Genomic DNA, 57,671 nt, shown 5'->3' with positions numbered 1-57,671 from the left:
TAAGAAGGTTTGAATGCTTCCAGTCCTAACGTTGCAGAAATTTCCAGTGATGGGTAAAATTCTTTTCTTGCAGCTTCTACGTCAAGTTTTGATGCTTTTAACTCTAATTCTGCCTGTTTGATATCCGGACGGTTTGCCAATAACTGAGATGGAATTCCCGTATACACCGTTTGAGGCACGGTAGACATAAAACTTTCCTTCGTTCTTACAATTGGCTGCGGATATCTTCCCAGAAGTGCATTGATCTGGTTTTCTTTTTCGGTGATATTCTGACGGATGGTATATTCTGCAGCTTTTGACTTAGCCAGTTCAGCTTCAAATTTTTTCACTGCCAATTCTGTTGCAGCAGCAGCTTCTTTCTGGATTTTGGAAATTTCCAGTGCTCTTTGCTGAAGCTTAATATACTGTTGAATAATATCCAGTTGATTATCAAGCGCTAATAATTCATAATAATTATCGGCAACTTCTTCAATAAGATTGGATAATACAAAGTTTTTTCCTTCCACTGTAGAAAGATAATGAGCAACAGCTGCTTCTTTTTCAGTTCTGAGCTTTTTCCAGATATCAATTTCCCAGTTTGCCATCAATCCACCACCAAAATTGCCCAGGGGATCAGGCATTTCCTTTCCTGGCTCTATTTCTGTAGAGGCATCACCTGCTCCTTCGCTTGTATAACGTCCTGCTTTACTCACTCCGGCTCCAACTCCTGCCGAAACGGTAGGTGTTAATCTTCCTTTTTTAGCTAAAACTCCACTTTTGGCAATTTCAATTTCCTGAAGCGTAATCAGTAATTCCTGGTTATTTTTTAAAGCTGTTTCAATGAGGCTCACCAAATTCGGATCTGTAAAAAACTGTCTCCAAGGAGTTGTTCCGCTGTTCGTACCGGCATCCTGCTGTTCTTCCTGGTTGAAGTTCTGAGGCAGGTTTTCTTTTACTTCATCTTTTATAACGGTGGCCATAGGTGCCCTACAACTTGCTAAAACAAGTGATAAGGCAATGGCTGCTATATATTTATTATAAATCTTCATGTTTGTTATCGTGTTGATACGGTTCTGTTTGTTCTGTTAAAGGATTTTCTTCTTCATATCTTGCCAGCCTGGATTTTTCCGCAATGGTCCCGAAAATATAATAGAGTCCCGGAATAATCATCAGCCCGAAAATGGTTCCGATCAGCATTCCTCCTGCTGCGGCCGTACCAATCGTCCGGTTACCGATTGCACCTGGTCCGGTTGCCATTACCAACGGAATCAAACCAGCAATGAATGCAAATGATGTCATCAGGATCGGACGGAAACGGATGGCAGCTCCTTCAATGGCAGCCTGAGCCACCGGAATTCCCTCTTCGGCCTTTTTCTGAACGGCAAATTCCACAATCAATACGGCATTTTTACCTAAAAGACCGATCAGCATGACCATTGCAACCTGAGCGTAAATATTGTTTTCCAGTCCTAATAATTTCAAGCATAAGAAAGCTCCGAAAATACCTGTCGGCAACGATAAAATTACCGGTAATGGAAGAATGAAGCTTTCATACTGTGCAGAAAGGATCAGGTAAACGAAGCCTAGACATACCAGGAAGATAAATACGGCCTCATTTCCACGGCTCACCTCATCTTTGGAGATTCCCGCCCAGTCGATACCGAAACCTCTCGGAAGTGTTTTATCCGCCACTTCTTTAATGGCTGCAATTGCCTGTCCTGAACTATAACCCGGCGCAGGCGTTCCACTTACCTCGGATGAGTTGTACATATTATGTCTTGTAATTTCGGATAAGCCATATACTTTTTCCAAATGCATGAAATCTGAATACGGAACCATCTGATCTTTATCGTTTTTAACGTATAATTTCAATAAATCCGTTGGTAATGCACGATATTGAGGCCCAGCCTGAACAATTACTTTATAAGGTCTGTCGAAACGGATAAAGCTTGTCTCGTAATTCGAGCCGATTAACGTAGATAAATTGTCCATTGCATTTTCAATTGTCACTCCTTTTTGTTCGGCAAGGTCGTTATCTACTCTCAGCATATACTGTGGGAAACTTGCAGAATAGAATGTAAATGCAGAACCCAGTTCAGGACGTTTTTTCAGTTCCCGCACAAAATCATTACTTACTTTTTCCATTTTCTGGTAATCCCCGCTTCCTGCTTTATCCAGCAAACGAAGTTCGAAACCGCCTGCAGCACCATAACCCGGAATGGATGGAGGCTGGAAGAATTCTATATTGGCACCCGGAATATTCTTGGCTTTTTCTTCAAGCTTTTCTATGATCTCGGCAGCGGATTCTTTACGGTCTTCCCAGCTTTTAAGGTTAATCAAGCAGGTACCGGAGTTGGAACCTGTACCTTCTGTAAGGATTTCATACCCTGCCAGTGAAGAAACGGACTGCACTCCATCAATATCTTCAGATTCTCTCAGTAGCTCTTTAGCAATCTGATTGGTTCTTTCCAATGTAGATCCCGGAGGCGTCTGGATAATTGCATAGATCATTCCCTGGTCTTCTGACGGAATAAACCCTGACGGAAGTGAATTGCTAAGGAAGAATGTACAGGCACAGAAAGCCAATAATAATGGAAGAGTAACTGTTTTTTTCTTAACTGTTTTATTCAGCATTCTTTCATACTTTCCTGCTCCTTTCGTAAATAAACCGTTGAATTTATCAAGGAAAATAGTAATAGGAGTTCTTTTCTTAGCTTTTCCGTGGTTATTTTTTAAGATCAGGGCACATAAAGCCGGAGTTAATGTAAGGGCAACAATCCCGGAAAGGATGATCGCAGAAGCCATTGTAATGGAGAACTGACGATAGAATACCCCAACCGGACCGGACATAAATGCAATCGGGATGAACACGGATGCCATTACCAAAGTGATTGCGATAATTGCTCCACTGATCTCGTGCATTGCTTCTTCCGTTGCTTTCAATGGTGAGAGTCCTTTTTCTTCCATTTTAGCATGAACGGCTTCAATAACAACAATCGCGTCATCTACCACAACCCCGATAGCCATTACCAAGGCAAAAAGGGAGATCATGTTTAATGTAATTCCAAAGGCGGACATAATGGCAAAGGTCCCTACCAATGAAACCGGAACTGCTAACGCCGGAATCAATGTTGAACGCCAGTCGCCCAGGAACAGGAATACCACGATCGCTACCAAAATGAAGGCTTCAAACAGAGTGTGAACTACTTTTTCAATTGATGCATCCAAGAATCTTGATACGTCATAACTGATGTCGTAGTGCATTCCTTTAGGGAAAGTGGTTTTCTGTAGTTCTTCCATCAAGGACTTTACGTTTTTGATAACGTCACTTGCATTGGAACCATATGATTGTTTTACCGTGATTGCTGCGGAAGGTTTACCATTCAATGTGGAATAGATATCGTACATGGAAGAACCGAATTCAATATCTGCAACATCTTTTAACCTGATGAATTCTCCGTCCGGCTTCGCTTTAAGAATAATATTTCCGTAATCTTTTTCATTATTGAAACGGCCCGGATATTTTAAAATATATTCGAATGACTGGGATCTTTTACCTGAACTCTCCCCTGTTTTACCCGGAGATGCTTCCAAACTCTGCTGATTCAGAGATTCCATCACTTCATCTGCTGAAATGCTGTAAGCCGTTAGCCTGTCAGGTTTAAGCCAGATACGCATGGCATATTCTCTTGTACCCAGGATATCTGCAAAACCTACTCCGCTTACCCTTCTCAATTCAGACATCACATTGATATCTGCATAGTTGAAAAGGAATTTCTGGTCGGCTTTGGGGTCGTCACTATACAGGTTAATATACATCAGCATGTTGGGCTCTTCACGGGTAATTTTTACCCCTTCACGAACTACCAATGGCGGAAGTTTATTTACCACTGAGGATACACGGTTCTGAACGTTTACAGCCGCTACGTTCGGGTCTGTTCCCAAGTCGAAAACCACCTGAATGGATGCTTCCCCGTCGTTTCCGGCATCGGAGGTCATGTACTTCATTCCCGGAACCCCATTAAGACCTCTTTCCAGTGGAATAACCACGGATTTGATCAATAATTCGTTGTTGGCTCCCGGGTATTCTGCCGTGATGTTCACTTTTGGCGGTGAAATGGACGGGAATTGTGTAACCGGTAATTTAACAAGGGATAAAACTCCCATAAATACGATAATCAGAGAGATTACGATAGACAGAACAGGTCTGCGAATGAATTTCTTAAACATACTGCTTCATTTATAGAGTCCTACTCTGCTTTTAATTTCAATGACTGAAGAACTTTTTTAGGATCCTGGGCTTTGGTCTGAACTTTCTGATCGTCTTTTACTTTCTGAACTCCTTCAAGTAAAATCTTATCTCCTGCTGCCAATCCTGAACCTACTACGTAAACATCAGGAAGTTCATAGGCAACTTTAATATTTCTGGATTTTGCCACTCCGTTTTTATCAACTACGAAAACGTATTTCTGATCCTGAATTTCGTATGTTGCTTTCTGAGGAATGATTAAAGCATTTTTCAAAGGTAAAGTCATCCTTACTTTTCCTGTTTCCCCGTTTCTTAATAATTTGTCCGGGTTCGGGAATTTAGCTCTGAAGGCGATGTTTCCTGTTTCACTGTCGAATTCTCCTTCGATGGTCTGAACTTCTCCTTTCTGTGGGAAAATATCTCCGTTTGCCATCACCAAAGAAACCTGATTGCTTCCTCTGGATGCTGCGTTCGTCTGATAAGACAGATATTCCGGTTCGGAAACGTTGAAATAGGTGTACACATCATTGTTATCTGATAAAGATGTCAATAAATCGCCTTCATCAACCAAACTTCCCAATTTCAAGGGCAATCTGTCTATAATTCCTGAAAACGGAGCTTTGATATTGGTGAATGATAAGTGAATCTGGGCCAGTTTGGCTTCAGCATTTGCAGCATCAAGTTTGGCTTTGGCCATTGCTCTTTCGTTTTTGGAAACAATGTTGTTGCTGGCTAAGGTACTTGCGTTTTTCAACTCAATGGTAGCCTGAGCAACTTCTGCCTGGGCTTTTAACAGTTCTGCCTGGTACAGCTGGGGCATAATACGGAAGAGTGTCTGGCCCTGATGTACGTACTGGCCTTCATCTACATAGATTTTTTCAAGGAAGCCTTTTTCCTGGGCACGAACTTCAATGTTCTTCACAGAACGGATCTGAGCTACATATTCCTTATCAATTACCGTATCCATCACTACAGGAGAGGTAACGGGGTAAACTGCAGCTTCTTCTTTTTCTTCTTTCTTCTTGTTACAGCCTGTAAATAACAGAAGACTGCTTAGCGCAATACTTGCGACAACTCTTTTGATCATAATTCTAGAGTTTAATATAAATCGTTAATGTTTTGAATGGGAAAATGGTAATAGATGGTATCCTGCGCTGTAATGATTACCTGCATATATAACGCAGCTTATCTCCCGCCCAAACTGAGGACAGAAAATAAATGAGTAAAAATGAAATTTTATATTCTGATAGAACGGATCAGAATGAATGTTTTAACATTGGAATATAGCGAGATAAAACCACGGATATCCGGTTTTCTGCTTTTAAAAGAGCGGAGCCCAAAAATATAAACAAGACTGAATACTCCTGCGAATACTGCAATGAACTGTATTGTATCTGAAAGCTGAAAGTCATCTTCAGTAAGTTCCAGAGTGGAGTTATCTATTTTATCGGCCATCTGCTGTACAGACAGTTTTTCGAAAGTCTGGTTGAGGCGGTTGGCCTTTTTAGGCATATGATGAGAAACATGACCTGAATAGTCATTGCTGAGGGTTTTAACATTGAGCCGGCTTTCTACCACAAAGAGTAAAAAAAGACCGGTCAAAAAGTAAATAATAAAATTTCTCATCTGATGGAGCAAATGTACGCCTAGAAAAGTATACATTCATAACAGATTAACAAAGTTTAACTCTTCTTTAAATTACCTGAATAAAAAAAAATGAAATTTTGATAATCCGCTCAAATAGCTTTTTCGATTAAAAAAAGAATTCGAATTACTGCATTCAACGGAAAATAAAAATCTGTTTTTCGTTTTGACATAAGAACCAAAAAAGGATTCCCAGCGGTATGATTTAAATCATTTTTACTGTATATCAGCATTATATAATTTTTAATACTTTTGCACCCATAAAAACAACAAATGTATTCATGAGAAAAACTGTACTATTTTATTCTTAGAACCGACTGCTTAAAAGCAGTATTCCAACGGTGTTCAACCTTGCAAAATCTTTAGAAAATATTATTCCTTTCGGGGTGTATAAAAACAGTATTGAAGAGCTTTGCAATGTTTACGGATAGAAAAATCAGATTAATTTATGTAAAATTAACATATATTTATTAAAAATATTTGTAAATTCATACAGTATTAATATTATCATTTCATGACACACTTAGAAATCACTTATCATTATGAAAAAATTATTTACATCAGTCCTTATCGGCCTTGCAGTACTTTCCTCAACAGCGTGTAAGCATCCCGGCAAAGAAGCGGAAGCAATCAGCGATACTGTATCTGAAAACAAAGATGAGACTTCAAAAGATATTTTCACAGATAGCTATGGGGAAAAAATCGAGGTTACTATTAATCATTCAAAAGGTACGGCAACTGTTCATCTGGAAGGCAAAACCTATGATCTTAAAAAAAGTGACGCTCTTCCGGAATATACGGCCAGCAATGAGGAATATCAGTATTCAAACATTAAAGGAAACATTACTTTGCTGAAAAAGAATGTAGATATGGTCCTGTTCCACACAAAAAGTGAGGCAAAAGGATCCGGCCCTGCAAAGATGGCTTCTTATTAATCCAAGTATTTCAATTACACCAACCACACACACAATCATATAACTATGAAAAATTTGCATTATTATTTATCCGCACTTTTTTTACTCGTATTTCTTACGGCATGTAAAACTACTTCGACAACACAGACACAGAAGTCGACAGATATTACAGGTAAAACATGGAAATTAACGGAATTGAACGGGCAACCTATCAAGCTTAAGAATGCTAAAAACAATCCTTATTTCAAGCTTAATACAGAAGGGATGAGATATGAGGGACATGCAGGATGTAACGGATTTGGAGGGACTTTCGAGATCAGGCCCGATATGATGAAAATCAAATTCAACCAGGGAATGTCTACGATGATGGCCTGTGAGGACCTTGAAACGGAGCAATTATTTACAAAAGCAGTGCTTGCCGCAGATAATTATTCTGTAAATGGAAGTACATTGACGCTAAATAAGGCAAGAATGGCTCCTTTGGCTAAATTTGTTCTTCAGCCATAATATATAATCATTGGATTTTAAATTTTACGATATAAAAGACGTTTTACAGAACTGTAAAGCGTCTTTTATTTCTTATACAGCATATAACATACGAGCAGGCTTATATTGACCAAAACAGCAAATGCATTCGACAAAATAATGGGCAGCTCATCTTTTATGAAACCATACCAAACCCACAGTGAAAGTCCTGAAATAAGGACCAAAAGCATCACAAGGGAAATTTCATCTGCATTTTTCTCTTTAATCACTTTGATCAGCTGAGGGATCATGGAGATGGATGTGAGGATTCCTGCTATTATGCCTAAGAGGTTTTCATTCATGATATAGTTTTTTTCTTATTTAAACCTGTTAACAGATACTTCCTCGTGCAAGGGGATATTTTCTTCAATAAACTGATACAGGCTTTTTGAAAAATAACAGCCGTTCAGGATACCTCGTGCCCCAAGTCCATTGAATACATAAAGGTTTTTAAATGTTTCGTGTCTTCCGATAATCGGTCTTCTGTCTTTTACAGTCGGTCTGAAGCCAAAATTCACTTCTTCTACTTCAAAGTCGTAGGGGTAAATTTCAGACAGCCCGTTCACAAGCTGCGCTACTGCGGATTCATCAATATGATGATGGAGCTGTTCCCTGTCGTAGGTTCCGCCATAAAAATAAAGCCCATTGTCTGTCGGGAATAAGAAATGTTTCTTTTTAATGGTAATATCTTCCGGAATTGCTTCGGAGAGTTTTACTTTAATGTGATGCCCCTTATTGGGGTTAACGGCAATATCGGAGAAAAAGGGATTTTCTGTCACTCCCATTCCTTCACAAAAGACCATATGTTTGAATTGAAGGTCTTTATACGTAGCTGAAGAAGTTTCCAGTTTTCCGTAATCAAATTTTTCTTTAATCAGAAGTTCCTTTTTTTCTAAAAAATCAAATAGACCCATGAAAAATCCACTTACCTGAAGTCTGGCAGACTGATTGACCTTTCCTGTGTTAAAGTCGTTTTTTACCACATCTAAATGATCAAAATTTTTATCCAGAAAGCTTAAAAGTTCTTCATTATCCGATTTTTTCAGCCAGAGGTTCTGTTCGTTCTCATCATGAAAAATTCTGTGGATGGGAGAATTGATTAAATAATTCTCTCCTGTGTAAGATTCTATTTCAAGCAGGGTGTCTTTCAGGAAATCAATTTGCTCCTGCGCTTTCCAGAAAGTGGTGAATTTTTTGAGCACTACAGGATTGATAATTCCCGCGGAAACCTGGGAAGCACTCTTTCTGCCTTCAGAAAAGATTGCGAATGATTTGTTATTCTTAATTAGCTGATGGGCGAAAAAAAGTCCTGCATATCCGTCTCCAACAATGATATAGTCTATTTGTTTCATAATAAAAAAAACCTGAGTAAAAGTACTCAGGTTTTGTATAAATATCAAGTGAAATCTTAGTAATTCCACATATCGTTCTCCATGTTAAGGATCTGCGCTTTGATTCTTTCGCTTTCATCCAATTGATCTTCAGCATCTTTAGGGATATAGTCCTTGATGGTACCGTCTCCTAAACCTGTTGATGATTTGTAAATAACAGAAGAGAATCTTCTTGCATTGATGATATCATCGAAAGAAAGGTCTGCAGAAGAGTTTTTTCTGTTGAAAACATAATTGTTTGCCAGAATATCTCTTGCATTAGGATAATAAATCCAGAACAGATCGATAAGTTCGTCATTACCTGCAATTGGCTTACCATCTGGCCCAATAACACCCTGTACGGCAGGATCCGGTCCCATAGCGGCAATACCAAGAGGTCTGTATTTCATCTGTCCGTCTCTTTTATCAACAAACCACATACCCATAATTTTAAGAACTTTTACTTTTTCAGTGGTAGTCTTGAAAACATCGGTATATTCTTTTTTCTCCTGCTCGGTCAGTTGTCTTCCAGAGTTAAGGATGTCAATAGCAGCATCATTGATAACTACTTTTTCCAATCTCTTCTGGATACCTTCCGGTGAAAGTTTCACCGTAAAGTTTTCGTCATCATAAACCTGCTCGATCTTTCCTGTTAATGCACCGTCCAATAATAATTGGTATAAAGATCTTGTAGGTGTAGAAAGAAGTCCATCCGGATTGTCATAGTAGAAAGGCTGGTTGATCTTATCATTCATATCAATGATCTCCCATACAAACATACTCTTAAGGATATCTTTATCCTCTACAAAACCATATTCAAGAGGCTTTACTTTGTTATCAATAATAGTATCACCAACTTTTTGTTTGTTTTCTTCTCTCATCTGTCTGAATTCTTCCGGAGAAGAAGCATTCAGGATAGTCTGGGAAAAAGCAAATCCCGAAACTAATACTAAAAGGGTGCTAATATATTTTTTCATAATAAATTACAATTTTAGTCCTATTGAACATTAATAATTATAGGAGTAATGTTTTTAATCTGCTGACCTTCCAATCCTTGTGCTGTAGCTTTGATATCAAAGATAGAAACTACATCTCCGGTTCTAAGGTTCTTCACCAATCCAGCGGCATCACCTAATGTATTTCCGTGGATCAATAATGCTGCTCTACCAGGAACTCTAACCATGAACTGTGTCACATTGAATGAAACAGGGAAGTCGAAGTCTGGGATCGCTGCCTGTACAGACTGGTTAGGAATAGAAGTTGCCGGCATCGACAATACGTTCTGTCCTCTCATCTGACCTTGTGGCGGCGGAACATTCTTAATTCTATATTCAAATACCTGAGATACAGATTTTCCGTAAGGGTCTATTCCTGATAACGTCAGTTTAACTGTATTTCCTGTAGTTGGTTTTACAATCCATTTTCCTGGGCCGGTACCTCTTACAGAAGCTCCCGGGGCAGATAGTGAAAGTTTTGAATTATCAGCACCTAAGATTGATCCTGAAACAGGGTTCTCAAGTCCTCTATACATTACGTTCATCTTATCAGCAGAAAGTAATAGTCCTTTTTCAAGTTTTACTTCTCTTGGTCCTGCAATTACGTTATAAGTATGCGTCCATGGGAAACTTTGAGGTTTTCCTGAAGCATCTGTTAAAGTAATTGTTCCTGCCAGTTTATGTTCTCCAATACCTGAACCTGAAATAGGAACAATACCTTTTCCGTTTTCCTGTCTGCTAACTCCTGAAATACTGATCTTATTACTGTTAGAGTAAGTTCCCAGCATTACTTTTACCTCTGCCTGCTGACCTGCCTGAATATCAACAGGACCAGAAACGATAGGCTCATAGCTTGAGAATTTGATGTTTGCATCCACTTTCTCCTGAAGTAATAATGCCAATGCATCAGACTGTACGTTTCTAGCATCATTCTGAATGATCTCAAGATTTGAAATCGCCGCAATTAACGGCTGATGATAGAATTTATTCTGAAACCAGGTCTTATCATTTGGAGATTTTCCTTTTGGATATTCAGCAATCAGAGATTTATTGGCTCTGTCTACTAAATCCTTTAGCTGAGGATTGTTTCCAAAAGTTGCATTGATGTAGTTTCTTACGTCATCAATTTTGGCTTTCAGTTCCAGTGCTCCTTTGGAAGGTGAATTTTCATCTCCTTCTTTAAAGAAGTATTCTGTAGTTGCTTCATTATTATTTAATGCAGCGAAGTTTTCACTTACATCAATATCTTTTCCTGTTTTAGGATCTTTATCATGAAACTCGGACTGCTTTTTCAGGGCATCTTTAATACCCTGAGCAGATGTTACCAATACATCAATCTTACCTTTTAAAACTTTATATTGTTCCCAAGGCTGTGCATAGGTATCCGGAACCTGCTGAGCTTTAGCCTCTAACGTTCTTTCAAAGATCTTTTCGTTCTTTTTCTCTGTTAAAGTTCTTGTTTCATTCAAAGCTCTGGTAGAGTCATAGTATGATCTGATGATTTCTGCATCAATATTTAGGGCCATCATCGCGATGAACACCAAATACATCAGGTTGATCATCTTCTGACGAGGGGTCTGTTTTCCTTGTGCCATTCTCTTTTTTAGTTTTTGATTAAGTAGTTAAATTTAGAAATGGTTAGGAATTAAGACTTCATAGCAGTAAGCATACCACCATAAACTCTGTTTAAGCTGTTAAGATTAGTTGTTAAACCTTGTAACTCTTGATTGAATTTTTCAGACTGTTCTGCAGATTTCTGCATATCTGCTACATATTTGTTAGCAAATTCAGATTGTTTTTTACCGCTTTCCAACTGCATTGCATATAAAGCGTTCATGCTTTCCATATGCTGTGCAGCTTTGTTAAGCTGATCGTTATATTTATGAGTAGAAGCAGATACGTCTACCGTCTGGTTGATCTGGTCAACAGAGCTGGAAAATTTATCGATACCTGTTCTAAGTCTGTCAAATAACTGAACATCTAATTTTGCATCCTGAAGCATTTTGTCTAATTTATTTGAAAGAGAGTTTTCTAATTCAGCAAATTGCTGTGCATTATTTTTAGATGACACGTTAGAGTGTAATGGGTTTGGGTTAGCGTGCTTATCCAATAGTTCAGGATAAACATTTTCCCATGCATAAGACTCTTCTGATTTTGGAGGGTCGAATGCGAAAATGATAAAGATAATAGCTTCCGTAATAAGCCCCACAGTAAGAGCCATATTACCGTTAATTGGTCCTAATGTAATGTGAGTAATTTTAAGCCAAGCTCCAAGAATTACAATTGCAGCACCGAATGAATAAAAGAAATTCATCCAAGCATCTTTAGTCTTAAACATATTAAGTTAGTTTTTTTAATGTTAAATAAAATTGTTATTGAAAAATTGTCCGGTTGATTATCTGTTAACTCTTCTTGGCTTAACAGCTGCTTCAGGAATATCCTGTACAGTTCTGAATCCGATATAGCTTCTTGCAGAATCTTTTCTTTCCCAATCTCTAGCACCTGTCATAAGGGCATATCCTATATCTTTCCAAGATCCACCTCTTACAGATTTCTTCGTATCTACTTTATTTTTAGTAGAAGGATTTAATGTAGAAGAGAATCCATAAGAAGAGTTGTTATACGCAGATTCTGTCCATTCAGAAACGTTTCCAGCCATATCAAATAACCCAAATCCATTTTTCTTAAATTTCTTTACTGGAGCTGTATATGTATAAGTACCTTTTTTATCGTCTTCCATATAGTTACCTCTCTTAGGTTTGAAGTTGGCAAGGTAGCAACCTCTGTCATCCATTAGATATGGACCTCCCCAAGGGTAAGTAGCGTTCTGCATTCCGCCTCTGGCAGCATATTCCCATTCAATTTCTGTAGGAAGACGGAACTGTAATGGTCTTTGTTTTTTTCTTTTTAAGCTTTCGTTATAATCTGTTTTCAGCTTGGATCTGAAGTTACAGTAAGCTCTTGCCTGGTCCCAGGTTACTCCTACTACAGGGTAATCTTTATAGGCTTTGTGCCAGAAATACTGCTCGAACAATGGTTCGTTATATGCAAAGTGGAAATCTTTTACCCAAACTGTAGTGTCCGGATAGATGGCAATGCTTGAACTTTTAAGGTAGTTTGCTCCTCTTTCGTTGTCAGCAAGTGCGGCATCCATATCTCCCCACTGATAGTTGTATTTTAGTTTACTAACGTCTAAAATCCTTTCGTTTCCGATTCTTGAAGAAGCCGGCAGATACATGGATTCCAAAACTTCTGCATATTCTACATCAGGATACTTCCCGGTGCTCCAATGCAATGGAATTTTCCAGTCCAGTCTTTTATTCGGATCATAGCCTCCGTCTTCTCTTCCTCCCTGGCCTTCTAAATATTCTTGATAAGGTGTTAGGTTTTCTTCTTTTTTAGCAAGGTATGCATAGTCGCCAATGGTTGCTCCTTTACGTCCACCTTCTTCACCGCCTTCCCCAGCAGCTTCGGCTAACAGAGTTCTCGCAATGGAATCTCTTACATAATTGATAAATACCCTGTATTCTGCATTGGTGGTTTCCGCTTCATCCATGAAGAAAGAGGAAACAGTAACAGTTTTCAATGAAGCTTTTTCAGGAGTATTTGTAAGATCCTGATCGGCAAGACCAGCTACAAATGAACCTGCAGGAATACCGACCATTCCATATGGTCTTTCCGCAACAAATGATTTCGTTTTTTCTCTTGGTATCAACTCTCCTTTTGTTCCAGGCTTCCCTACAGAAGAACTGCCACCACCTGAACAAGATACTGATGCTACCGACGCAGACAATAATAAAAGAAATATCCTTTTCATGTTAATTTTTATAATTAAGCCGTAAATATATAATTTTTTTAAGAAACTTTTAAGATTTTTTTTGAAATAACGGAAGAAATCTAAATTTATTTTATTTACAACTGTTTTTTATTCCACGGTTACCGATTTCGCCAGGTTTCTCGGCTGATCTACATTAGCTCCACGGTATACAGCAATATAGTAAGCCAATAGCTGTAAAGGCACTGATGCAACGATTGGAGAGAAACATTCTGAAGTCTCAGGAATTTCAATAACATAATCTGCCATTGAGCTTACCTGGTGATCTCCTTTGTTAACGACAGCGATAATTTTTCCTTTTCTGGCCTTGATTTCCTGAACATTACTCACAATTTTATCATAATGTCCTTTTTTAGGAGCAATAATAACGATTGGCATGTTCTCATCAATAAGGGCAATAGGTCCGTGCTTCATTTCTGCTGCAGGGTATCCTTCTGCGTGTATGTAAGAGATTTCTTTCAGTTTTAAAGCACCTTCCAATGCAGCAGGATAATTGTATCCTCTTCCTAAATAAAGGAAGTTTGTTGTGCTTACAAAGTCTTTTGCGATATTCTGAGTCAGTTCGTGGGTTGTATTGAGAACTTCTTCAATTTTTTTAGGGATAGCATCCAATTCTGCAATTAAACTCATGAATTCAGCGTTTCCTAGATTACCGTTGTGTTTTCCTAATTTAAATGCAATTAGGGTAAGGATGGTAAGTTGTGCAGTAAATGCTTTTGTAGAAGCAACACCGATCTCAGGACCTGCGTGAGTATATGAACCTGCATCTGTAATTCTTGCAATGGAGGAATCCACTACGTTACATATACCATAAATAAATGCTCCTTTTTCTTTTGCCAGCTTTAGGGCAGCCATTGTATCTGCTGTTTCTCCTGACTGGGAAATGGCAATAACAACATCTTTATCGGTAATAATAGGGTTTCTGTATCTGAATTCTGATGCATATTCCACTTCTACAGGAATTCTTGCATATTCTTCAATAAGGTATTCCCCGATAAGACCTGCATGCCATGAAGTACCGCAGGCAATAATGATGATTCTGTTTGCATTTTTGAATCTTTCCAGGTGATCCCAGATTCCAGCCATTTTTATAACTCCCTCATCTACAAGAAGTCTCCCTCTCATCGTATCGTGAATAGATTTAGGCTGTTCGAAGATTTCTTTAAGCATGAAGTGCTCATAACCTCCTTTTTCAATCTGCTCCAGGCTTAATTTAAGTTCCTGAACTTCAGGCTCAATTTTGGAGTTATCATTAATAGTTCTGATGTCTACTCCTTTTTCCAATGAAATAGTAGCCATGTGACCTTCTTCCAGATAGATTGCTTCTTTGGTAAATTCTACAAAAGGAGATGCATCGGAAGCAATAAAGTATTCTTTATCACCAATTCCGATTGCTAATGGAGAACCTAATCTTGCCACTACCAATACTCCCGGATAGTCTTCATGAAGCACAGTAATAGCATAAGCCCCGTATACTTCATTCAAAGCATATCTTACTGCTGTAGGGAAATCTGTTTCAGATTTCAAATCCATGAAATACTGAACAAGGTTTACCAAAACTTCCGTATCTGTTTCGGATTTAAAAGTAAATCCTTTTTCAATAAGCATTGTTTTGATAGTATCATAGTTTTCTATAATACCGTTATGTACAATAGCAATTTTACCGTTGTTTGATAAATGTGGGTGTGAGTTTCTGTCACTTGGAACTCCATGGGTAGCCCATCTGGTATGTCCCATCCCTATTTTGGCTGTACCTTTCAGCTGCGCTGAAATATTAACCAGATCATCTACTTTACCTTTTGTTTTTTCTACTTCAAGTTTGTTATTTGAACCTTCCAAAACAATCCCCGCACTATCATATCCTCTATATTCTAATCTTCTAAGACCGTTGATTACAATATCATACGCATCCTGAAATCCTGTATATCCTACAATTCCGCACATATTTTTCTCGTGTTTTTATTTTTTTATACCGTAAGTAATTTGTAATTGAATTCTTTTAGAATTGGTTTTATCTGAACCAACATAAACGCCTCTTTCTGTTGCAAATGCCCGTTTGGTATATTTATAACCGGCCCATGCACCTGCTGTAGTTTGAACAAACTCTCCAATATTGATGAGCAATACTTTATTTTCTGATTTTACCCCAGTGCCTGGAACTCCCTCAATAATATCTTTTACTGTTTTTGTAACTGTAAAATCATAATAAGAAGGGTTTTTATCCAGATCATAAGATCTCATCATACCAAAGCCTGCAGTCATATCTGCAATAAAGTCTGATAAAGTAATTACCTGTGTAGAGGTATCTATTTTATCCACAGGCAAAATGGTAAAATTATTTTCGATTCTCTTATAGCTATTGCTCCATGATGCAGCATCTGTGTAGATTCTGATTTTTGCATTCATGATTGCAGACTTGTCTTTCTCATATAATGTTTTAAGCTCCGTAACAGTAGCGTCAGGAATTTTCACCGCAATAGAAGGACCTCCCATTCCCTGTGCATACAGCTTGGCATTACCGTCATTCACATTAATTGCTGATTTTGCAGTTTGCCATGCAGAACCTGTTCTGTCATACTCATATTGGCCGATTCTGGCATTACCAATACCTCCTGTCATCAGGAATTTAAAGGTAGACTGCGGTCTTGTAATAGTACCGTTGTCATTCTTTTCATTGGTATAGTACATAATCATCTCCATAGATTCCGGAGAAATCTGCAGAAGATAACCATCTGTATCAGTCACGGAAAGTCTTATCCCTTTAAAATATCTTGTAAAGTTAGCCGCATCCATAAGTTCCGGCTTAAGGTTTTTATCAAGAATCTTGGTTTGGAAAAAGTCTTTATCCAGACGAATTCTGATTCCTGCATCAGATGTAAATAAAGCAGTGTTATCAGACTTCTTGGTAATGGTCTTTGCTGTTACGGTTCCGTTAAATACTGTTGAACCCAAAGCTGCTCCCGTACTTACAACTACGTTTGAACGTTTGAAAGCATCGGCATTACCATCAAGGAAGGTAGTAATTTCGTCTACATTAATGTGTAATAAGCTATGTGTTCCACCTGCTCCTAACTTTGTTTTACCATATTTATATTTAAAGTTGGTAGGATATGTCTTGATCTCTGTAGAAACAGGTACTGTTTCAGTTCCAACCAGTAAGCTTTCATCCTTAAGGGGAAGTGTCGTTACTGAATCGGCAACGGCATCAGGTCTTAACACAAAAACTACAGAATCCACTTTTGGAGTGGTTCCAAAATCAAAGTTATCCGTGCTCATTCTCAACTGGGTAAGATAGGATGCTTTCTGCATACCCAGCTGTCCCTCAGAGAAGGCTCCCAAAACGAAACGGGATGAAGAGATACCGGATGTATTAATAAGTTCTACAAGTCTCCCTGCATCACTTCTGATGGTATCGTGGTTATCAATATTATAAGCAATAAGGTCTTTATAGATAACATTGCCTTCTGCAGCACCATCTACAAAAAGCTGTTCGCCAAGCGAATCCGCTTCCGGTTCGCAGTTATAAAGAAGAGCACTCCCGAAAACCGCCATAAAGAGAATGGCCAGAGTCCTTTTAACAGTATGAGTCATTAAAAATGTGTTTAATAAAGTTGGTTTATAGAATCTACATCAACGTATTCTGATTTTGAAGTCGTTGTTTCATTGAAACCTTTATCAAGGTCTGCATCAAGAAACTCATCTCCTTTCACAACCATGTCAACATAGTTCATACTTTCAATAACAAAGTTTTTGATTGTCGGATTATCTAACGCTTTTAATCCGGAAATATTATCGAAGGTTAATTTTTCAGCAATATTTTTGTCCAGGTTAGCATCTTTCTCATTGTATAAAGAAAGTACAATTTTGGCATCTTTGAAATAAGTATCGGATTCGTAGTATGTTTTCAGGTAAATCGGAACAAAAGAAGACATCCATCCGTTCAGGTGGATTACATCCGGAACCCAGTTTAGTTTTTTAATGGTTTCTATAACTCCTCTCGCAAAGAAAATGGCTCTTTCATCGTTATCGGCAAAAGGATTTCCTTCATCGTCTACGTAGTATTGTTTTCTTTTGAAGTATTCTTCGTTATCAATAAAGTAAACCTGAAGTCTTTCCCCCGGAAGAGACGCTACTTTAATAATTAAAGGCTGGTCCAGGTCATTGATAATAATATTCATTCCCGAAAGGCGGATCACCTCATGAAGCTGGAATTTTCTTTCACTTATTTGTCCAAATCTTGGCATAAAAACTCTTACATCATTGCCTTCATTGTGCATCTTAAGTGCCATTTTGTTTACCAATGCAGCCATATTCGTATCTTCCTGATATGGATACATCTCTGTAGTAATGTACAGTATTTTTTGATTCGGCATAAATTCTATCTATATTTTTGTAAAAATGCTTTAATGTGCAAAATTACAAAAAAACATTCAACATTATTTTAATTAACATTTTTTTACGATAATTCCTATTTTCAAATTATTAAAAACTCATATAATTATATGATATTTTTAGTATTTTTGAATTAGTATTAAAATAAACTATGGAAGTTATAAAAAACAAGAAAACCCTTCAGGATTTCATTGAAAGACAGAAAGAAATGGGGAAAAAGATAGGTTTTGCGCCTACTATGGGAGCTCTTCATAAGGGGCACCTTTCTCTGTATGAAGAAGCCAGAAAAGAGAATGATCTGGTAGTTTCTTCAATTTTTGTAAATCCTACCCAATTTAATAATCCGGAAGATCTTGAAAAATATCCTAGAGATGTGAACAGGGATATCCTTATTCTGGAAAAATCAGGATTGGTGGATGCGGTTTATATTCCTGAAGTAACTGATATTTATCCTGAAAAAACAGAAAGCCAGCATTATGATTTCGATGGACTGGAAAATGAAATGGAAGGAAAATCCAGACCCGGACACTTTGACGGAGTGGGAACTGTGGTGGAAGAGCTTTTTAGACAGGTTAAACCTGACAATGCCTATTTCGGGGAAAAAGACTTCCAGCAGCTTGCCATTATTAAAAAAATGGCTGAAAAGAAACATCTTCCGGTAAAAATCACAGGAGTTTCCATTTATAGAGCAGAAAACGGTTTAGCATTAAGCTCAAGAAACCAAAGACTTCACGAAGACAGAAAAGAAGCTTCAAAAGTTATTTATGAAACCCTGATCAAGGTAAACGACTGGTTCCGGATCATTACGATTCCTGAAATAAAAGAAAGGGTGACGGATATTTTTGATCACCAACAGGGCATGAAATTAGAATATTTCCTGATCGCTGATGAAGACACACTGAAAGAAACAGATTTTTTCTATAAAGACAAAAATTACAGAGCATTCATCGTAGTTGTAGTAGATGGTGTCAGGTTAATTGATAATATGCACCTGGATTAATATTAAACATTTGTTCAACAAAATACATCAGGTATTTACCTATAAAACAAAACTCTGGTTCCTTTCGGAACCAGAGTTTTTCTTTTCTGTAATTATACAAGCATATAATAAAAAAATCAAAGGCCTCTTACGAGACCTTTGAAACACCAAATCACAAAATATTAATATGAAAAAATTTACTTTTCAGTAAATTTGTGACCCGGCTGGGATTCGAACCCAGGACCCATACATTAAAAGTGTATTGCTCTACCAGCTGAGCTACCGAGTCGGTCACTGCAAAAACGATGAACATTTCTGATATCGTTTTTTAAGCGGTGCAAAGATATAATTATTTTTTAATTCCTGCAATAGGATTATAAAAAAAATCAAAGGTCTCGTAAGAGACCTTTGAAACACCAAATCACAAAATATTAATATGAAAAAAATTTACTTTTCAGTAAACTTGTGACCCGGCTGGGATTCGAACCCAGGACCCATACATTAAAAGTGTATTGCTCTACCAGCTGAGCTACCGAGTCGGCCACAATTAAAAATAAATTTAATGATTTATTCTTAATTATTAAAATTTTCTTTGCAGTGCCTGCGACTGGACTCGAACCAGCACATCCTTAGGAAACCACCCCCTCAAGATGGCGTGTCTACCAATTTCACCACGCAGGCAATAAAATTACAAAATTCGGTAATTTTTTCGCTTGTGACCCGGCTGGGATTCGAACCCAGGACCCATACATTAAAAGTGTATTGCTCTACCAGCTGAGCTACCGAGTCGGCCACTTTATCAACGATTTCCATTTGAATAATGTCTCTCGTTTTCAGTGGTGCAAAGATAGGCGTTTTTTCATTATCTCAAAACTTTTTTGCAAATTTGTTTAAAAAAAATTCATGGTTATTTCACTGATCGGATACATGGGATCTGGCAAATCTCACATTTCCAAAATTTTAAGCGACAAAATAAATTTCAAACTCATTGACCTTGATAAAGAGATTTCCAGGAGAAATAAATTAACCATTCCTGAGATTTTCGAAAAAAAGGGAGAAATTCAGTTTAGAAAGCTGGAAAGAGAGGCATTGGAAGAAATTCTTGCTTCGGAAGAAAATGTGGTTTTAAGCCTGGGCGGAGGAACACCGGTTTATTATAATAATATGGAAATTATCAACCACAGTTCAACAAGTGTTTTTTTAAGAGCTTCGGTAAATACTTTGTATGAAAGACTTTCCAAACAGAAAGAAAAAAGGCCTTTAATAGCTAACGTTCCTGATGAAGATCTGCAGGAATTTATTGCCAAACATTTATTTGAAAGAAATGTATTTTACAGCAAAGCCCAGTTTAACGTCAATACAGATTCCAGAACTCCGGAAGACATTGTACAGGAAATAGTAGAAAAGCTCTATCTCTAGAGCTTTTTTACGTTAATCTTCGCTTTCGGAATCGTCTGCCGTTTCTCCAAAGAAATCATCCCAGTCCGTAAAGTCTGCTGCTATATCGTTTCCAACATACTCATCCATATCCCTGCGGTCTTTCTTGGTAGGTCTTCCTTCGCCTTTGTTTCTGTAATAGTCCTGTGACATTTTGCGAAGCTTCAATAATTCATACTGTTCTTTATCCGTCACATCCTGAATATGAAGGGGAACAAGCTTTGCTCCCATCCTGCTTTTCGGGATCTGGGTGACTTTTATTTTATAATCAATCTGATTTTTGCGGATCTTGATAATATCCCCTTCTTTTACCTCCTTAGACGACTTTACGGCGGATGTTCCTATTGAAACCCTGTTCTTCTTAATTTCCTCTGTTGCAATACTTCTCGTCTTATAAAAACGAATGCACCATAAAAATTTATCTATTCTCATAATTTTTTATACTTTTGCCGTTATATTATTTGTAAAGTAATTAAAGTTTTTTGAAATGAAAAAAATATTTTTATATATCCTTGCAGGATCTTTGTGTTTTTCTGCATGTAAGAAAGATGACGAGGTTGAAACGTATAAAGAACCGGAAGATATTACCGTTCAGAACAGCTATGACGATCAGGCCATTAAGAAATTCATGAACGAGAATTATCTGGATGCTCAGGGAAATATAAAAACTTTCAGCACTACGGATGCCAGTGATGATAATGAAAAGAAGCTGATAGATATGCCGTATGAAACGCTGCCATCCGGAGTTATATATATTATGAGAGATGGGGCGCAACCTTCCACAGCTGAGGGCAAAACTATTAAAGATAATGATATTCTTACTCTCATGATAAGAACTAATGCTTATTTAGCTGCCAATACTGATGGAAATGTTTCTTTTATTTCTGCACTGGGCATAAGCAATACAATCAATGGAAGCGGTCTTCCTCTGGTAGATCCAATGTATTATTATGTAAAAAAATCTGTACTGGCTGCAGCTACAACTGATGCTGCCAAACAATCAAGCTATTACGAAATTGAAGGTTTTAAAGAGGCTATGCAGAAATTCAAAGCATTTGATAATCTTCCAAGTGGAAATCCTTATAATCTTCAGGGGGTTATCTTAGTACCTTCAAGAGCAGCTTTTGCAAGAGATGCGCATTATCCTTACAATTCACAATACTCTCTGAGAAATTATTCTTTTGTATTTAATTTTCAGGTGTACGGAAGAGCTGACAGACCTGCAGGACAATAATTTAATTCAATTATATAAAAAAACCGCCTTCATTTGAATGCGGTTTTTTGTTTTTACTATTTTAAGTTCTTGCTTTCTGCTTTACATTTCCTAAAATATCCGGGAAATACAGATCTGCCAGATGATCAAATTCATCTCCTCTCATAAACATAGTGGCATCCACTTCTTCGTAAGAGCTTCTTCCTGCCGCTGCAATCAGTTCATTGCAGGTATGCAGCGTGTTTTTATGGAAATGGTATACTCTTTCGCTTTTATCAGTAACATCAAGGCCTTTAATTAGCATTTTATCCTGAGTGGCCACTCCTGTAGGACAATTATTAGTGTTACATCTTAAAGCCTGGATGCATCCTAACGAGAACATAAATCCTCTTGCATTATTACACATATCCGCTCCCATAGCTACAGCCCTGAGAATATCTAAACTTGTCAGTACCTTTCCGCTGGCAATTACTCTTAGCTTGCTTCTTAAATTATAATTATTAAGTGTTCTGTTCACAAAGATCAAAGCCGGTTCCAAAGGCATCCCTACTCCATCTGAAAATTCCGGCGGTGCGGCTCCTGTTCCTCCTTCTGCTCCATCTATGGTAATAAAATCAGGATAGATTTTCAGTACATTCATCTGTACGCAGATATCTTCGAATTCTTTCGTATCACCAATACACAGTTTAAACCCGACCGGTTTACCTCCTGAAAGCTCTCTAAGCTGCTGTACAAACCTCAGCAAGCCGGCTGCATCAGAAAATGAGGTATGTGATGGCGGCGAAATAACAGTCATTCCCGGTGTGACGTGACGGATCTTTGCAATCTCAGGTGTATTCTTAACTCCGGGAAGTACGCCTCCGTGTCCTGGTTTTGCCCCTTGAGAAAGCTTAATTTCAATCATTTTTACATTGGGAAGAGTAGAATACTGTTTGAACAGTTCCGGGTTAAATTTACCTTCTTCATTACGACATCCGAAATACCCTGTTCCGATCTGCCAGCAAAGGTCCCCTCCTTCCATGTGATGAGGGGAAATACCTCCCTCACCTGTGTTATGATAAAAATTTCCTTTTTTGGCTCCTCTGTTCAGAGAAATCTGCGCCCTGTCGCTCAACGCTCCAAAACTCATTGCCGAAATATTGAACAAAGAGGCATGATAAGGCTGTGTACACTGCTCACCCCCAACCCATACTCTCGGCAGTTCTTCTTTAGGCGATTTTGCATAGATAGAATGCTTGATTCCCTCATATTTTCTGTGATTCACTTCTAGCTGCGTTCCAAAAGCAACAGTATCACTCAGGTTTTTAGCACGTCTGTATACTGCAGAGCGTTGATTTCTGGGAAATGGTTTTCCGTCTGTTTCCCTTTCAATGAAATACTGCTGCATTTCAGGTGAAATGCTTTCGAAAAAGTACCTGAAATACCCCAATACAGGGAAGTTCCTCAGAATAGCGTGTTTCGACTGATAAGCATTGTAAACGCCTAATGCATAAATGGCAGATAATAGGATGGGTATCCAATAATGCGCTCTGATCAGTAATGCCACAACCCATGTAGCAATTACCAATACAATTCCCCAAGATAAAAACTTATCTCTCATGAATGTAGTATTTAAAGTTAAAATAAATTTAGTTGAATTTTTGCAAAGAGACTATGCTTTTGCCAAAAAACTTTCGAAGGATGACTGCACAGAAACCGTGCCATCTGACAGGATTTTTTCTAAATTTAGAAATTCAATCTGATTAACGGATGCGGAATCAAAATCTTTCTGGACTCTCACATAATTCTCAGTGAAGCCATACATTTTGCCGTCTTTATTTTCGTGCTCCCAAAGAACGGGAAGCGTTTTTCCAAGCTGGGTCTGGTAAAATGCCATTTTCTTCTTTTCAGAAAGGATTCTCAGCATTTTGTTTCGTTTTTTTCTTTCCGGAATAGGCACTACACCATCCATACCGGCTGCTTCTGTATTTTCTCTTTCAGAATAGGTAAATACGTGCAGATAAGTAATAGGAAGCTCGTTCAGGAAGTTATAGGTCTCCATGAATTTTTCTTCTGTTTCCCCTGGGAATCCCACAATAACATCTACACCAATAGCGGCATCGGGCATTACTTCACGGATCTTATTAACTCTGTCTTTGTAAAGCTTCGTAAGGTAACGGCGCTTCATTTTTTTCAACAGGTCATCGCATCCCGACTGAAGCGGAATGTGGAAATGGGGTACAAAGCTTTTGCTTTTAGAAACAAGATCAATGCTTTCATCCTTTAAAAGATTCGGCTCTATGGAGGAAATACGGATTCTTTCAATTCCGTCTACCTGATCAAGCTCTGAAATTAGATCTAAGAAGGTATGCTCGTGTTTTTTATTCCCGAATTCGCCCTTACCATAGTCACCAATATTTACACCGGTAAGTACGATTTCTTTGATGTCTCTTTCAGCAATTTCTCTGGCGTTTTTAAGAACGTTCCCGATGGTATCCGAACGGGAAATCCCCCTGGCCAGCGGAATGGTACAGTAAGTACATTTATAGTCGCATCCGTCCTGTACTTTCAGGAAAGCTCTTGTTCTGTCACCTATTGAATAGCTTCCGATAAAGAAATCGGTTTCTTCAATTTCGCATGAATGGACAACTCCTTCACTTTCGGATTTTTCCAGATCATCCAGGTAACTTAAGATGTTGAATTTCTCTTTAGCTCCCAAAACAAGGTCTACCCCATCGATCTGTGAAATTTCTTCAGGCTTCAGCTGTGCATAGCATCCTACGATAACTACCAGCCCTTCAGGATTGGCTTTCATGGCACGCTTTACATGCAGTTTGCACTCGCGGTCTGCATTTTCCGTTACTGAACAGGTATTGATAACATAGACATCTGCTTTATCATCAAAACTTACTTTATCATAACCGGCATCTGTCAATTGACGGGCAATAGTAGATGTTTCCGCAAAATTTAATTTGCAGCCGAGTGTATGAAATGCGGCAGTTCCGTGAAAAGTAGACATTTATTTACTCCTGAATTTTCTGGGTGCAAAGATAGTAATTTTAATAATAATTCTAAATTGATTCAGTCTATTATTTATATTCATCTCTTACTTCAGGACTGTTCTGAAAGCATACGGGAGAAAAGTTGGTTTCCGGTTCTTCTTTTGTTGGTTTTTGCAGATCTTCAATACATTTTTCCCTAACCGACCATATTTCTTCCAGGTTATACCCTATTCTTTCATTATCAAGCCAGTTTCTAAGAAACTCTCTGTGGAACGTTATTTTTTCTAACGTTATCTGATCATGTTCAATCTCTGTTTCCGATAAAAGGTTGCTTTTAAAGTCGTTGTAACCTGATCCGGGTTTTGTAAAATCATAATAGTGGTTCCCGATTTTTAAGTAATTATGAGCTTCGGGAATATAGGCTAGTCTGTATTGATCTAATGTCTTTTTTATAGATGGAGCGTATTTTGAATCCATTTTAAAAATGCCAAGCATTAATTTCACGCTATCCTGGCCGTTTTCTAATGCCAGCTTTCTCAGCACTGCATGTTTTGTACTGCACGTCCCTCCTTTGTCCTCAAAAACACAGAGAATATTATTTTTATCCTGGTTTCTTTTATAGGAAAGTCCGGCAATAAATGTACTTGCTGCATCAAAATCATGAATATTCAAGGCTATAAACTTCTCCGAAACAGGGCCTTTTCCTTCATTAATCATAAAATTATACATTTCCATAGCCTTAATTTTTTAAAAACTGATTTCTCATTTCATGATTAAATTCCTCTGATTTGTTTTTGGCAATTGAGAGTGTTTGCCAGTCATTATTTTTCAGCATTTTTGCAATGGAAACAATCTGGCCGATATGATACGGATAATGGGCAAGCTGACGTAAAACCGCATCCAGAACCGAGTGAGCCTCTCCTCTGATATAAATGGTTGAATATAAATTTTCATCATTAACCTGGCTTAAAGCATCAAAAAAGCATTTCCAGCCTTTTTCCCAAAGGTCTATGACTTCCTGTTTTGTTTTAAATGTATTGACAAATTCATCATCACGGTTGCGCCAGTTTTTTTCACCGTCTTCCGTTAAAAAATTCGTCCATCTTGAAAGCATATTTCCGGCAATATGTTTCACAATTACAGCAATGGAATTACTTTCATCATTATACTGCCAGAATATCTGCTCATCAGAAAGCTGTTCAAATGATTTATCCCCGAGGGATTTATAATATTTAAAACGGGTTACAAAAAGCTCGTTCATATTTTCTTTTTATGATCCTAATATAAAGTTATTTCAACAACAAAACCACTTCTTCCGAAATGGTTTTGTCTATATAGTTTATTATTAAAAAGCTTAATCTCTGTTTTTAACAACGATCCAGCCTGAATATTTAATAGGTGTACTCAGTTTGTCATTCTCGTTCCAGCTTACAGAATACCAGTAGTTTCCGGTAGGCACTTTTAATCCGCCTTTGCTGGTTCCACTCCATTTATAACCGCTGAATTTATCCATCTGGAAGATCATATTGCCATAACGGTCAAAGATATTCATCACAAAGTTTTTCTTATTCGCCAGTGCGGAATAATCAATCACATCATTGTATCCGTCTCCGTTTGGTGTGATCACGTTTACAAGATTAGGAACCACAATACTGATATCTATCGGATCACAGTCGTAAGAATCTTTCACAAATATGGTTGCATCACCTCTTTTCACATTATCGAATATATTGGATTCCTGCCAGTTGACATTATCCATAGAATATTTATAAGGCGGTGTTCCTCCTATCACATATACTGTAACGGTAGTATTTGAAATTTCGATACTTGAAACAACAGGCTGTTCAGACGGATATACCTTGACGTTCTGTGTTACAGTGCAATCTCCTGTTTTAAGTTTCACCCAATAGGTTCCTACTCCCACGTTTGTAATAGTTTGTGTAGTTGCGCCCGTGCTCCATTCATAACTGTTAAATCCAGGGCCGGCATCCAATGTTGTTCTGTCTTCCACACAAATAGTTTTGTCTTTAAGAACAGTGGAATATACTGAAGGAATAACCACTAAAGTGATTTTAGCTATATTATAACAGCCTTGTGCATTGGAAACTCTTACATAAACTACACCGTTAGGGGCAATATATGGCGAAGGCGTTACAATTTCATTGGTCTGATTTACCGCATCTGCCATTGATGGATAATATTTTTTACCGGCACCGGTTTGCGTGGTTACCGAAGCTACCGTAAGATTGAAAGATCCCGTAGATGGACTGCTTTCAATGGAACAGGATCTTAATGTGGTATCGTTCACCACAACAACCGGATTAAATTTCAGGATGATCTGTGCAACCGATGTACAACCGAAGGAAGAAGTCACTTTTACATAAATGGTTCCTTCAGCAGAAGTAAATGTTAAAGGGTTGGTAATTTCATTAATCCCTGCATTCAGGTCTGAAAGGGTATTGTAATATTTCTTGGTCACAGTAGGATCTGAAATAACATCTGCTGTTGTCAGGTCAAATAATGCTGTTCCTGCATTGTTGTTGTTACACTGCGTCAGGGTTGCATTTTTTGCCGTGATCTTTCCGTCTCTGAATTTAAATTTCCCGATCTGCTTACACTTATTAAGCGGGCTGTTCGGGTTGGTAGGATCTGTATAGCTTATGCTGTAATAATAAATAGAAGTTGTGTTTACTGTTGTAGGAACAGTAATCGCATTACCTCCTGTCAGTGCATCATTCTGACTGGTATGATAGCTTACACTAAAATTAGGATTCCCGTTCAGAATTCCCGCAGAAAGTGTAGAAAAATCAAATACAGCAGGGTTTGTGCATATAACCACTTCCTTAGGGTCCGCAGGGTTAGCTGCCGGAACTCCCGGAGGAATGAATGGATTAGGCTGTAAAGCAGGATCTGTAAACGGAGAGGCCAGTGTTGCAGTTCCACCCCATGTTAAAGAAAACGGAGCCGTTGTACTGCTGGTGCTGCTCACCCAGTTATCGATGAACAAATAATAAGTCTGTCCGGGTAAAACATCCAGATATTTACAGTAAGGGGTAAGTGAACCTCCGATTGCATTGGTAATCGTGCTTGTCATGTTTAGTCCTGTAGCCGGTCCGGGGCCAATAACAGTTGCAGCGTTGCAGCGTATGGGTGCTCCCAAAGCTCCGCAGTTTACATTAGGCCCGAAAATCGCCCAGTCATAATCCGCATCCGGGTTATTCGGAACCAAATCGAAAGTAAGAGTTCCTCCTGTGGCAATTGTAATTTTATACCAGATTGAATTGTGCTCCCCGGTTGCATCAATACAACTTCCTGAATTCACTAATTCCTTAATGTTGCCATATCCTGTAGGGCTGTAGGTAATATTGGAGTTTCCACAGACCGAAAGAGCAGTAGAACAATCTGCCTGCGCAAAGAATATCTGAGAAATACCGAAGAAAATAAGAAGTAAAAGTTTTTTCATAGATATACTGTTTTTTTAATGAATGACTTGAAAACCAAACACATGTATTGATTAACAACACACCTCCAAATATACCTATAATTTAATCAAAAACAATGGAATTTTGAAAAATATTGAATAATTACAAATAAAACCTTAAAATAATTACGACATAACAAGATAAGACACTACTATTTTATGCTTGTAATATTTCCACACAGATTCTCAAGATGGAAAATTTTATGAAACGGACTCTCCACTTCCTGCAAATGTTCTCTGTCCTGAATAAACGTATATCTTGACGCAATGGAATTCATATCAGAAACAATTACCAGCCAGCATTCATCCACGGAAGTATCATAATAAGGGAATTTTTCATTCTTTTTGTCAATAAGTTCAAGAATTTTTTCGGAGCAGAGTTCATCAAAAAGATTCATGCTGTATTCATGGGTAATAAAAACATTCCGGCGGTGAAAAGATTTTCTCATTCCCTTTACACATCCTACAGGTTTATTTTTTTTGATGCTTCTGTAAATACTTAGGATGTTTTCTTCCTGCTGTTCTATATTGTCGAATTTAATATTCGGGTAAAATTCTAAAAAATAAACACCACGATACTTCGCGGTGTCTTCCTGTTCCAATAATATTTCTGCCTGACGGAACATTTTATTCAAGGTGCTTTCTACCTTTTTCATTTCCAGATGGTTGATCACCTCCGTCAATTCTATTCCAATCTTTTTGTCGTTGAGCTTTGCAATAAAGTCCGGACTTTCACAGGTAAGATCTTCAAATTTAACATCGGGAAAGTGATGCATAAACGAATTAAGCAGCAGAATCTCAGATTTCTTTCTATATTTTTCGCGGTCATGAAGCAGGGATTCGTCTATTTTACGGTGATACTTCTCCATCGGCTTTTTTTTCAAATGCCGGTTCATATAGTATAGGCTCAGATTCTTTATTAAATCTTCATCAGAAAATGTCTTTTTCATAGGTGATTTTTTATTTTGACCAAAGAACGCACGTTATTTTGGTTTTCACCGTTAGAAGTTTTTGATTTTCAAAAATTTACATAATAAAGGTAAGTAAAAAAACTATTCACAGGATACTTTTAAATTAATTTATCAAATAATTAATGTAAAGTTTACTTTCATAATCAATACCTTTGGCGCTCAAATTATTAAACTGTGATTTATATGGATTTTAAAAACTTTAAAATACCTTACAGCGTCAATCCGCTATATTCTAAAAAAACCGCTTATTTCTCAATGGAATTTGCCATTGAACAGGTTTTAAAAATATATTCGGGAGGACTGGGATTCCTGGCAGGATCTCATATGAGAAGTGCCTATAATCTGAAACAGGACCTTATCGGGATCGGGATTCTATGGAAATTCGGTTATTATGATCAGGCCAGAAACCATGACCAGACTCTTCAGCCGGTATGGACAAAAAAAATGTACAGCTTCCTTGAAGATACAGGAATAAAATTCCAGATCGAGATCCACAGTGCACCGGTATGGGTAAAAGTATGGTATCTTGATCCTGAGATTTTCAATACGGCACCCATGTTTTTTCTTTCTACAGATGTTCCGGAAAACGATCATATTTCCAAAACCATCTGTCACAAATTATATGATGCCAACGAATCTACAAAACTGGCTCAATACATTTTATTAGGAAAAGGAGGTGCCAAATTACTGGATGAGATCAATGCGGAAAGAGAGGTTTATCATCTGAATGAAGCTCATGGACTTCCTGCAGCATTCTACCTTCTGAAAAAATATAACGGAGACCTGAACAGGGTAAAAGAAAAACTGGTTTTCACCACCCATACTCCTGAAGAGGCAGGAAATGAAAAACACAATATGAAACTGTGCTATGATATGTCCTATTTTTCAGGCTTCAGCATGGAGGATGTAAAAAGCATTGAAGGGGCAGATGATGACCGCTTCAACCATTCTCTATGTGCTTTGAAAATGGCAAGAATAGCAAATGGCGTATCCAAACTTCACGGTGTGGTTTCCAGAGCGATGTGGAATAAATACCCGGGAATCTGCGAAATAACTTCCATTACCAATGCACAGGAATTTAAATACTGGGCAGATAAACCTCTTTACAATGCCAAAGACGAAAATGATGAAACTGTTTTCGATTACCGTAAAAAGCATCTGAAGAAAAGATTGTTTAAAATTGTTGCGGACCAAACTGGAAACCTGTTCAATCCTAACATTTTCACTATTGTCTGGGCAAGAAGGTTTGCCGGATACAAACGTGCAGATCTACTGCTTCACGATAAAGAAAGATTCTACAAATTACTGAATAATCCAAAATATCCTGTGCAAATCATCTGGTCAGGAAAACCTTACCCGATGGATTATTCTGCTATTTCTACCTTTAATACACTGGTGGAAGAAAGCAAGAATCACAAAAATATGGCTGTCCTTACCGGTTATGAGCTTTCTTTAAGCAAATCTCTTAAACAGGGCTCAGATCTTTGGCTTAATAACCCGAGAGTGCCCAGAGAAGCTTCCGGAACTTCCGGAATGACGGCTGCCATGAACGGTTCTGTTAATCTCTCTACTGACGACGGATGGATTCCTGAGTTTGCCAAACCGGGAGAAAATTCATTTGTAGTTCCGAAAGCAGATTATTTAAATATGAGCATCTATGAACAGGACACTTATGATCTGAATAAGCTTTACGAGATCCTTGAAAACGAAATTCTTCCAACTTATTATGACAATCCGGACAAATGGAGAAAAATCCAGTATACCGCCATGGATGATGTACGGGAAGAATTCAACAGTGATAGAATGGCAGATGAATATTACAAAGTATTGTATAAATAAGCGAAAAAGCAAACAGGCAGCAGACTTTTGCAATTCTGCTTTCCGGCTATTCAGCTTACAAATAAAAAATTCCGTGAAGATTTTCACGGAATTTTTTATTTAAAATTATTCTTTTTTCTTTTTAGGTAGTTTCAAGCCTTTTTCTCTCGCTTCAGAAATACCTATGGCTATAGCCTGCTTTCTGTCGGTCACCTTTTTTCCTGTGGAAGACTCCAGCTTTCCTTCCTTGAATTCGTGCATCACTTTTCCTACTTTGTCCTGAGCTTTTTCTGAATATTTTGTCTTGCTCATGATAAAAATTTTTAAGATTTCGGCAGGGATACCCCTAGTTCATAAACTTTGGCATGCTTCAAATATTTTGAGCGTTCTCTGGAAGTTACCGATTCAAAATGATCATTTTTGATCACAATAATCGGGTCTTCTATGTTTTCAATTTCAAAATTGGCAAAATACCGTTCGTCCGGACTGGTTTTATCGTTATTGGCCTTTATTTTCTGGAGCTCATCCGCATATTTTCTAAATCCGGGATCGGATGAATGGATAAATTTATATTCATCACCGGCGTCTACATAATAGTGAAGCTGTTTCTCAACCAATCCGGCTTCATCAGTAATCTGTGGATTATCATTCCCGTCCTTAAAACCAACCTCTACCAAAGTTCCGCCTTTTTTGGCTGCGCATTCTTCAGCATCTTTAAAGCTCGAAAAACCTGTATAAACAACCTGATCGCTCAAAACATAACGGTTCAGTTTCTGATTGTATGCATTCGTTTCCATAATTATTATTTAATTTGATTGTATTCTGATACATTCAATTTTTTTGCCAAAACTCATATAAAAAAAGCTTTTTTATGCATTTAATAAAATTATTATCTTTGAAATCCATTAAAATTAGAAATGAAAAAAATACTCTTAACTCTTACTGTGGCCGTAGCATTCCATAATGTATCTGCACAGGAAATCACTTTAGATAAAATATATTCAGGATATTACCGTGGAAAAGGTATTGCAGGTATTGCATCCATGAAGAACGGAGAAAACTATCTGGTTATTGAACCAACGGGAATTGCCAAATATTCTTACAAAACTTCACAAAAAGAAGGAAATATTGTAGACGGTAAATTTGAAAGTTATGAATTTTCAGATGATGAATCAAAAATTCTTCTCTTAAAGGAAAGCCAGCCAATTTACAGACATTCTTTTCTTGGAAATTTTGATGTGAAAGATCTGAAATCGGGGAAAACAATCAGCCTGAATGACGGTAAAACAGTTCAGGAACCAAGATTTTCACCGGATGCCACCAAAGTTGCATTCATTGCAGAAAACAATTTATTTTATCAGGACCTTAGTTCGGGAAAAATTACCCAGATCACCAGTGACGGGAAGAAGAATTCTATTATCAACGGGCTTGCAGACTGGGTGTATGAAGAAGAGTTCGGGCATGCAAGACAGTACGAATGGACAAAAAATTCGGATGCCATTGTATTTGTAAAATCCGATGAAAGCCAGGTTCCGGAAATCTATATTCCTATTTACGGAAAAACTCTTTACCCGGCAGAAATGCGTTACAAATATCCTAAGGCAGGAGAAAAAAACGCTATAGTTTCTGCACAGCTGTACCGTATTGATTCAGGAAAAACAACGCCGATCAATTTAAGTTCTTTTAAAAATTATTACATCCCGAATGTGATCCAGACAGCACAACCTGACGAGATTGTCTTAATTACTTCCGAAAGAATTCAGAATGCTTCAGATATTTTAAAAGTGAATACCAAAACAGGAGCCGTTCAAAAGCTTTTCACGGAAACGGATGACAAATGGATCGATACGGACAGCCCTACCCTTGAATTCCTTGAAGATGATTCTTTCCTTTGGGCTTCCGAAAGAGACGGGAACCGCCATTTATATTGGTACGACAAGGAGGGAAAACTCAAAAAACAGGTTACAAAAGGAAACTGGGAAGTAACCGATTATTACGGATTCAATCCAAAATCTAAGGAAATTTATGTTCAGACCACTGAAAAAGGAAGTATTAACAAAGTAGTTTCCAAAGTTAATATTGAAAACGGAAAGTCCCAGCTGATCTCCAATGCAGATGGAAACAACTCTGCGAACTTCAGCAAGAATTACAGCTACTTCATTGAAACCTCTTCTACCGCAGCAAAACCTTACACTTATGTTTTAAAAGACGGGAACGGTAAAACAGTAAAAGAGCTTCAGAACAACAACGAACAGCTGCAGAAACTGAAAGCAGACCATTTTGCAGATAAAGAATTCCTTACCATTCCAAACGCTGCAGGCGATCAGATGAATGCATGGATCATGAAGCCAAAAAACTTTGATCCTAATAAAAAATATCCGCTATTTATGTATCAGTATTCCGGGCCGGGATCACAACAGGTTGCCAATTCCTGGGATCAGGGAAATGCATTGTGGTTTAATCATCTGGTACAGAAAGGTTATATCGTTGCCTGTGTAGATGGTCGTGGAACCGGTTATAAAGGAGCCAAGTTCAAGAAAGTTACTTACATGAACATGGGTAAATATGAGATAGAAGATCAGATTACTGCAGCAAAATGGTTCGGAAACCAGTCTTATATCGACAAAACAAGAATCGGAATGTTCGGATGGAGCTACGGAGGCTATATGACAAGTTTGGCAATGACAAAAGGAGCCGATGTTTTCAAAGCCGGAATTGCTGTAGCGCCGGTAACCAACTGGAGATATTATGATTCCGTATACACGGAAAGATTCATGAGAACACCTCAGGAAAATGCTGACGGATATGATAAAAATTCTCCAACGGAGTACGCCAATTTATTAAAAGGCAAATTTTTATTGATTCACGGAACTGCAGATGACAATGTACATTTCCAGAATTCTATGGAGTTCTCTGAAGCCTTGATCCAAAACAAAAAACAATTTGAGTTCATGGCTTATCCGGACAAAAACCACGGGATTTATGGAGGCCAGACAAGACCTCAACTGTACCAGAAAATGACGGATTTTATTTTGAATAATTTATAGATTCTTTGTAATAAGATTTAAAAACCTCTCAATTTAATTGGGAGGTTTTTGTATTTATTTTATTAATCGTTTGTATGATATATTATTTATTTTATCAATTAAAATTAAAAACCTATTTTTGGGAAATTTGAAAATTGATTATATGAAGACTAAACATCCTAAAGGCCTGCCTTTCCTCTTTTTTACAGAAATGTGGGAGCGTTTCGGGTACTATCTCATTCTCGGAATCTTTGTTCTTTATGTCATTGAGCCTACCGGGCTGAAAGGAGGGCTTGGACTTCCGGACAAAACTGCAGATGATATTTTCGGAACTTACATCGCCTTAACCTATCTTACCCCTTTTCTTGGAGGCTTTTTGGCTGACAGGGTTTTAGGATATATTAAATCCATTTATTTGGGAGGAGTCCTCATGGCTGCCGGATATATAGGAATGGGAGTCTTCAAAGAATTACCTCTTTTTTACGGTTCATTGGCATTGATTATCATTGGAAACGGTTTCTTTAAGCCTACTATTTCCACACTTTTAGGAAACCTATATTCTGAGGATCCTTACAAAGCCAATAAAGACTCCGGGTATAATATTTTCTACATGGGAATCAATATCGGGGCATTTATCTGTAATATTATTGCTGCTTTTATGCGTAATAAATTCGGATGGGGTGAAGCTTTCATTACTGCAGGAGTAGGAATGCTTGTAGGGCTTATCATCTTCACCATCGGAAGAAAACACTACATCCATGCTGCACAGATGAAACCTGTAGAAGAAGGAGACACCAAACTTTCTGAAATTCTGATCAAAGTTTTTGTCCCTGCCATTGCGGTAGGAGCTATAGTATGGTTTATTCCAGGAAATATTTTCGGAAGCGACAGTACAGACGCCTTTATTTTTGCCTGTGTACCTGTTATTTACTTCTATGCATCCCTTTACTTTAAGGCTAAACCTGAAGAAAAACCTTCAATCGGAGCCCTGCTTTCCGTATTTATGATCAGTATGTTCTTCTGGGCGGTTTTTAAACAAAACGGTACAGCTCTTACAAGATGGGCCAATTATTATACGGACAGAAGCGTTCCTGCTTCGTTGGAAAAGCCTCTTGAAAGCATTTATATGGTGGACGGGAAGAGCTATGAAAATAAAGAAGTTCCGGTATATGATAACCAATTCCAGTCTCAGAAAGATAAAGAAGGAAATACCATTAAAGAAACCGGAAAAGATGTATATTTTAAAAATATTTCTCCTGAACAGCGTGCAGCTTTAGAGAAAAATCCTGAAACTAAAGTCTATTTATACAATACGGAATTATTTCAGTCCATCAATCCGTTCTGGGTAATTGCCCTCACTCCTGTCATTGTAGGATTCTGGGCTTTATTAAGAAGAAAAGGGAAAGAGCCTTTAACCCCTACAAAAATTGTTCTGGGATTATTTATCTCAGGATTATCATGTTTAGTGATGGTTCTTGCCGTTATGGCCGGAGACAACGGAGCAGTGAAGGTTTCTCCTCTATGGCTTGTTGCCGGTTACGGAGTAATTACCGTTGGGGAATTATGCCTTTCTCCAATGGGATTATCCTTTGTTTCCAAACTTTCACCGGCAAGAATTACAGCATTGATGATGGGAGGTTTCTTCCTTGCCAACTCGGTAGGAAACAAACTTTCAGGAATCCTGGCAAGCACATGGTACAGCTATGACAATAAAATGAATTACTTTCTTGTTAACTTTGCTTTGTTAATATTTGCGACACTTTTAGGCCTTTCTATGTTAAAAAGATTAAACAGGATCATGAAAGAAAAAGGGCATTAATCCTTATTTATCATAAAGAATATCAAGCTGCGGACTCGTTCTGCAGCTTTTTTATTTAAATATAAAATTAAAACCTTGCCAAAAACCCAAAAAAAACTATATTTGTCAGTCTTAACAAAAATTAACAATAGAATGGATAATATTGAAGCATTAAGTCCGAAACCGGATGAACTTGTAGAGAATAAGAATTCAAGGCATCCAAAAGGATTGTGGGTTCTTTTCGGAACAGAAATGTGGGAGCGTTTCAACTTTTATGGGATGAGAGCACTTTTAACGCTCTTCATGGTAAATTCCTTATTGATAAAAGAAGCGGACGCAGCAATCATCTATGGTGGATTTTTGGCTTTATGTTATTTAACACCTCTTTTGGGAGGTTTCATTGCAGATAAATATATCGGAAACAGAAATGCCATCTTAATCGGTGGATCTTTAATGGCTATCGGCCAGTTTTTGCTTTTTATCAGTGCTTCTACTTTCTCTGCAGACTTAGGCAGCTCTAAAATGATTATGTGGTTAGCTTTATTCGTTATCATTTTCGGTAATGGATTTTTCAAACCTAATATTTCATCAATGGTGGGAAGTCTTTATCCCAAGCAGGAAAAATCCAAATTAGACTCTGCTTTCACCATTTTCTATATGGGAATCAACATTGGAGCATTCCTGGGCCAGTTCATCTGTCCATACGTTGGAGACGTGAAAGATGCTGCTACAGGAGTAAGAGATATTTTCGCTTTCAAATGGGGATTTTTAGCCGCTTCAATTGCTATGATCATTGGAACGGTAACATTCTTTATCCTTAAAAATAAATATGTGGTAACTCCGGAAGGAAGACCTATCGGTGGATTACCCAAAAACAATACAAGTGCAGATTTTGAAGAAGGTGAAACCCAGACAGCAAAATTCACCGGAGCTTCTCTAGGTATTACCGGACTTATTTTCGTGGTTTTATTCTTCGCATTCAGGTATTTGCTTGTTGGAGAATTCGGATTTAACTCTGTGGAAATGGGGCAGTTAATCAAAGGAATCATTTATCCTTTCATTTATGCTGCAGGTATTTCCCTGGCCTTCCTCATCATGACTTCTGCTGAAAATAAAGTGGAAAGACAAAGAATCTGGGTAATTTACATTGTATCCTTCTTTATTATTTTCTTCTGGGCAGCATTCGAACAGGCTGGTTCTTCATTAACATTCATCGCAGATAACCAGACAGACAGAAACATTTTCGGTTGGAATATGCCACCTTCAATGGTTCAGATCTTCAATGGTATTTTCGTAGTTCTTTTGGCAGTTCCATTCAGTTTAACATGGGACAAATTGAGAGCAAAAGGAAAAGAGCCGGTATCACCTTTCAAGCAGGCAATGGGATTGGCATTGATCGCACTTTCTTACTTCATCATTGCACACAATGTAAAAGATCTTGGAAATTCAGGATTATTGGCCATCAAATGGTTAATGCTTCTATACTTCATCCAGACTTGTGGTGAGCTTTGCTTATCTCCAATTGGTTTATCATTGGTTGGTAAACTTGCTCCAAAGAGATTCGCTTCATTACTATATGGGGTATTCTTTATTTCCAATGCGGCAGGCTATGCGCTGGCAGGATCATTGGGAGCACTTATCCCTGCAACAGGTGATAAATTTAAAAAAGCGGAAGAAATTGGAGTAAATCTTCAGGATGTTTTAAACAAAAAAGTAACATTAACTGCTGAACAGACAGCAGCATTTGAAAAAGCCCAGTTACCATTGCACAATCCTACATTTGCAGGATTTGAGATCCACAACCTATTCGAATTCTTTATGGTTTTCGTAGTTCTTTGTGGTATTGCATCCGTTATTTTGGCACTGCTTTCACCTATCTTAAAGAAAATGATGCATGGTGTAAAATAACCCCATCAATAAAATAGTATAAAACCTCTGCTAAGTCAGAGGTTTTTTTTATTTTCGTATGATGGAAATTTCCGAAGATTCTTTATTTCAGTCCGTAAAGGAAATTATTAGGCAGTCGCGCGAAAAAGTGTTTCGGATTGCGAATTCTACTTTACTGCTTACTTACTGGCAAATCGGAAAACTTATTGTAGAAGATGAACAGCAAGGAAAAGAGCGGGCTGAGTACGGAAAGCAAACCTTAAAAAATCTTTCCAAGAAACTTTCTCTGGAATTTGGAAAAGGTTTTGATGAGAGTAATTTAAGAAATATGCGGTCTTTTTATCAGGTATTTCCAATTTGTGACGCATTGCGTCACGAATTGAGCTGGACTCATTACAGATTGCTTATAAGGCTTGATCATACTGATAAAATAAATTATTACATCAATGAAGCCATTCAAAATAATTGGAATTACAGAGACCTAAAAAGACAAATCAATTCTCTAGCCTACGAAAGAGTTCTGGAACATAAAAAATCTCCGGCAGAAAATATCCATAGTATTTTAAAAGATCCCTATATTTTTGAATTCCTGGGCTTAACATCAGATCAGAAAATTTCAGAAAAAGAAATTGAAACAGCCATTATAGATCATATTCAGAAATTTTTGCTTGAGTTTGGAAAAGGATTTGCCTTTGTTGCCAGGCAGCAACATATTTCTACTGACACTTCCGATTTTTATATTGATTTGGTTTTCTACAATTATATCTTAAAATGCTTTGTCATTATTGATCTTAAAACCGGAGAACTTTCCCATCAGGACATCGGGCAGATCGATATGTATGTAAGGATGTATGATGATCTGAAACGAAGTGAAGGAGACAATCCCACCATCGGAATTCTACTTTGCTCGGAAAAAGACGAAACTATCGTGAAATATTCTGTCCTGAACGACAAAAACAATCTTTTTGCCAGTAAATACCTTCTCTATCTTCCAAAAGAAGAAGAATTAAAAGAAATCATAGACCAGGACAGAATCCGTTTTGAACTGGACCAAAATAACAATAACAACCCTTAATTAAAATCAATCATATACAATTATGAGCTTAACTTTAGATGAAATACAAAATTTCAAAGGAAAATATCCCAAGCAGATCTGGAGCCTGTTTTTCTCTGAAATGTGGGAACGTTTCTGTTTCTACGGAATGCGCGGAATGCTGGTTTTCTTCATGATCTCACAGCTTAATTTCCATGAAAAAGAAGCCAACCTTCAGTATGGTGCCACCCAAGCATTCGTATATGCTTTTACCTTTGTGGGCGGACTTTTCGCGGACAAAATTCTCGGATTCAGAAAATCTCTCTTCTGGGGCGGACTTCTGATGATCGCCGGAAGTTTGATCCTGGCAGCCGACCCGCATAAATTCTTTTTCTTAGGAATTGCATTTACTGTAGTAGGAACAGGGTTCTTCAAACCAAATATCTCATCTATGGTCGGACAGCTTTACAAACCCAACGATTCACGTGCAGATGCCGGTTTTTCTCTTTTTTATGCAGGAATCAACCTGGGAGCTTTACTGGGAGGATATCTATGTATTGCTATCGGAAAAGGAGAATTCCTGGGCAATACCATTCCGGAAGAAATGAGATGGAATATTGCTTTCGGGCTTGCTGCCATAGTAATGGTAATCAGCCTTATCAACTTTATTTTTACCCAAAGAACATTGGGAACCATTGGTCTTCAGCCGGGTCATCCTTTAGCCGAAGTAAAATCTGCTCCAATGCCAAAATGGAAAGAATACGGTGTTTATATATTATCTCTTGTATTTGTTCCTATTATTATGACAATGGTAGCCAAAACAGAATATACGGATTATTTTATGTGGACCATCGGGCCTTTGACATTGATCTATCTGTTCTATGAAATGTCTAAAGTAACACCTTCAGAACGTAAAAAACTTTGGGCGGCTCTGGTTTTCATTATTTTCTCTATTTTATTCTGGGGAATTTATGAGCAAAGTGGCGGCTCACTAAGTATTTTCGCGGCTAAAAACCTTAATAAAGATCTTTTCGGGTTAGACCCGAACGGAGTGAATAATTCAGGCGGAGCATTTTTCATTATTTTCCTTGCTCCACTTATCGGGCTTCTTTGGATATGGCTGAATAAAAGAAAAATTGAGCCCAATACCATCGTTAAATTCGGGTTAGGATTTATTTTCCTTGGAATTGGTTACTATGTTTTATTTGCAACCAGGCTTTTCGCAGACCTTCAGGGAATAACATCACTGAACTTTTTTACCCTTGCATTATTAATCATTACCCTCGGGGAGCTTTGTCTTTCACCTATCGGGTTATCAATCATGACAAAGCTTTCAACCAAAAACCTTCAGGGAATGATGATGGGAATGTGGTTCCTGGCTTCGGCTTATGGGCAGTATGTTGCAGGAATTATAGGAGCCGGACTTGCTACGGCAAAAGAAGGTTCAACCAACTATGATGCTTTGATCACTTACACTGATGGATATAAACAATTGGGATTATATGCGGTAATTGCCGGTGTGGTATTAATTTTGATATCTCCGTTTGTGAAAAAATTAATGCAGGATGTAAAATAAAGTAAGCCGGATTATGCTTATTTTTACTTAAAGATCAAATTATGAAAAAAATTATAAGCATAATACTTTTACTATTACTAAACTTCAGTTTTGCCCAGGTAAAATGGATGACTATTGAAGAAGCTTTAAAAGCCCAAAAAGAAAATCCCAAGAAAATCCTGATCGATTTTTATGCAGACTGGTGCGGCCCATGTAAAATTATGGATAAGAAAACATATGGTCACGAAATCATTGCCCAGATCCTGAATGAAAATTATTATCCGGTAAAATTCAATGCTGAAGAAAAAAAACCTATTGATGTTTTTGGAAGAACATTTTCCAATGATAATACCGAACATAAAAAAGGAAGAAATTCCCTGCATGAATTCACTCAATATATGAATGTAGGAGCAGTTCCAAGTACCGTATTTCTGGATGAGAACGGCGGCCCAATTACTATTCTTCAAGGAGAACTGTCTGCAAAGGAACTTGAACCTTATTTAGAGTTCATTTCAAAAGATTTTTTCAAAAAGATCCGTTCCAGGGAACAGTGGGAAGATTATCAGAAAAAATTCAAATCTAAAATAAAAGATTAAATAATATGGCGGCTTTCAATTTTTGAAAGCCGTTTTTTTGATTTTACAGTCAATATTTAAGAGAAAAATTTTAATCTTAAGCCTATTTTCCCGAAATTAGGGCTCATTTTTAAAATGACTTTAGAAACCTCCATAGAATATATAAAAGGCATTGGTCCTGACAGAGCCAAACTCATCAAAAGTGTGTTGGGTTTATCCACTGTTGATGATCTTCTGAACTTCTACCCTATCCGTTACCTGGATAAAAATAAAGTATATAAGGTTTCACAGCTCGAGGAAAGCAGTATTGAGGTACAGCTTAAAGGAAGAATCACACAGGTTCAGGAAATTCAGACAGGAAAAACAAAAAGGCTTTCTGCAAAATTCAATGATGATACGGGAACAATGGATCTGGTATGGTTTCAGTATTCAAAATGGCTGAAAGAGCAGATTCCGGTAAACCGTGAAGTGTATATTTTCGGAAAAGTAAATGTTTTTAACCGTCAGTTTTCCATGCCGCACCCGGAAATTGAAGCTGAGGAAAACAAAGAGAACGAAACCCGTCTGAAACCCATCTATCCAAGTTCCGAAAAGCTGACTAAAAGAGGCCTTAATCAAAGATTTTTCCAGCATGTTTTAAGAAATATCTGCAAGGAGATCCCCAATCTTATTGAGGAAAATTTCCCTGATTATATGATGAAAGCATTCAGGTTTTTATCCAGACAGCATACTTTTTTGAATATTCATTTTCCAAAGGACATGGAGCATTTTGAAAAAGCTGATAACAGACTGAAATTTGAGGAATCCTTCTTTTTCCAGCTTGGATTCGGTCTAAAAAAGCTTCATCACAAAACCTATTCACCAGGAAATCCGTTTCCGATTGTGGGTGACCATTTTAATGATTTTTACAATCATCATATTCCTTTTGATCTTACCAATGCTCAGAAACGGGTTTTGAAAGAGATCCGTGTGGATATGAAAAGACCTATCCAGATGAACAGGCTTCTTCAGGGTGATGTAGGGTCAGGAAAAACTATGGTGGCTTTGCTTACGATGCTGATCGCTATGGATAATGGTTTTCAGAGCTGTATGATGGCCCCAACTGAAATCCTTGCCCAGCAGCATTATAACGGAATTAAAGATCTTTTAAAAGAAACAGGCATCAATGTCCGTCTTCTGACAGGCTCTAGCAAAACTGCTGAAAGAAAAATCATTCACGAAGAACTGGAAAACGGAACCCTTTCCATATTGGTGGGAACCCATGCCGTTCTGGAAGATAAAGTAAAATTTAAGAACCTCGGACTGGCTATTATTGATGAGCAGCACCGGTTTGGTGTAGCACAAAGGGCAAAATTATGGGCTAAAAATAAAATTCCGCCACATATTCTGGTTATGACCGCCACTCCTATCCCACGAACATTGGCAATGAGTTTTTATTCCGACCTGGATGTTTCTGTTATTGATGAAATGCCGATGGGAAGAAAACCTATCATTACAGCTCACAGACGTGAAAAAGACAGAACCTATGTGTATAATTTCTGCAGGGATGAGATCAGAAAAGGAAGACAGGTTTATTTTGTTTATCCCCTGATTGAAGAGTCCGAGACTTTGGATTATAAAAATCTAATGGAGGGACTAGATCATGTTATGAATGCATTCTCCGATTACAATGTCACCATGCTTCACGGAAAAATGAAACCTGCTGAAAAAGATATTGCCATGAATTATTTTGCCTCAGGAAAGGCGGAAATCATGGTAGCTACCACCGTGATTGAAGTAGGCGTAAATGTTCCGAATGCTTCCGTAATGGTAATAGAAAGTTCAGAAAGATTCGGGCTTTCCCAGCTCCATCAGCTGCGGGGCCGTGTAGGAAGAGGTGCCGAGCAGAGCTACTGTATTCTTATGACTTCCGATAAATTATCGAAGGAAAGCAGAACCCGTATCAAGACAATGACGGAAACGAATGACGGATTCAAGATTTCTGAGGTGGATATGCAGCTCAGAGGGCCGGGAGATATTTTAGGAACTCAGCAAAGTGGTGTTGTGGATTTTAAAAGGCTGGATCTTGTGAATGATTCTGCCATCATTAAAACGACAAAAAATACCGTGGATAAAATCCTGGAAGCCGATCCGCATCTGATGAAACCGGAAAATCTTATTATCAAAAATTATTACCTGAAATATTATAAAGGAAAAAATAAATGGAGTAAGATTTCATAAAAAAAACCGCGAAAAGAAAAATCTTTCCGCGGCCCCCTTATAAAACTGTTATTTAGAAGAAATTACTTTTCGAAATTCTAAAAAATTTATTTTAATAGCAAGAACTAATATTTTGTGATTGGGTGTGAAAATATTTATATATTATTTGAATTTTCAGCTCCGACTATTAAAATAAATTAAAAAAACAAAATGAATTATTTTTCCAACTTACTTATTATAAAAACTAACTGTTCAGGTTGAAGGAAGTGGGAATGAAATGAATAATACCCTCCAACTTTCTTAAGTTTTCATGATTGTACCGTTTTGTTTAAAGATCTTCTATGCTTTATAGCTGGAAATAACATAATCCATTTTGTTAAAACTAACATTGTGACTTATATCTTGATTCTAATGAAATAATCTGCTCTTCACATTATTGCTTTTTTTGTATAGCTAATTTGTGTTGCAATGTTTACGTTTACAAAATTGCTCATATTGCGTGAATTCCTCCTTATATTATTTTAATCATTCATTATACAATTTTCACTTTTATGTGAATAGTATGTATTAAATATAAAATTTTATATAAAAATTTAATTTATAAAATCTTTATTCATCATACTTTCATAATGAAATTATCTTTATTCAGTCCGGAAGAATGATACTGCCAGTTTATTGTAATAATTTCTGTAAGCGATTTTTTCAGGCCGTCATAGGTTTCAGGCTTTCTCATAAAAATATTGGCTCCGTTTACAAAAATTTCCTCTATTGCGGTTTCAGAAATCTCGTGAGCATACACCACAATTACAATGTTGCTGAATTTGGGATCCGCCTTAATCTCTTCCAGGCATTCCATAGAGTTTTTCCCCTGAATATCATATCTGATAAAAACCACTTCCGGAATAATTACTCCGCAACTCTTCAGATAGTGCATAAGGTCTTCCCCGTTGGAGAAACATTGGGACTTCACTCCTATCTTTAAATCTTTGAAAATATTTTTAAAGAATATAATATTATCCTCGTCATCATCTGCTGCTATTACATTCAGATATTCTTTATTCATAGAGCATTTTTGAGTTTAAGATAATGCTTTGGCTTTTCCTTCTTTTTGTAATAATCTTCTGAAACTGGGAGGGTGTAATTCCTGTGGTATTTTTGAACTGGGTACTCAGGTGAGCCACACTGGAATAATTTAGTTTATGGGCAATTTCAGTCAGACTCTGTTTATTATTCAGGATCAGCTCTTTGGCATATTCTATTTTCTGAAGAATAATGAAATTTTCTATAGATGTAAATGCAACCTCTGAAAAAAGATTGGAAAGATACCCATAACTGTGGTTCAGTTTCTCTGCGATATAGATAGATGCCTTAACGGGAACGGCATTTTCAGAAAAAACAAGTTCTACAATTGCATCTTTTATTTTCTGTACTAAAGCCGTTTTCTGACTTTCAATAATCTCTATTCCGTAATCTTTAAGATTTTGCTTAAAAAGATTATGCTGTTCCTGGGTAATGGGTTCATAGAACTCTACCTCACCAAAGTTCAGCAGGCGGTATTTCAGCCCGTGCTCCTTTAGCTTTTCATCCAATACTTTCTTGCAGAGAGCATTGAAATCAAATTTTACATACATTTTCATCCTGGTATAAGTGTGTTGAATTTCGAAGTAAATATAACAATTTATTTCATTCAAAAGTGAAATAGATGTTATTTTTTTAAACATAATATATAAAAACAAAAAACTCCTGCATATTGAATACAGGAATTTAAACACTAAGGATGAAAAAAATATACTGATAAAAAGCTATAAAAGCTCAAAACCAAGCATATGAATGTATTATTGAAAGTGATTTGGTTCTGATACAAAGATGAAGTAAAAAGAAACATCACCTGTTATAGAATTAAAATTAAATGTTACAGAATTTTAAGTCAATCATTTGTGAAATACATATTCCATTAAATAATCATCCATAACAAAATTTCCACCTATATCCAGAACCACTTCATTATATACTCTATACCCCTGGGATTCATAGAATTTTTTGGCAGAATTTTCTTTATTCACATTCAGAATAATTCTGTTATTGCCACTTTCAAAAACTTTATCTTTTAAAAAGCTCAGTGCTTCCTTTCCAAATCCTTTTCCTTTACTTTCCGGAACCAGATAGATACGATGAAGTTTTGTGGTTCCTGTTTCATAATTATTTTCATATCCTATAAAGCCTTCAAAAGAATTATTTCCTTCATCAGAAATCAGGTAATAATGATAATCGGGATTCTGAAGATGATTTGAAATTTCTTCTTCTGAATACATGTTCTCCAACATATATTCTATCTGTTCCCGGGAAATAATTCCCGCATAAGCACTTTCCCATGATCTTCTGGCCAAATCCTGTATCAGTGGAATGTCCTTTTCCGTTGCTTCTGTTAATTTCATTATTTTACATTTTATGATTAAAAAAAAGTGAAAAGCCGGAACTTTTCACCTTTGATATTATTGATGTCAATGGTGAATGGTCAAAGTTTCATTTTAAGATTGACGATTCACTTGCGAAATAATATTCACAATTGACTTGCTAATTAAATTTTTGCCATTTCAGCTTTAATTTTTGCATAAAGTCCTTCTGAAGCAGGTACCAAAGGAAGTCTTAAATAATTTTTAATAATTCCTTTTTCTGTAAGAATTACCTTAATTCCGCAAGGGTTTCCTTCTGCAAAAATCAGTCTTGTGATCTCTACCAATTTATTATGGATTTCATAGGCTTCCTTCACTTTTCCTTCAAAAGCCAGCTGAACCATTGTGGAAAATTCTTTCGGATATCCCTGCCCGATTACAGAGATCACCCCATTTCCACCCGCTAAAGTCACAGGAAGTGTATACTCATCATCTCCTGAAACCAGTGAAAATCCTTCCGGTTTCTTTCTCAGGATATCAAAATACTGAAGAATGTTTGGTGCGGCCTCCTTAATCAGGAATAAATTCGGGAATTCTTTTGCCAGACGGATGGTGGTATCTGCTTCAATATTCTGCCCTGTTCTTGACGGAACATTATAAATGATAATATTTTTACCGGTGGAAGCCAGTACTTTATAATGCTGATAAAGCCCCTCCTGATTAGGTTTGTTATAATATGGAGATACAGAAAGTACCGCTTCAAACGCGGAAAGATCTGTTTCTTCAATCTGTTTCTTTACCTCAAGAGTATTATTACCGCCAATTCCCAAAACTAAAGGAAGACGTTTATTATTAACCTTAATGATATGCTCAATCACCTGTTTCTTCTCCTCATCAGAAAGCGTTGCTGCCTCCGCGGTAGTTCCCAAAACAACTAAATAATTGGTTCCGTTTTCGATATTGTATTCAACAAGTTTTGTTAAACTGTCGAAATCAACGGATAAATCTTCATTAAAGGGTGTTACCAATGCAACACCTACTCCTTTTAAAATGCTCATCTGTTAGAATTATTTTTTCCAAATTTAATAATTTACCATAAGAATTTGTAATAAATAATAATGTTTTATTCTACATATAATTATATTTGCATATACTAAGAGATATTATGACATCGCTATGACTGAACTCGTGTATAAAAACACTACAAGTCCTGGCGATTACATATGACCTTTAAAGAAATAATTTGCAACATATGAAAAATAAATTCTTGTTACTAGGAATTGCTCTGGCTACACTTACTGCCTGCAAAACAGCTTCTACGCTGCAGCTGGCAAAAGTTCAGTCTCAGAAAAACATTTCTATTAATGATGAGCTGAAAAATGATGAGGAGTTTGTAAAAGTTATTGAACCTTATAAGCAAAAACTGGACAAGGAGATGAACCAGAAAATCTCCCATACCAATACAGATCTTACCAAACAGGGTGATAACAGCAATCTGGGTAATCTTTTAGCCGACTATACTTTCGAAGGTGCAGATGTATGGGCGAAAAAAAATCTCAACAAAAATGTAGACGCAGCCCTGATCAATATCGGGGGAATACGCACCACTATTGGCAAAGGAGATATTCTTCTGAAAAGTGTTTTTGAAGTAATGCCTTTCGAAAATGAAGTGATTATTGTAAAAATGAAAGGATCAGACCTTCAGGGACTTTTTGATTATTATGCAAAAACCCAGGTCAACAATCCTGTTTCTCATTTATATATTGAAACCAATAACGGGCAACTGGCCAAATCCCAGATTAACGGAAAATCTGTAGATCCTGCCAAAGATTATTATATTGCAACTTCAGATTACCTGGCGCTTGGCGGGGATAATATGAAATTTTTTTCCAAAGGAGAATCAATTTCTACAGGAATCAGGTTAAGGGATCTTTTCATTGAATATTTTAAGAAAAACCCTGAAGTAGTCCCAAATACAGATGTTCGTTTAAATTTTATCGGTAAGAAGTAATGGACAGAAAAAGTTTTTTAAAAGTAATAGGTGGCGGATCTTTAGCAGCAGCTTTAGCTCCCAATATGATGATGGCGGAAGAATTGAAATTCAATCCTTTTAAATCCGCAAATAAACTGACTATTCTTCATACCAACGACCAGCACAGCAGAATAGAGCCTTTTGATGCAAGCTATACAAAAAATCCCAATCAGGGAGGATTTGCCAGAAGAGCGAGCCTGATACAGCAGATCAGAAGTCAGGAAAGTAATGTTCTTCTTCTGGATTCCGGCGATATTTTCCAGGGAACCCCTTATTTTAATTTCTTCGGAGGCGAACTGGAATTTAAGCTGATGTCTATGATGAAGTACGATGCTTCTACAATGGGAAACCACGATTTCGATAATGGTCTTGACGGTTTCTTAAAAACTCTTCCCAATGCAAAGTTTCCGTTTATCTGTTCAAACTACGATTTTAAAAATACAGTTCTGGACGGGAAAACCTCTCAATATAAAATATTTAACAAAAACGGAATAAAAGTAGGTATTTTCGGCGTGGGTATCCAGCTGGATGGTCTTGTAGGAAAAAAACAATACGGTGAAACTGTATATTCAGATCCTGTAGATGTAGCCCAACATTATTCCAGCTTCCTGAAAAACGAACAAAAATGTGATCTTGTGATCTGCCTTTCCCACATCGGCTACGATTACAAAGATGAACCTGATAAAATAAGCGACAAAATTCTGGCTGCCAAAACAGAAAATATTGATATTATATTAGGCGGACATACCCATACTTTTTTACCTGAACCACAAACTTTTACCAACAGACAGGGTAAAAACGTGCTGGTAAACCAGGTAGGATGGGCCGGCCTTCTTCTTGGCAGAATAGATTTTTACTTCGACGCAAATAAAAACATAAAGCATATTTCCTGGAACAACCAGGCCATAGACAGCAGCATAACCGTATAATATGAAAAAACTCTCTTTAATCTCTCTTGGTATTTTAGCCTCCCTGCAATTCGTGAACGCACAGGTTATTTCATCTAAAAAATGGACGGATCTTTTTTCCTACAACAATGTCTTGGCCATGAAAGAAGACAACGGAAAGATCATTGCCGCGACTGAAAACGGGATATTCTACTATAGCATTGCAACCGGAGAGATTACGAAGCTGTCAAAAGCTAACGGTCTCCATGACGTAAATATATCGGCCTTCGATTATAATCCACAGACTAAAACAGGGATTATAGGATACGCAAACGGTTCTATGGATGTCATTACCCCGCAAGAGGTTAAATATATTGTTGATATACCCATTGCAACCGGCTACAACGGAAGCAAAAAGATCAACCATATTTCCATTACAGGAGATCAGGCTGTAATATCTGTGGGTTATGGAGTTTCTGTATTTAATATCAACAAAAAAGAATTCGGAGATTCCGCATTTTTTGTGACCGGCGGTGTTTATGAGGCCAGTAACGAAGCAACTATATTCGGAAATAAAATATATTCTGTAACAAATACCGGCCTTAAAAGCCATGAAATGAATACTACATTTCCGGTATTTTCAACATGGACAACAGAAATTCCAGGATCATTCAAACATATTGATGCTGAATCATCACTTATCTTTTCGTCTGCCACATCAGCATACATTTACAATGGCGGTACCGGTACCCCATTACCGGCAAGTTTTTCGAATATCCGGGACATTGTTATCAATTCCAACAATATCATAGTAACAGATAACAGAATATATACATTCGGATTAAACGGATTATCTCTAAATGCCGTGAGTATGGGGGAAGACTGTAACACAGCTATCACAGCCAGCGGAAAAATATATGCCGGAACAATCTTATCCGGAATCAAGGAAGAAAGTGGTACGACCTATAAACCTTCAGGTCCTTATTCCAATTCTTCCTATAAGATCAATCTGTACGACAATAACCAGTTGCTGATATCATCCGGATCGAGACTGAACAGGTATAACCAGCCTGCGGAGAATCCTAAGAAGCCCGGATTTTATTACTTTAATGGGGGTGAATGGATCTATCCTTCCTATTTTATAGGACTTACTACACCCGTCAATGTTCTGGATGCCGTAATGAACCCCGCTGACAACAGTGAAGTATTTTTCACTAATTATACGGTGGGCTCACAAGGTGTTTATAAAATGAAATATAATACGGGAAATAAAGATTTTGACCTCGTAAAATATTATGATATGGGTGCCCCAAGTATATATTACCGTCGTCCGGTAGGGTTTGCATTTGATAATCAAAACAATCTCTTTGTTTCTGTAGGATTCAATGATGGCTCACCATCAATAGGTATATATGACAAAGCTGCAGATAATTTTGTTGTAAAGAAATTCGGATTATCAGGTGAAGGTATGCAGAAACCTGTATTTTATGAAAACATGATATGGATTCCGCTTCCAAGAACCAATAATTTTATTGTATACGATTATAAAAACCCTACCAACCTTTCAGACGATACAGATTACATATTAAAAGATACCAACGGATTTGCAGGAAACTCAAAAGGAACGTTATCTGTAGCTTTCAGTAAATCAGGTGATGCATGGATTGGTACTGACAGCGGATTAAGAATATTACCTAATGCTGCTACAGCAATAAAAGATCCAAGCCCGGAAGTGGAGCCTATCATTATTGAACAGGGTGGACTTGGGGAAGAACTTTTCAGGGACGGACAAATACTGCAGATAGAAGTAGATGCAGGAGATTATAAATGGCTTTCCGTAGACGGAGGCGGTGTATATTATCTTTCTTCAGACGGACAGCAGACCATTAAGCATTTCACAAAAGAAAACTCGCCTCTTCCTACCAATTCTGTTACCGATATAAAAGTAGACAAGAAAACCGGAAAAGTATATTTTGTAACCTTTAATGGTATTGTATCTTATCAGGGAGATGTTGCGGATGTAACTGCTAATTTTGGAAATGTGGTAGTGTATCCTAACCCTGTAGTGTATTCTAACTTTAAAGGAAAAGTGACTATCAAAGGACTTGCAGAAAAGACAAATATCAGAATTACAGATGCAGCAGGAAATGTAATACATTCTGCTGTGGCCAGAGGAGGTTATTATGAATGGGACCTTAACAATCTGAAAGGTACAAGAGTGGCTTCAGGTATTTACTTTGTACTGATGACCAATGAAGACGGCTCAGATAAAGCTACTGCAAAAATAGCTGTAGTTAATTAATGAATTCACAGAACGGATTTTTATTATCATACATAAAATATGGGGAAAATGATGCAGTTCTGCATTGTTTTACAGAAGAGGATGGCTTTCAGACCTATTTCGTAAAAGGGATCTATTCCAAAAGAAATAAAAAGAAAGCCCTGCTTCAGCCATTAAGTATGCTCAGTTTTACCGTTAATCCTGTAAAAGGTAATGGAATACCCTTGGTTTCCAGGTTTGAGCTGGTGAAAAATCATGATATGTACACGGATATTAAGACCAATACCATAATCTTTTTCATTTCAGACTTCCTGAACCAGGTTTTAAGACACGAAAATAAAAATCCCGGCCTTTTCTTAAGTATTGATGAATTTACAGAAGAATTAATGGCCAGGAATTATCAATGTCATCTCCTCTTTTTAATTTCAGTATTAAAGATTCAGGGGGTTGCCCCTTTGGTTCATAACGGGCCGTATTTGGATCCTGAAACCGGAACATTCTCAGAGGCTCCTGCACATCAGCTGTTTAACAGTGAAATATCCGGCTTATGGAAAACAATTCTCAGCTCAGAAAGCCTTTATGCAACAAAAATCCACTCTTCACAGCGAAAAGATTTTCTTGACAGTATTTTAGTATACTATCATTATCATATTACAGATTTTAAAATCCCGGCATCACTGGAAGTCATTCAACAGATTTTTGAATAAATGTGATTAAAAGAGAAAAATCACTAAGCTAGCCGAACAAATTACAACTTAATTCAGCAGTTCCGCTTTTTGCCTATTTGCTTTTTTGTCCTTCTGCATCTTCCGGCATCTCAGTTTCAGATTCCGCGATTTCTTTTTTCGAAAATCTTGGCTGTAGTATTTTTGCAATCAGGCCGGTCCATCCCGTTTGGTGTGATGCTCCTACTCCTCTTCCATTATCGCCGTGAAAATATTCATAAAACAAAATATAGTCTTTAAAATCCGGATCTGTCTGAAATCTTTCATACTGACCATTTACAGGGCGTTTTCCGTTTTCATCCATCAGGAATATTCTGGCCAGCCTTTTACTTAAGGAATCTGCAATCTGGTCCAGATTCGAATAATTTCCGCTTCCTGTAGGATATTCCACCAGGAAATCCGGGCTGTAGTAAAAGAAAAACCTCTGAAGGCTTTCGATAATGAGAAAATTAATTGGAAACCAAATCGGTCCCCTCCAATTGCTGTTTCCTCCAAAAAGACCACTGTCGCTTTCTGCAGGAGTATATTTCACGCTGTAATCCGTTCCGTTTAAATTTAGAGTATAAGGATTCTGCTCATATTCTTTAGACAGTGCCCGAACTCCGTAATCGCTTAAAAACTCTTCAGGATTCAGCATTCTTGTCAATAATCTTTTCAAACGGTGTCCGCGAAGCAGTGAAAGAAGGTGTTTGGAATCCTGCCCTTTTACCTCCCATCTGGACACAAGTGAGGTCAGCTCAGGCTTATTTTCAAGAACCCATTTCATTCTTTTTTTGAAATTCGGAAGCTTTTCAATCATTTCATCATCAATTACCTCAACGGCAAACATAGGAATCAGGCCTACAATCGTTCTCAACCTTAGATACATATGGTCTCCGTCACTGGAAGCAAGGGCATCGTAGAAAAATTCATCTTCCTGGTCCCAAAGGCTGAAATTCTCATCCCCCATATTATCCAGCGAATTGGCAATGGAAAGGAAATGTTCAAAAAATTTCATTGCCATTTCTTCATAAACACTGTTATAAAGTGCCAGTTCAAGGGCAATTCTCATCATATTCAGGGCAAACATTGCCATCCAGCTGGTTCCGTCCGACTGTTCCAGCTGCTCACCATTCGGAAGGGTTAAATTCCGGTCAAAAACACCAATATTATCAAGGCCTAAAAAGCCTCCTTCGAAAATATTATTGCCGTTGCTGTCTTTTTTATTCACCCACCATGTAAAGTTCATAAGAAGCTTCTGGAATGCACTTTCCAGAAACTCAAGATCCGGTTTTCCCTTGATATATTCATCAATTTTAAAAACCCTGAAAACTGCCCAGGCATGAACCGGAGGATTTACATCGCTGAAATTCCATTCATAGGCGGGAAGCTGACCGTTAGGGTGCATATACCATTCAAACAGGAAAAGTTTAAGCTGATGTTTTGCAAAATCCGGGTCTATCAATGAAAAACTGATGGTATGAAAAGCCAGGTCCCAAGTGGCATACCACGGATATTCCCATTTATCGGGCATTGAAATGATATGTTCGTTATTGAGATGTTTCCAGTCGTAATTCCTGATTTTTTCACGGGATTTGGGAGGGGACATTTCTCCGGGGTCTCCTTTCAGCCATTTTTCAACGTTGTAATGATAAAACATTTTGTTCCAGAGCATTCCGGCAAACGCCTGTCTCTGTACCAGTTTTTCATCCTGCGACTGTATCCCTTTCTGAATTTCAGCATAAAAATCATCCGCTTCTTTTTTCCTGATTTCGAAAATCTCTTCAAAATCAGTAAACGGATCTTTTAATTCTTTATCCGTCATTCTGAATTCAAAGATTTTTGATTCTCCCGCTTTCAGTATTTCATCAATAAAAAAAGAAGCTTTTGTTCCGGTACTTTTAGGATTTACAGCCTGGGAATTTCCGTTAATCACAAAATCATTGATTCCATCTTTACAATATCTTGATTCATTAGGAGATTGATAGAGCCTTTCGGTATTGGTTTCGTTATCACAAAACAAGGTCTTTGAAGATTGCTTTGCATATAAGTTTTTGATGTCAATATCATTGTGTTTAACAGCAATATGCTGCGCATCCTGACTGTCCAGCTGTGGTTTGTAATCATCGTAACCCCAATTCCATGTATTTCTGAACCAAACGGTTGGCAATATGATAATCGGGGCTTCTTTTTCGGATTTATTGACAATGGTAAGTTTAATCAGAATATCATGCTCGCTTTCTTTGGCATATTCAATAAAGATGTCAAAGTATTCATTCCGGTCAAAGATCCCGGTGTCTATCAGCTCATATTCAGGTTCATTTTTACTTCTTTCCGCATTGACTTTCAGGAGTTCTTCGTAAGGAAAAGGATTCTGCGGATACTTGTACAGCATCTTCATATAGGAATGGGTAGGCGTAGAATCAAGGTAATAAAAATATTCCTTTACGTCTTCCCCATGGTTTCCCTGTCCGTTGGTAAGGCCAAAGAAACGTTCTTTTACCATTTTATCTTTTTTATTCCAGAATCCTATGGAAAAAACCAGCTTCTGAAGATCATCACAGATGCCGCAGATACCTTCTTCACCCCAACGGTATGTTTTGGCTTCTGCAGTATCGTGGGTGGTATAATTCCATGCATCTCCATCTGCACTGTAATCTTCGCGAACGAGCCCCCATTCACGGTTGCTGACGTATGGTCCCCATTTTTTCCATGAGAGTTCTGAAAGTCTTTGTTTTTCGGACATGTATTATTTTTTGTAAAATGTATTAATGAGAAGATCTGAGACGTGAAGTAACTAAATAGCCACCCAAAACTTAAAAACCTATCCTCCCGTAGAAAAACTTTCAAAAGTTGTCATTCCACCATCTACAAAAATGCTGGCTCCTGTAATATAATCGGAAAAGTCACTCGCCAGAAACACTGCCAGGTTTCCGATATCTTCGGGCTGGCCAATTCTGTTGTAAGGAATTAGTGTAAGAAGGGAATTCAATGCTTCCGGAGTATTCCAGGCATTGGTATTGATCGGGGTCTGAATGGCTCCCGGACAGATAGAGTTTACACGGATTTTATCTGCTCCGTATTCCTGGGCTAAAGTCTGCATAAGCATTCTTATCGCTCCTTTGCTTGAAGCATAGTTGGCATGGCCGGCCCAGGGAATAATCTCATGAACAGAGCTGATATGAATAATTTTTCCACAGGCTACGGAACGTGAAGTATCAATTCCGCGGCGGAGAAATTCTTTTATAGCTTCTCTTGCGCAAAGGAATTGTCCTGTAAGGTTTACCCCGATTACTGCATTCCACTGATCGATGGTCATTTCCGTGAATTTAGCATCTTTCTGAATTCCCGCATTATTAATCAGAATATCTACGGTTCCCAATTGGGAAACTACGTCCTGAAACATTTTCACAACCTGATCTTCTTTAGAAACATCGCATTGGTAAGTAATTCCTTTTCCTCCTTCATCTGTAATTTCTTTCAGAACTGCATTAGCCTGTTCCAGTGCGCCTTCAAAGGGATAATTCACAACAACTGTTGCTCCCGCTGCTGCTAATGATTTGGCAACTCCTTTACCTATTCCGCTTGAAGCTCCGGTGACTACGGCTACCTGATTTTTAAGTGATATTTCCATATTAAATCTGTATTTTACTCAAAGTTAATGGAAAGAACCAGGCCAAACAGAAAATTTGAAATTAAAATTTTCTTAAATTTTTTTGTGCATCAGGTATTGAGGTCCGCTCCTTCCTATTCTGGTTTTGCCATCGTACAGATAACCAGCTTTCAGATAGATATGATAAGCTGAAATGTTCTTCTGGTTGACTGCCAGAACAATTTCACTGCAATCCGGAAAGTTTTCTCTGACAAAAGAATCTACTTTCTGCATGGCAGTATTTCCGATTCCTTTTCCCTGTAAACACGGATTTATGGATAAAGATCTTAATAAAACCGATTCTTCATTCTCTGTAAGATCCAGCTTATCTTCTCCAAAATCAAGTACAAAAAATCCCGCAGGTTTTTCATCTTTAAAGATGGTAACCGGAAACTCTTTACCGTCATTTCTCTCTTCTATCCTCTTCAAAGCTTTTTCTACCATTGAAGTATATTGCAGCTGATTTTCATTCAGGGAATAATTAAGCTCCCCGAAATCAAGATCTTTAAAAAACCTCAGGCTGACCATATGTTAGTGATGATAGATATCCTCATACATCACCCCAGCCCTGATCTCTATGGGAAGTCTGTTTTCCTCAGGCACTACAGGGCAGTTATAATCATAGGCGTTATATGCACAATAAGGTTGGTAGGACTTGTTGAAATCCAGAACAATGGTATTTCCTTTCGGAATTTTCAGATCCATGTATTTTCCGCCGCCATAGGTTTCTTTTTCATTGGTTGCATCGTGGAAGGGAAGAAATAAGTAATCTTTATATTTTTTCTGTTTGATCAGATCGAGGCTTTGATATAAAGTCAGGGTATAGGATTTTCCGTTCAGCTCAAATGTTGCTTTTCCATATTCTCTGTAAGATTTGGTTTTACCGGAAGAAGTAGGGAGATTGAAAGGCCGTGGATTTTTTGTTTTACTGAATTTAGCAGTGACTATATATTTAAGATCTGCCGGAAAGAACGGATGCCCTTTAAAATTGGTAAAATTATCTCCACGTAAAGGTGTTTCTTTGGGATTAAGATATTCTGCATTGAGGTCTTCCTGAAATTCTCTGATTTCCGTGATCTCCGTAGAAACCATTTTTTGAGAAAAAATAAAAAGTGGAAAAAACAGAAGTAAGATTATATATTTTTTCATGAGTGGTTATAAAATATGAGTAAAACTATGAATTTTTCATAGAGATTAAAATGATATTTGTTTTTAAATCTCACTACGCTGCAAAAACAGGCATCTGTATTCAAAATGTAACGAGACATAGGCAATTAATCTAAAATCAGGCCATAGATTTTACCTCATCCAGATATTTTCTTACATTATTTTCCTTTTTCTGAGGATATTCAAAATTGAGTTTTTTTGCTAAAATTGTCCCAAACTCATGTACCAGGTCTGCCATTGCATATAAAGCGTGCCAGTTCTCTTCTATACCGCTTCCTGAAAAAGTAGTTTCTACTCTTTTCCAAATCTCTACAGGCAGATATTTTTTGAAAAGACGACCATGTTTATTCGTAGTGACGTTTTTCCATCCCTGTTCACTGGCAATATACCATTCAATCAGGGGAACCAGGTAATCTGTACGGATTACGTTTTCTGACATAAATTTAGCGTAAAACAGATCTCCGCGTTTCAGGCATTTTGCTACATAGGTTGTATCCCACCAAAAGTCGTTGATTAACTGTAAAAACTTTTGTTCTTCCGGTTGATGAATCATTACAGACTGATATGTGGGAGATTTCATCTCCTGAGTCAGATGGTCTTTATCAATCAAAACTTTATAGCCTACATCCCAATCATCAGGAAGAGAATCCTGAATTTCCCTGACAAACTCTGATTTCTGATAAAGCTTGAAATCAACTTTCACATGATCAGAATACAAAACCATTTTCATGGCATGCTTTCCTTCAAAATATGTATCATCTTCTTCTATCATAGAAACCGGATCACCGAAAAGATAAATCCATTCTTTATCTTCCTCGTAATTATTCATATCCTCGAAGATCAGCTCTATATCAAGATCGCTGAAGTCGTCAACGGGTGCATAGGGATTTACGAGTGAGCTGGTGAGCAGTACAGCGCGTATGTCAGGATTATTTTCAGCCCAACTGATGATTTTTTCCAGTTTTTCTTCCCGCGCTTTCATCGTTTTCTGTTAATAATAAGATTCTGAAATTTTTACACGGTAAATATCCAGTGAATTTCTTTTAATAGATTCCACAAAGAATCCGCCTTCTTCGGGAATAACTTCTTTGAGGTCAAAACTTTTACAGTCTCTCGGCAGGCCAGAAAATACTAAAGTAAACCAGAAATCCCGCATAAACGGAACCGGTGTCCAGTTAGGATAAATTGAAATATTTTCTGCATGGATCAGCTTGCTTTTGTGATCAGACTGGTTATCAATAAGATATGTGGAATTCCATATCCTGATCAGATTGCCTAAAAAAGGGGATGCCGGAAAACAGCAATGTACAATAACCTGCTTCTCTTCATCCACTTTGGTTTGAAGAGATTCCAGAAGTTCTTTGGCAATAACGGGCTTTATGATTACTTCTTCCACTTTTTTATAGTTAGGGATAGTCAATTGTGAATTTTGCTTCGCAAGTGAATTGTAAATTTCCGTGATAGGATTTAAATTCACAACTGATTATTTACTATTTACTTTTTAATATTCCAGTTCTAATTTTTCTTTGGTATAATTTCTTATTTTCTCGGTAAGTTCAGGGTTTTGGGCTAATTTTTGGCCGTATGAAGGAACTATTTCAAGCAACTTATCCTTCCATTCGCCCTGTAATTTCTCAGGGAAACATTTTTCAAGTACGTTCAACATTGCGTATACTGCTGTGGAAGCTCCGGGAGAAGC

The 57,671-nt window shown here is 37.5% G+C and carries 50 protein-coding genes and 4 tRNA genes (2 of these 54 running past the window's edge); 17 read left to right on the top strand and 37 right to left on the bottom strand.

Annotated features, from left to right (window positions below):
• The 4 genes from HNP36_RS17235 to HNP36_RS17220 form a co-directional block, all read right to left on the bottom strand.
• Positions 1–1,028 carry the 5' portion of a TolC family protein gene (locus HNP36_RS17235; protein ID WP_184166440.1) on the bottom strand. It extends 415 nt beyond the left edge of the window, so the window shows 1,028 of its 1,443 coding nt (coding positions 1–1,028); its start codon is at positions 1,026–1,028; its stop codon lies beyond the left edge, outside the window.
• Positions 1,015–4,209: an efflux RND transporter permease subunit gene (locus HNP36_RS17230; protein ID WP_184166442.1), complete on the bottom strand. Its 3,195-nt coding sequence runs from the start codon at positions 4,207–4,209 to the stop codon at positions 1,015–1,017. Before HNP36_RS17230 ends, HNP36_RS17235 begins: the two co-directional genes overlap by 14 nt.
• Positions 4,210–4,229: 20 nt before the next feature.
• Entirely contained in the window at positions 4,230–5,315 is a 1,086-nt protein-coding gene (locus HNP36_RS17225) for an efflux RND transporter periplasmic adaptor subunit (protein WP_184166444.1), read from the bottom strand.
• Between the two features lie 149 nt (positions 5,316–5,464).
• The gene (locus HNP36_RS17220) at positions 5,465–5,890 is read right to left on the bottom strand and encodes a hypothetical protein (protein ID WP_228456423.1); all 426 of its coding nucleotides are present in this window, start codon (positions 5,888–5,890) and stop codon (positions 5,465–5,467) included.
• Positions 5,891–6,414: 524 nt separating this feature from the next.
• Here HNP36_RS17220 and HNP36_RS17215 point away from each other — a divergent pair.
• Entirely contained in the window at positions 6,415–6,807 is a 393-nt protein-coding gene (locus HNP36_RS17215) for a hypothetical protein (RefSeq protein WP_184166446.1), read from the top strand.
• A gap of 45 nt (positions 6,808–6,852) precedes the next feature.
• Positions 6,853–7,293, top strand: a complete 441-nt coding sequence (locus tag HNP36_RS17210) for an META domain-containing protein (protein WP_184166448.1) — start codon at positions 6,853–6,855, stop codon at positions 7,291–7,293.
• 65 nt (positions 7,294–7,358) lie between these two features.
• Here the strand turns inward: HNP36_RS17210 and HNP36_RS17205 are convergent, their stop codons facing one another.
• The 9 genes from HNP36_RS17205 to HNP36_RS17165 all read right to left on the bottom strand — a co-directional run bounded on the left by HNP36_RS17205 (position 7,359) and on the right by HNP36_RS17165 (position 17,884).
• Positions 7,359–7,613 (bottom strand): SemiSWEET transporter, encoded by a 255-nt coding sequence (locus tag HNP36_RS17205; RefSeq protein ID WP_184166451.1) that lies wholly within the window; start codon positions 7,611–7,613, stop codon positions 7,359–7,361.
• 15 nt (positions 7,614–7,628) lie between these two features.
• Positions 7,629–8,663, bottom strand: a complete 1,035-nt coding sequence (locus HNP36_RS17200; RefSeq protein WP_184166454.1) for an NAD(P)/FAD-dependent oxidoreductase — start codon at positions 8,661–8,663, stop codon at positions 7,629–7,631.
• A gap of 56 nt (positions 8,664–8,719) precedes the next feature.
• On the bottom strand, positions 8,720–9,658 hold the full coding sequence (gene gldN / locus HNP36_RS17195; protein ID WP_184166457.1) for a gliding motility protein GldN: 939 nt from the start codon (positions 9,656–9,658) through the stop codon (positions 8,720–8,722).
• A 20-nt stretch (positions 9,659–9,678) separates the two neighbouring features.
• Positions 9,679–11,271 carry a GldM family protein gene (locus tag HNP36_RS17190; protein WP_184166460.1) on the bottom strand — a complete coding sequence of 531 codons (1,593 nt, stop codon included), beginning with the start codon at positions 11,269–11,271 and terminating at the stop codon, positions 9,679–9,681.
• A 50-nt stretch (positions 11,272–11,321) separates the two neighbouring features.
• Positions 11,322–12,014 (bottom strand): gliding motility protein GldL, encoded by a 693-nt coding sequence (gene gldL, locus HNP36_RS17185; RefSeq protein WP_184166463.1) that lies wholly within the window; start codon positions 12,012–12,014, stop codon positions 11,322–11,324.
• A gap of 57 nt (positions 12,015–12,071) precedes the next feature.
• Positions 12,072–13,493 (bottom strand): gliding motility lipoprotein GldK, encoded by a 1,422-nt coding sequence (gene gldK, locus HNP36_RS17180; RefSeq protein ID WP_184166466.1) that lies wholly within the window; start codon positions 13,491–13,493, stop codon positions 12,072–12,074.
• Positions 13,494–13,601: 108 nt separating this feature from the next.
• Positions 13,602–15,455 carry a glutamine--fructose-6-phosphate transaminase (isomerizing) gene (gene glmS / locus HNP36_RS17175; RefSeq protein WP_184166469.1) on the bottom strand — a complete coding sequence of 618 codons (1,854 nt, stop codon included), beginning with the start codon at positions 15,453–15,455 and terminating at the stop codon, positions 13,602–13,604.
• A 15-nt stretch (positions 15,456–15,470) separates the two neighbouring features.
• Positions 15,471–17,102, bottom strand: a complete 1,632-nt coding sequence (locus HNP36_RS17170) for a DUF4270 family protein (protein ID WP_184166472.1) — start codon at positions 17,100–17,102, stop codon at positions 15,471–15,473.
• An 11-nt stretch (positions 17,103–17,113) separates the two neighbouring features.
• On the bottom strand, positions 17,114–17,884 hold the full coding sequence (locus tag HNP36_RS17165; RefSeq protein ID WP_184166475.1) for a glycogen/starch synthase: 771 nt from the start codon (positions 17,882–17,884) through the stop codon (positions 17,114–17,116).
• A gap of 170 nt (positions 17,885–18,054) precedes the next feature.
• Between HNP36_RS17165 and panC the strand changes: the two genes are divergently transcribed.
• On the top strand, positions 18,055–18,903 hold the full coding sequence (panC, locus tag HNP36_RS17160; RefSeq protein WP_184166478.1) for a pantoate--beta-alanine ligase: 849 nt from the start codon (positions 18,055–18,057) through the stop codon (positions 18,901–18,903).
• Between the two features lie 195 nt (positions 18,904–19,098).
• On the opposite strand, the gene HNP36_RS17155 is transcribed toward panC, so the two are convergent.
• From HNP36_RS17155 to HNP36_RS17140, 4 genes are all read right to left on the bottom strand, one after another.
• Positions 19,099–19,171: transfer RNA gene (locus tag HNP36_RS17155), tRNA-Lys, on the bottom strand.
• A gap of 177 nt (positions 19,172–19,348) precedes the next feature.
• Positions 19,349–19,421 (bottom strand) — tRNA-Lys (locus tag HNP36_RS17150).
• 59 nt (positions 19,422–19,480) lie between these two features.
• Positions 19,481–19,563: transfer RNA gene (locus tag HNP36_RS17145), tRNA-Leu, on the bottom strand.
• Between the two features lie 35 nt (positions 19,564–19,598).
• Positions 19,599–19,671 (bottom strand) — tRNA-Lys (locus HNP36_RS17140).
• A 114-nt stretch (positions 19,672–19,785) separates the two neighbouring features.
• Here HNP36_RS17140 and HNP36_RS17135 point away from each other — a divergent pair.
• Positions 19,786–20,301 (top strand): shikimate kinase, encoded by a 516-nt coding sequence (locus tag HNP36_RS17135; RefSeq protein ID WP_184166481.1) that lies wholly within the window; start codon positions 19,786–19,788, stop codon positions 20,299–20,301.
• 12 nt (positions 20,302–20,313) lie between these two features.
• On the opposite strand, the gene HNP36_RS17130 is transcribed toward HNP36_RS17135, so the two are convergent.
• Entirely contained in the window at positions 20,314–20,751 is a 438-nt protein-coding gene (locus HNP36_RS17130; RefSeq protein WP_184166486.1) for an RNA-binding S4 domain-containing protein, read from the bottom strand.
• Positions 20,752–20,806: 55 nt separating this feature from the next.
• On the opposite strand from HNP36_RS17130, the gene HNP36_RS17125 reads away from it, so the two are divergent.
• Positions 20,807–21,553 carry a hypothetical protein gene (locus HNP36_RS17125; protein WP_184166489.1) on the top strand — a complete coding sequence of 249 codons (747 nt, stop codon included), beginning with the start codon at positions 20,807–20,809 and terminating at the stop codon, positions 21,551–21,553.
• Between the two features lie 61 nt (positions 21,554–21,614).
• On the opposite strand, the gene HNP36_RS17120 is transcribed toward HNP36_RS17125, so the two are convergent.
• The 6 genes from HNP36_RS17120 to HNP36_RS17095 all read right to left on the bottom strand — a co-directional run bounded on the left by HNP36_RS17120 (position 21,615) and on the right by HNP36_RS17095 (position 28,944).
• Positions 21,615–23,132 carry an FMN-binding glutamate synthase family protein gene (locus tag HNP36_RS17120; protein WP_184166492.1) on the bottom strand — a complete coding sequence of 506 codons (1,518 nt, stop codon included), beginning with the start codon at positions 23,130–23,132 and terminating at the stop codon, positions 21,615–21,617.
• Between the two features lie 51 nt (positions 23,133–23,183).
• Positions 23,184–24,530 (bottom strand): tRNA (N(6)-L-threonylcarbamoyladenosine(37)-C(2))-methylthiotransferase MtaB, encoded by a 1,347-nt coding sequence (mtaB, locus tag HNP36_RS17115; protein ID WP_184166495.1) that lies wholly within the window; start codon positions 24,528–24,530, stop codon positions 23,184–23,186.
• 70 nt (positions 24,531–24,600) lie between these two features.
• The gene (locus HNP36_RS17110) at positions 24,601–25,248 is read right to left on the bottom strand and encodes a hypothetical protein (RefSeq protein WP_184166498.1); all 648 of its coding nucleotides are present in this window, start codon (positions 25,246–25,248) and stop codon (positions 24,601–24,603) included.
• Between the two features lie 4 nt (positions 25,249–25,252).
• Positions 25,253–25,774, bottom strand: coding sequence for a DUF1572 family protein (locus tag HNP36_RS17105; protein WP_184166501.1), 522 nt, complete (start codon positions 25,772–25,774; stop codon positions 25,253–25,255).
• A gap of 93 nt (positions 25,775–25,867) precedes the next feature.
• The gene (locus tag HNP36_RS17100) at positions 25,868–27,976 is read right to left on the bottom strand and encodes a T9SS type B sorting domain-containing protein (RefSeq protein WP_184166504.1); all 2,109 of its coding nucleotides are present in this window, start codon (positions 27,974–27,976) and stop codon (positions 25,868–25,870) included.
• Between the two features lie 170 nt (positions 27,977–28,146).
• Positions 28,147–28,944 (bottom strand): hypothetical protein, encoded by a 798-nt coding sequence (locus tag HNP36_RS17095; protein WP_184166507.1) that lies wholly within the window; start codon positions 28,942–28,944, stop codon positions 28,147–28,149.
• A gap of 204 nt (positions 28,945–29,148) precedes the next feature.
• Here HNP36_RS17095 and glgP point away from each other — a divergent pair, with 204 nt between their 5' ends.
• Positions 29,149–30,804 (top strand): alpha-glucan family phosphorylase, encoded by a 1,656-nt coding sequence (gene glgP / locus HNP36_RS17090; RefSeq protein WP_184166510.1) that lies wholly within the window; start codon positions 29,149–29,151, stop codon positions 30,802–30,804.
• A gap of 105 nt (positions 30,805–30,909) precedes the next feature.
• Here the strand turns inward: glgP and HNP36_RS17085 are convergent, their stop codons facing one another.
• Entirely contained in the window at positions 30,910–31,095 is a 186-nt protein-coding gene (locus HNP36_RS17085) for a DUF6496 domain-containing protein (protein ID WP_184166513.1), read from the bottom strand.
• A gap of 11 nt (positions 31,096–31,106) precedes the next feature.
• Entirely contained in the window at positions 31,107–31,580 is a 474-nt protein-coding gene (locus HNP36_RS17080) for a hypothetical protein (RefSeq protein WP_184166516.1), read from the bottom strand.
• A gap of 120 nt (positions 31,581–31,700) precedes the next feature.
• On the opposite strand from HNP36_RS17080, the gene HNP36_RS17075 reads away from it, so the two are divergent.
• The 7 genes from HNP36_RS17075 to recG all read left to right on the top strand — a co-directional run bounded on the left by HNP36_RS17075 (position 31,701) and on the right by recG (position 42,877).
• A complete protein-coding gene (locus HNP36_RS17075; RefSeq protein ID WP_184166519.1) occupies positions 31,701–33,830 on the top strand; it encodes a S9 family peptidase in 2,130 nt (709 codons plus the stop codon).
• A 142-nt stretch (positions 33,831–33,972) separates the two neighbouring features.
• Positions 33,973–35,628, top strand: a complete 1,656-nt coding sequence (locus tag HNP36_RS17070) for a peptide MFS transporter (RefSeq protein ID WP_184166522.1) — start codon at positions 33,973–33,975, stop codon at positions 35,626–35,628.
• 132 nt (positions 35,629–35,760) lie between these two features.
• On the top strand, positions 35,761–37,515 hold the full coding sequence (locus HNP36_RS17065) for a peptide MFS transporter (protein ID WP_184166525.1): 1,755 nt from the start codon (positions 35,761–35,763) through the stop codon (positions 37,513–37,515).
• A 58-nt stretch (positions 37,516–37,573) separates the two neighbouring features.
• Positions 37,574–38,569 (top strand): YhcG family protein, encoded by a 996-nt coding sequence (locus tag HNP36_RS17060; protein WP_184166529.1) that lies wholly within the window; start codon positions 37,574–37,576, stop codon positions 38,567–38,569.
• A 22-nt stretch (positions 38,570–38,591) separates the two neighbouring features.
• Complete coding sequence (locus tag HNP36_RS17055) at positions 38,592–40,103, top strand: peptide MFS transporter (protein WP_184166532.1); 1,512 nt, start codon at positions 38,592–38,594, stop codon at positions 40,101–40,103.
• A gap of 41 nt (positions 40,104–40,144) precedes the next feature.
• Positions 40,145–40,678, top strand: coding sequence for a thioredoxin family protein (locus tag HNP36_RS17050; RefSeq protein WP_184166534.1), 534 nt, complete (start codon positions 40,145–40,147; stop codon positions 40,676–40,678).
• A gap of 114 nt (positions 40,679–40,792) precedes the next feature.
• Complete coding sequence (gene recG / locus HNP36_RS17045) at positions 40,793–42,877, top strand: ATP-dependent DNA helicase RecG (protein WP_184166537.1); 2,085 nt, start codon at positions 40,793–40,795, stop codon at positions 42,875–42,877.
• A 595-nt stretch (positions 42,878–43,472) separates the two neighbouring features.
• On the opposite strand, the gene HNP36_RS17040 is transcribed toward recG, so the two are convergent.
• The 4 genes from HNP36_RS17040 to dapA form a co-directional block, all read right to left on the bottom strand.
• Positions 43,473–43,919 carry a response regulator gene (locus HNP36_RS17040; protein WP_184166540.1) on the bottom strand — a complete coding sequence of 149 codons (447 nt, stop codon included), beginning with the start codon at positions 43,917–43,919 and terminating at the stop codon, positions 43,473–43,475.
• Positions 43,912–44,493, bottom strand: a complete 582-nt coding sequence (locus HNP36_RS17035) for a helix-turn-helix domain-containing protein (RefSeq protein WP_184166543.1) — start codon at positions 44,491–44,493, stop codon at positions 43,912–43,914. The genes HNP36_RS17040 and HNP36_RS17035 overlap by 8 nt, the downstream gene beginning before the upstream one ends.
• 294 nt (positions 44,494–44,787) lie before the next feature.
• Positions 44,788–45,291, bottom strand: coding sequence for a GNAT family N-acetyltransferase (locus HNP36_RS17030; protein ID WP_184166546.1), 504 nt, complete (start codon positions 45,289–45,291; stop codon positions 44,788–44,790).
• Positions 45,292–45,434: 143 nt separating this feature from the next.
• Positions 45,435–46,307 carry a 4-hydroxy-tetrahydrodipicolinate synthase gene (dapA, locus tag HNP36_RS17025; protein WP_184166549.1) on the bottom strand — a complete coding sequence of 291 codons (873 nt, stop codon included), beginning with the start codon at positions 46,305–46,307 and terminating at the stop codon, positions 45,435–45,437.
• A gap of 194 nt (positions 46,308–46,501) precedes the next feature.
• Between dapA and HNP36_RS17020 the strand changes: the two genes are divergently transcribed.
• The 4 genes from HNP36_RS17020 to recO are packed head-to-tail and all read left to right on the top strand — an operon-like array spanning position 46,502 to position 51,156.
• A complete protein-coding gene (locus HNP36_RS17020; protein WP_184166552.1) occupies positions 46,502–47,260 on the top strand; it encodes a 5'-nucleotidase C-terminal domain-containing protein in 759 nt (252 codons plus the stop codon).
• On the top strand, positions 47,260–48,210 hold the full coding sequence (locus HNP36_RS17015) for a bifunctional metallophosphatase/5'-nucleotidase (RefSeq protein WP_184166555.1): 951 nt from the start codon (positions 47,260–47,262) through the stop codon (positions 48,208–48,210). Before HNP36_RS17020 ends, HNP36_RS17015 begins: the two co-directional genes overlap by 1 nt.
• A 1-nt stretch (position 48,211) precedes the next feature.
• Entirely contained in the window at positions 48,212–50,470 is a 2,259-nt protein-coding gene (locus tag HNP36_RS17010) for a hypothetical protein (protein ID WP_184166558.1), read from the top strand.
• Positions 50,470–51,156: a DNA repair protein RecO gene (gene recO / locus HNP36_RS17005; RefSeq protein WP_184166561.1), complete on the top strand. Its 687-nt coding sequence runs from the start codon at positions 50,470–50,472 to the stop codon at positions 51,154–51,156. Before HNP36_RS17010 ends, recO begins: the two co-directional genes overlap by 1 nt.
• Positions 51,157–51,229: 73 nt before the next feature.
• On the opposite strand, the gene HNP36_RS17000 is transcribed toward recO, so the two are convergent.
• From HNP36_RS17000 to mqo, 7 genes are all read right to left on the bottom strand, one after another.
• Positions 51,230–53,899: an MGH1-like glycoside hydrolase domain-containing protein gene (locus tag HNP36_RS17000; RefSeq protein ID WP_184166564.1), complete on the bottom strand. Its 2,670-nt coding sequence runs from the start codon at positions 53,897–53,899 to the stop codon at positions 51,230–51,232.
• Between the two features lie 78 nt (positions 53,900–53,977).
• Positions 53,978–54,787 carry a glucose 1-dehydrogenase gene (locus tag HNP36_RS16995; protein ID WP_184166567.1) on the bottom strand — a complete coding sequence of 270 codons (810 nt, stop codon included), beginning with the start codon at positions 54,785–54,787 and terminating at the stop codon, positions 53,978–53,980.
• Positions 54,788–54,859: 72 nt separating this feature from the next.
• Positions 54,860–55,333, bottom strand: coding sequence for a GNAT family N-acetyltransferase (locus HNP36_RS16990; RefSeq protein ID WP_184166570.1), 474 nt, complete (start codon positions 55,331–55,333; stop codon positions 54,860–54,862).
• A gap of 3 nt (positions 55,334–55,336) precedes the next feature.
• On the bottom strand, positions 55,337–55,897 hold the full coding sequence (locus HNP36_RS16985) for a DUF1684 domain-containing protein (RefSeq protein WP_317168982.1): 561 nt from the start codon (positions 55,895–55,897) through the stop codon (positions 55,337–55,339).
• A gap of 193 nt (positions 55,898–56,090) precedes the next feature.
• On the bottom strand, positions 56,091–56,954 hold the full coding sequence (locus HNP36_RS16980) for an AadS family aminoglycoside 6-adenylyltransferase (RefSeq protein ID WP_184166576.1): 864 nt from the start codon (positions 56,952–56,954) through the stop codon (positions 56,091–56,093).
• A gap of 9 nt (positions 56,955–56,963) precedes the next feature.
• Complete coding sequence (locus tag HNP36_RS16975; protein ID WP_317168981.1) at positions 56,964–57,449, bottom strand: hypothetical protein; 486 nt, start codon at positions 57,447–57,449, stop codon at positions 56,964–56,966.
• A 24-nt stretch (positions 57,450–57,473) separates the two neighbouring features.
• Positions 57,474–57,671, bottom strand: partial view of a malate dehydrogenase (quinone) gene (gene mqo, locus HNP36_RS16970; RefSeq protein WP_184166579.1) — the end only. It continues 1,308 nt past the right edge of the window; only the last 198 of its 1,506 coding nucleotides appear in the window; the start codon falls outside the window, past its right edge; its stop codon occupies positions 57,474–57,476.

Source organism: Chryseobacterium shigense (genome assembly GCF_014207845.1).
GTDB lineage: Bacteria > Bacteroidota > Bacteroidia > Flavobacteriales > Weeksellaceae > Chryseobacterium > Chryseobacterium shigense_A.
The sequence above is the reverse complement of the archived record's forward strand: the minus strand, read 5'-3'. Positions and strand labels throughout refer to the sequence as shown.

Bases quoted from the DNA above. Each gene is read 5' to 3' on its own strand.
- HNP36_RS17230 (WP_184166442.1), bottom strand. From the start codon at position 4,209: ATGTTTAAGAAATTCATTCGCAGACCTGTTCTGTCTATCGTAATCTCT.
- HNP36_RS17225 (WP_184166444.1), bottom strand. From the start codon at position 5,315: ATGATCAAAAGAGTTGTCGCAAGTATTGCGCTAAGCAGTCTTCTGTTA.
- HNP36_RS17220 (WP_228456423.1), bottom strand. From the start codon at position 5,890: ATGTATACTTTTCTAGGCGTACATTTGCTCCATCAGATGAGAAATTTT.
- HNP36_RS17215 (WP_184166446.1), top strand. From the start codon at position 6,415: ATGAAAAAATTATTTACATCAGTCCTTATCGGCCTTGCAGTACTTTCC.
- HNP36_RS17210 (WP_184166448.1), top strand. From the start codon at position 6,853: ATGAAAAATTTGCATTATTATTTATCCGCACTTTTTTTACTCGTATTT.
- HNP36_RS17205 (WP_184166451.1), bottom strand. From the start codon at position 7,613: ATGAATGAAAACCTCTTAGGCATAATAGCAGGAATCCTCACATCCATC.
- HNP36_RS17200 (WP_184166454.1), bottom strand. From the start codon at position 8,663: ATGAAACAAATAGACTATATCATTGTTGGAGACGGATATGCAGGACTT.
- gldN (WP_184166457.1), bottom strand. From the start codon at position 9,658: ATGAAAAAATATATTAGCACCCTTTTAGTATTAGTTTCGGGATTTGCT.
- HNP36_RS17190 (WP_184166460.1), bottom strand. From the start codon at position 11,271: ATGGCACAAGGAAAACAGACCCCTCGTCAGAAGATGATCAACCTGATG.
- gldL (WP_184166463.1), bottom strand. From the start codon at position 12,014: ATGTTTAAGACTAAAGATGCTTGGATGAATTTCTTTTATTCATTCGGT.
- gldK (WP_184166466.1), bottom strand. From the start codon at position 13,493: ATGAAAAGGATATTTCTTTTATTATTGTCTGCGTCGGTAGCATCAGTA.
- glmS (WP_184166469.1), bottom strand. From the start codon at position 15,455: ATGTGCGGAATTGTAGGATATACAGGATTTCAGGATGCGTATGATATT.
- HNP36_RS17170 (WP_184166472.1), bottom strand. From the start codon at position 17,102: ATGACTCATACTGTTAAAAGGACTCTGGCCATTCTCTTTATGGCGGTT.
- HNP36_RS17165 (WP_184166475.1), bottom strand. From the start codon at position 17,884: ATGCCGAATCAAAAAATACTGTACATTACTACAGAGATGTATCCATAT.
- panC (WP_184166478.1), top strand. From the start codon at position 18,055: ATGGAAGTTATAAAAAACAAGAAAACCCTTCAGGATTTCATTGAAAGA.
- HNP36_RS17135 (WP_184166481.1), top strand. From the start codon at position 19,786: ATGGTTATTTCACTGATCGGATACATGGGATCTGGCAAATCTCACATT.
- HNP36_RS17130 (WP_184166486.1), bottom strand. From the start codon at position 20,751: ATGAGAATAGATAAATTTTTATGGTGCATTCGTTTTTATAAGACGAGA.
- HNP36_RS17125 (WP_184166489.1), top strand. From the start codon at position 20,807: ATGAAAAAAATATTTTTATATATCCTTGCAGGATCTTTGTGTTTTTCT.
- HNP36_RS17120 (WP_184166492.1), bottom strand. From the start codon at position 23,132: ATGAGAGATAAGTTTTTATCTTGGGGAATTGTATTGGTAATTGCTACA.
- mtaB (WP_184166495.1), bottom strand. From the start codon at position 24,530: ATGTCTACTTTTCACGGAACTGCCGCATTTCATACACTCGGCTGCAAA.
- HNP36_RS17110 (WP_184166498.1), bottom strand. From the start codon at position 25,248: ATGGAAATGTATAATTTTATGATTAATGAAGGAAAAGGCCCTGTTTCG.
- HNP36_RS17105 (WP_184166501.1), bottom strand. From the start codon at position 25,774: ATGAACGAGCTTTTTGTAACCCGTTTTAAATATTATAAATCCCTCGGG.
- HNP36_RS17100 (WP_184166504.1), bottom strand. From the start codon at position 27,976: ATGAAAAAACTTTTACTTCTTATTTTCTTCGGTATTTCTCAGATATTC.
- HNP36_RS17095 (WP_184166507.1), bottom strand. From the start codon at position 28,944: ATGAAAAAGACATTTTCTGATGAAGATTTAATAAAGAATCTGAGCCTA.
- glgP (WP_184166510.1), top strand. From the start codon at position 29,149: ATGGATTTTAAAAACTTTAAAATACCTTACAGCGTCAATCCGCTATAT.
- HNP36_RS17085 (WP_184166513.1), bottom strand. From the start codon at position 31,095: ATGAGCAAGACAAAATATTCAGAAAAAGCTCAGGACAAAGTAGGAAAA.
- HNP36_RS17080 (WP_184166516.1), bottom strand. From the start codon at position 31,580: ATGGAAACGAATGCATACAATCAGAAACTGAACCGTTATGTTTTGAGC.
- HNP36_RS17075 (WP_184166519.1), top strand. From the start codon at position 31,701: ATGAAAAAAATACTCTTAACTCTTACTGTGGCCGTAGCATTCCATAAT.
- HNP36_RS17070 (WP_184166522.1), top strand. From the start codon at position 33,973: ATGAAGACTAAACATCCTAAAGGCCTGCCTTTCCTCTTTTTTACAGAA.
- HNP36_RS17065 (WP_184166525.1), top strand. From the start codon at position 35,761: ATGGATAATATTGAAGCATTAAGTCCGAAACCGGATGAACTTGTAGAG.
- HNP36_RS17060 (WP_184166529.1), top strand. From the start codon at position 37,574: ATGATGGAAATTTCCGAAGATTCTTTATTTCAGTCCGTAAAGGAAATT.
- HNP36_RS17055 (WP_184166532.1), top strand. From the start codon at position 38,592: ATGAGCTTAACTTTAGATGAAATACAAAATTTCAAAGGAAAATATCCC.
- HNP36_RS17050 (WP_184166534.1), top strand. From the start codon at position 40,145: ATGAAAAAAATTATAAGCATAATACTTTTACTATTACTAAACTTCAGT.
- recG (WP_184166537.1), top strand. From the start codon at position 40,793: ATGACTTTAGAAACCTCCATAGAATATATAAAAGGCATTGGTCCTGAC.
- HNP36_RS17040 (WP_184166540.1), bottom strand. From the start codon at position 43,919: ATGAATAAAGAATATCTGAATGTAATAGCAGCAGATGATGACGAGGAT.
- HNP36_RS17035 (WP_184166543.1), bottom strand. From the start codon at position 44,493: ATGAAAATGTATGTAAAATTTGATTTCAATGCTCTCTGCAAGAAAGTA.
- HNP36_RS17030 (WP_184166546.1), bottom strand. From the start codon at position 45,291: ATGAAATTAACAGAAGCAACGGAAAAGGACATTCCACTGATACAGGAT.
- dapA (WP_184166549.1), bottom strand. From the start codon at position 46,307: ATGAGCATTTTAAAAGGAGTAGGTGTTGCATTGGTAACACCCTTTAAT.
- HNP36_RS17020 (WP_184166552.1), top strand. From the start codon at position 46,502: ATGAAAAATAAATTCTTGTTACTAGGAATTGCTCTGGCTACACTTACT.
- HNP36_RS17015 (WP_184166555.1), top strand. From the start codon at position 47,260: ATGGACAGAAAAAGTTTTTTAAAAGTAATAGGTGGCGGATCTTTAGCA.
- HNP36_RS17010 (WP_184166558.1), top strand. From the start codon at position 48,212: ATGAAAAAACTCTCTTTAATCTCTCTTGGTATTTTAGCCTCCCTGCAA.
- recO (WP_184166561.1), top strand. From the start codon at position 50,470: ATGAATTCACAGAACGGATTTTTATTATCATACATAAAATATGGGGAA.
- HNP36_RS17000 (WP_184166564.1), bottom strand. From the start codon at position 53,899: ATGTCCGAAAAACAAAGACTTTCAGAACTCTCATGGAAAAAATGGGGA.
- HNP36_RS16995 (WP_184166567.1), bottom strand. From the start codon at position 54,787: ATGGAAATATCACTTAAAAATCAGGTAGCCGTAGTCACCGGAGCTTCA.
- HNP36_RS16990 (WP_184166570.1), bottom strand. From the start codon at position 55,333: ATGGTCAGCCTGAGGTTTTTTAAAGATCTTGATTTCGGGGAGCTTAAT.
- HNP36_RS16985 (WP_317168982.1), bottom strand. From the start codon at position 55,897: ATGGTTTCTACGGAGATCACGGAAATCAGAGAATTTCAGGAAGACCTC.
- HNP36_RS16980 (WP_184166576.1), bottom strand. From the start codon at position 56,954: ATGAAAGCGCGGGAAGAAAAACTGGAAAAAATCATCAGTTGGGCTGAA.